This window comes from Leifsonia sp. Soil_N53 (assembly GCF_057655165.1).
Genome location: NZ_JBDGMM010000064.1, coordinates 227,244 through 283,081 on the forward strand (window position 1 = coordinate 227,244; position 55,838 = coordinate 283,081).

Genomic DNA, 55,838 nt, shown 5'->3' on the forward strand with positions numbered 1-55,838 from the left:
GGCCTCGGTGCAGTGCGACATCGTCCTCGACGGCGTGCGCGTGCCCGCCTCGGCCATGCTGCCCGGCGCGCGGGGGCTGTCCGGCCCGTTCTCGTGTCTCAACGAGGCGCGCTACGGGATCGTCTGGGGCGCGATGGGCGCCGCGCGGTCGTGCCTGGAGGTCTCGATCGAGCGCGCCACCTCGCGCGAGGTGTTCGGCCGGCCGATCGGCGCGACCCAGCTCATCCAGCAGAAGCTCGCCGACATGCTCGTCGAGTACGAGAAGGGGATGCTGCTCGCCCTGCACCTGGGCCGGCTGAAGGAGGCGGGGCGGCTCACGCCCACCCAGATCAGCGTCGGCAAGCTGAACAGCGTCCGGGAGGCGCTGGCCATCGCGCGCGAGGCGCGGACCATCCTCGGCGGCGACGGCATCACGAACGCGTTCCCGGTGATGCGGCACATGGCGAACCTGGAGTCGGTGCGCACCTACGAGGGCACGGACGAGATCCACACGCTGGTGCTGGGACGGGCGCTGACCGGACTGGCGGCGTTCTGATGGGCGACCTCACCGTGACGCTCCCGGTCGACGCGGCCGCCGGGGCCGCCGCCGCAGCCGCGGCCGTCCCCACCGCCCGCGAGGATCGTGCCGCCTGGCTGGACGCGCTGGCGTCCGCACTCGAAAGCGACCGCAGAGGACTGGTGGCGCTCGCCGCCGAGGAGACCCACCTGTCCGAGGCCCGCCTGGACGGCGAGGTCACCCGCACCGCCGCCCAGCTCCGCTTCTTCGCGGGGGTGGCGCGCGAGGGCGGCTACCTGGAGGCGGCCCTCGACTCCCCCGACGCGTCGCTCGTCCCGCCCCGACCCGACCTGCGCCGGATGCTGCGGCCGCTCGGGCCGGTGGCGGTCTACTCGTCGTCCAACTTCCCGTTCGCGTTCTCGGTGCTCGGCAACGACACGGCGTCGGCGCTCGCCGCGGGCTGCCCGGTGATCGTGAAGGCGCATCCCGGTCATCCGCTGCTGTCGCAGCGCACCGCGCGGATCGCACTCGACGTGCTGCCCGCCGGCTGGTTCGCGCTCGTGGAGGGCATCGCGGCCGGGGCCGACCTCGTCCGGCATCCCGCCGTGCGCGCCGCCGGCTTCACCGGCTCGGAACGCGGCGGCCGGGCGCTGTTCGACCTCGCGGCGGCCCGGTCGGACCCGATCCCCTTCTACGGCGAACTGGGCAGCGTCAACCCCGTGGTGGTCACCCACGCGGCTGCCCGCGAGCGCGCCGCCGAGATCGGCGCCGGGCTGGTGGCGTCGTTCACCCGCGACGCCGGCCAGTACTGCACCAAGCCGGGCCTCGTGTTCATCCCGTCCGGCGCAGGCGTGGACGACGCGGTGAGCGCCGCGCTCGGCTCAGCCCCGGCCTCCCGCCAGCTCACCGAGGGGATGAGTGCCGCCTACGCGTCGTCCGTCGAGGCGTTCGGGACCGACGAGGCCGTGACGGTGCTGCTCGGCCGCGACGAGCCGGGGACGTCCGTGCCCGCGATCGCGCTGACCGACGCGGCGGCGTTCCTCGCCGAGCCGGCAGTGTTCCTGGAGGAGCACTTCGGGCCGTCGACGGTTCTGGTCTCCTACCGCGACGATGAGTTGCCTGCTCTGGTCGCAGCGTTGCGACCGTCGCTGACGGCCACCATCCACCGCGGGGCCGGCGAAGACGTCACTGCGCTCGCGAGCCTGCTCGCGCCCGTCGCGGGTCGCCTCCTGTTCGACGGCTGGCCCACCGGCGTCGCGATCGGCTGGGCGCAGCACCACGGCGGCTCCTGGCCGGCGACCACCGCGAGCGTCCACACCTCGGTCGGCGCCACCGCGATCCGCCGCTGGCTGACGCCGATCGCCTACCAGGACGCCCCGCAGGATGTCCTCCCGCCCGAACTCCGCGACGGCAACCCTTCGGGCATCCCCCGCCGCGAGTCCTGATACGGACATCGCGCCCGCCGTCGGCGCACAGTTCCGACGGCGGGCGCGAGCGTGTGCGCGGTCAGTCGGCCGGGGCCGGCTCCGCCGAAGCGGTGGGCACCGCGCGGCGCGCCCGCAGCAGTTCCGCCACGTGGATGGCGTCGCCCGCCGGCGCATCCGACGCGCGGTCGGGCCGTGCCAGGAACAGGTACAGCAGGCCGGCGCCCGCGACGATCCCGAACCCGATGAGCACGATCCAGTCGTTGAACCAGTTGCCCGTGCTCGTCGGCCAGGCCAGCAGCACCATCGCGAAGATCCCGTAGGCGAGCGCCAGGACGTTGACGAGCATCCCGCCGCGGCCCAGCGAGAACGGCCCGGCTGGGCGCCAGCCCTTCACCCGCTGCCGCAGCGACGCCAGCACCACCGACTGGAACGCGACGTAGATGCCGAGCACCGCGAACGCCGTCACCTGCGTGATCAGGCCGTCCGGCCCGAGGTAGACGATCAGGCTGATCAGCACGGGGATGCTGCACGCCACGATCAGGGCGTTCACCGGCACCTTGGTGCGCGGCGACACCTTCGCCAGCCAGCGGTGCGCCGGGATCATCCCGTCGCGCGCGAACGAGAACAGCAGCCGGCTCGCGGCCGCCTGCAGGCTGAGCACGCAGGACAGGAACGCGGTCACCGCGACGACGAGGAAGATCTTCGCCCCGACATCGCCGAGCGCCGACTGCAGGATCTCCGGGATCGGGTCGACATCCTTGCCCGCGACGATCTTCGCCAGGTCGGGAGCCGCCAGCACGTAGCCGCCGAACGCGAACAGCGCGGACACGCCGCCGACCAGGATCGTCATCATCATGGCGAGCGGGATGCGCCTGGCCGGATTCGCGACCTCCTCGGCGACGTCGCCGCACGCCTCGAACCCGTAGAACAGGAACAGCCCGGCCAGCGCCGCGCCGAGGAAGGCCACCAGGTACGAGCCGTGGCCCTCGACGCCCATCGTGTCGAAGAACACCGAGAACGGCTGCTTGCGCTGGAAGATCAGCAGGTAGAGGCCCACGGCGATGACGCCGATGAGCTCCGCCGACAGCCCGATGCGGGCGACCGTGGCGAGCGTCTTCGTGCCCGTGAAGTTGAGGCCGAGCGCGACCACGAGCAGCAGCACGGTCAGCCCGAAGGTGACCTCCTTGGTGCCAGGCAGGCCGAACAGGCTGGCGAGGAAGCCGCTGCCGTACTCCGCCACCGCGGTGATCGTCACGATCATGGCCCAGATGTAGACCCAGGCCGCCATCCACGCGTAGCGCCGGCCCCACAGCCGCCGCGCCCACGGGTAGATGCCGCCGTGGATGGGGTACTGCGAGACCACCTCCCCGAAGACGAGCGACACCAGGAACTGTCCGGCGCCGACGATGACGATCCACCAGATGGAGGGCGGTCCTCCCGTGGCCAGGGCGACGGCGAACAACGAGTACACGCCGACGAGCGGCGAGAGGTACGTGAAGCCGAGAGCGAAGTTGGCCCACAGGGTCATGGACCGGTTGAAGGAGTCCTCGTAGCCGAGGACGGCGAGATGCTCGCCGTCCTCCAGATGGGCCGAGGACGAGGGTTCTGCAGACATCGAATGCCTTCCGGGTCAGCCGCACACGACGATGTGTGTTGAGGCAGCGTAACGGAGGCGCGACCCGAATACCTATAGGACAGGATGTTTTAACTCCGGCGGCGTGTCGCTCATCCGCTCGCGCTCACTCGCCGATGTACGACATGACGTGCTTGATGCGCGTGTAGTCCTCGAACCCGTACATCGACAGGTCCTTGCCGTACCCCGAGTGCTTGAACCCGCCGTGCGGCATCTCGGCCACGATCGGGATGTGCGTGTTGATCCACACGCAGCCGAAGTCGAGGCCCTTCGCGAACCGCATCGCCCGTCCGTGGTCCTTCGTCCACACCGACGAGGCCAAGCCGTACCGCACGCCGTTCGCCCAGCGCAGCGCCTCCGCCTCGTCGGTGAACCGCTGCACGGTCTGCACCGGGCCGAAGATCTCGTTCTGCACCGCGTCATCGTCCTGCCGCAGGCCGGAGACGATCGTGGCCTCCCAGAAGTAGCCGCGGTCGCCCTGGCGGCGGCCGCCGAGCTCGACGTTCGCGTGGTCGGGCAGCCGATCGACGAAGCCGCTGACCTGTGCGAGCTGGTTCGCGTTGTTGAGCGGACCGTAGAGGATGCCGTCCTCGCGCGGCGCCCCGGTGCGCGCGTTGCTGCGCGCGTACTGGGCGAGAGCGGCCACGAACTCGTCGTGCACGCCCTCCTGCACCAGGAGGCGGGTGGCGGCGGTGCAGTCCTGGCCGGCGTTGAAGTAGCCGGCCGCGACGATGCCCTCGACCGCCCGTTCGATGTCGGCGTCGTCGAACACGATCACGGGAGCCTTGCCGCCGAGCTCGAGGTGCACGCGCTTGAGGTCGGAGGAGGCTGCGCGGGCGACCTCCATGCCCGCGCGCACCGACCCCGTGATCGACACGAGCTGCGGGATGGGGTGGTCGATCATGGCGGCGCCGGTGCTGCGGTCGCCGAGCACGACGTTGAGGACGCCGGCCGGGAGGAACTCGCTCGCGACCTCCGCCAGCAGCAGCGTCGACAGCGGCGTGGTGTCCGAGGGCTTCAGCACGGTCGTGTTGCCCGCGGCGAGCGCCGGCGCGAACTTCCACACGGCCATGTTGAGGGGATAGTTCCACGGCGTCACCTGGCCGACCACGCCGATCGGCTCGCGGCGGATCATCGAGGTGTGGTCCTTCAGGTACTCGCCGGCCGAGCGGCCCTCCAGGTTGCGGGCGGCGCCGGCGAAGAAGCGGATCTGGTCCACTGACAGCAGGATCTCGTCCTCGACGAGGGTCGCGCGGGGCTTGCCGGTGTCCTGCGACTCGGCGTCGGCGAACTCCTCTGCGCGCTCCTCCATCGCGTCGGCGATCCGGAACAGCGCGAGCTGGCGCTCGCCGGGGGTGCTGCTCCCCCACTCCTCGAACGCCGCCTGGGCCGCGCGGTAGGCGTCGGCGACGTCCTCGGCCGTCGACACGGGTGCGGTGGCGTACACGTCTTCGGTCGCCGGATCGATCAGCGGGATGCTCGCGCTGCCGCGTGCGTCGGCGGGCGCACCGTTGACGAAGTTCTTCAGTTCGGGTGCGATTGTCGTGCTCATCGGTGAACTCATGCCGGGGAGTCTACTGATTTCGTCGGTCAATCGGGCAGGAATGTGCGGATTCGCTTGCTAGACCGCCCCGCCACTGACAGAATCGCTCCATGAGTACCCCTCGGGCAACGAATGGCACGAAGGCCCCGGTCATCGACGACGTCTCCAAGGCGATCATCGAGCAGTTGCAGGTGGACGGCCGCAAGTCCTACGCGGAGATCGGCAAGGCCGTCGGTCTCAGCGAGGCGGCGGTCCGGCAGCGCGTGCAGAAGCTGACCGAGTCGGGGGTGATGCAGATCGTGGCGGTGACCGATCCGATGCAGCTCGGCTTCTACCGCCAGGCGATGATCGGCGTGCGCGTCACCGGCGACACTCTCGTGATCGCCGACCAGCTCGCGGCGATGCCGGCTGTGGACTACGTGGTCCTCACGGCCGGCACGTACGACATCCTCGCGGAGGTCGTGTGCGAGAACGACCTCGACCTCATCACCATGCTCAACTCCGAGATCCGGACGCTCGAGGGAGTGCTCTCCACCGAGACGTTCGTGTATCTCAAACTCCACAAACAGTTCTACAACTGGGGAACGCGATAACCATGACGACAACCGTTGAAACGTTCGGCGAGCCCATCACACCCGATGAGGCAGACCTGCAGGCGAAGGCACGCGACCACCTCTGGATGCACTTCGCACGCCAGTCGGTGATGGAGGAGGGCCACGGCGTCCCGATCATCACGCGCGGCCAGGGCCACCACATCTGGGACGACCACGGAAAGCGCTACATCGACGGCCTCTCCGGCCTGTTCGTCGTGAACGCGGGCCACGGCCGCAAGCGCCTGGCCGAGGTCGCGGCCAAGCAGGCCGAGCAGCTCGCCTTCTTCCCGATCTGGTCCTACGCCCACCCCAACGCGATCGAGCTCGCCGACCGCCTCGCGCACTACGCGCCCGGCGACCTCAACCGGGTGTTCTTCTCCACCGGAGGCGGCGAGGCCGTCGAGACCGCGTTCAAGCTGGCCAAGTACTACTGGAAGCTGCAGGGCCGCCCGACCAAGCACAAGGTCCTCTCCCGCGCCGTCGCGTACCACGGCACCCCGCAGGGCGCGCTGGCGATCACCGGCATCCCGGCCATGAAGGAGATGTTTGAGCCGCTGACCCCCGGCGGGTTCCGCGTCCCGAACACCAACTTCTACCGCGCAGGCGAGATGGGCGCCCCGACCGACGATGTCGAGGCCTTCGGCGTCTGGGCCGCGAACCGCATCGAGGAGATGATCCAGTTCGAGGGTCCCGAGACCGTCGCGGCGATCTTCCTGGAGCCGGTGCAGAACTCCGGCGGCTGCTTCCCGCCGCCTCCCGGCTACTTCCAGCGGGTGCGCGAGATCTGCGACAAGTACGACGTGCTGATGGTCAGCGACGAGGTCATCTGCGCGTTCGGCCGCATCGGCCACATGTTCGCCTGCGACCAGTACGGCTACGTGCCGGACATGATCACCTGCGCGAAGGGCATGACCTCCGGGTACTCCCCCATCGGCGCGACGATCATCAGCGACCGGATCTACGAGCCCTTCAAGCACGGTAACACGTCGTTCTACCACGGCTACACATTCGGCGGTCACCCGGTGTCCGCCGCTGTGGCGCTGGCGAACCTCGACATCTTCGAGGAGGAGCGCCTCAACGAGCGGGTCCGTGAGAACTCGCCGCTGTTCCGCGCCGAGCTGGAGAAGCTGCTCGACCTCCCGATCGTCGGCGACGTCCGCGGCGACGGCTACTTCTTCGGCATCGAGCTGGTGAAGGACAAGGCGACCAAGGAGACGTTCAACGACGACGAGTCCGAGCGGCTGCTGCGTGGCTTCCTCTCCAAGGCGCTGTACGACGCCGGCCTGTACTGCCGCGCCGACGACCGTGGCGACCCCGTCGTCCAGCTCGCCCCGCCGCTGACCATCGGCCCGGACGAATTCGTCGAGATCCGGCAGATCCTGGAGTCGGTGCTCTCCGAGGCGAGCAACCACCTGTAAGCGAAGCACCAGCGAACGAGTCCGCGCACCGCACCAGTACTGCGGGCGCGGACTCGTTCTCTTTTTCCGTGACGTGTTGAGGAGTGACGTGGACTACCGCAGTGTCGGCTTCTGGTTCGACTCGATCGCCGAGGCCGAGGACGGCTTCCGACCCCGCCCCGCGCTGGCCGACGACACCACGGTGGACGTGGCGATCGTCGGCGCCGGCCTCACCGGGCTCTGGACCGCCTACTACCTGCTGGAGCTCGACCCCGGCCTGAGGATCCTGCTGCTGGAGCGCGAGATCGCCGGCTTCGGGGCGTCGGGCCGCAACGGCGGCTGGTGCTCCGCGCTGTTCCCGTGGTCGGCGTCCGCCCTCGCCTCGCGCTACGGCCGGGAGGCCGCGGTCGCGCAGCGGCAGGCGATGGTCGACACCGTGGACGAGGTGGGCCGGGTCGCCGCCGCGGAGGACATCGACTGCGACTTCGCCCGCGGCGGCACGGTCACGTTCGCCCGGGACCGCGTGCAGCTCGCGGCCGCGCAGGCCGAGTTCGCCGAGTCGGAGGAGTTCGGCGTCGACCGGGTCGCCCTGGCCGGCACCGAGACCGTCCAGGCCCGCTACGGGGTGCCGGATGCCGTGGCCGCCACGATCACGCCCGCGTGCGCGCGCGTCCACCCCGCCAAGCTCGTGCGCGGGCTCGCCCGGGCGGTCGAGCGCCGCGGGGCGACCATCGCCGAGGGCACGGAAGTCGTCGGCTGGCGGGACGGCGTCGTCCGGGTGCGGGTCGGCGACGCCGAGCGCACGGTGACGGCCGGCACGGTCGTGAACGCCACCGAGGGCTACGGCTCGCAGCTCCCCCAGGTCGGGCGGAGCATCCTCCCGCTGTACTCCCTGATGATCGCGACGGAGCCGCTGTCCGACGCGGTCTGGGACCGCATCGGCATCGAGCACGGCCAGACCTTCGCCGACTTCCGCCACCTGATCGTCTACGGCCAGCGCACGGCGGACAACCGGATCGCGTTCGGTGGCCGCGGCGCCCGCTACCACCTGGGCAGCGCGATCCACACCTCCTACGACCGCTCGCCCCGGGTCCGCAGCCACCTCGTCCGGACGCTCGGCGAGCTGTTCCCCGCGGTCGCCGGCGTGCGCATCACCCACCACTGGGGCGGCCCGCTGGGCGTCCCGCGCGACTGGCACGCCGCCGTCGGGCTCGACCGCGACCACCGGGAAGCGTGGGCCGGCGGGTACGTCGGCGACGGCCTGAGCACCACGAACCTCGCCGGCCGCACCCTCGCCGACCTGATCGCGGATCGGCGCACCGCGCTCACGGAGCTCCCCTGGGTCGGCCACCGCTCACCACGCTGGGAGCCGGAGCCGCTGCGCTTCCTCGGCGCCAACGCGGGCCTCGTCGCGATGGAGGGCGCCGACCTGGAAGAGCGCGCGACCGGACGCGGGTCGCTCATCGCGCGCGCGATGGCGCCACTCACCGGCCACTGACCGCACTCACACCCTCACCCATCCCCGAGGGGCAGAAGGGGGTGGCGTTACGCGTCCTCGAACCGCAGGTGCCTGACGCTGCGGCCGTTGCGGCGGACGAGGCGCAGAGCCTCCACGCCGATCCGGATGTGCCGTTCGACGAACTGGGCCGTGACGCTGCGGTCGCTCTCGGCCGTCTTGACGCCCTCCGGGACCATCGGCTGATCGGAGACCAGCAGCAGCGCGCCGCTCGGGATGTGGTTGGCGAAGCCCGCCGCGAAGATGGTCGCGGTCTCCATGTCGACCGCCATGCACCGGGTCTGCCGCAGGTAGGTCTTGAACGTGTCGTCGTGCTCCCAGACCCGCCGGTTCGTCGTGTAGACCGTGCCCGTCCAGTAGTCGTAGCCCGCGTCGCGGATGCTGGTGGAGACACCGCGCTGGAGCTGGAACGCCGGCAGCGCGGGGACCTCGGGCGGCAGGTAGTCGTTGGAGGTGCCCTCGCCGCGGATGGCCGCGATCGGGAGCACCAGGTCGCCGAGCCGGTTCTTCTTCTTGACCCCGCCGCACTTGCCCAGGAAGAGCGCCGCCTTCGGGCTCACCGCGCTCAGCAGGTCCATGATCGTCGCCGCGTTCGGGCTGCCCATGCCGAAGTTGATCATGGTGATGCCGTCGGCCGTCGCGTTCGGCATCGAACGGTCGGTGCCGCGCACCTCTGCTCCGTACCATTCCGCGAACCGGTAGACGTAGTCGCCGAAGTTGGTGAGCAGGATGTGCTCGCCGAACTCCTCCAACGGCGTCCCCGTGTAGCGCGGGAGCCAGTCCCGGACGATCTCCCGCTTCTCCTTCATCCCACCACGATCCGGCATCCCGCCCCGCTCCGGCATCGCACTCATGTCCGGAATCGCGCCCATCTCACCCTCCACGGCTAGACGACCGTCGTCCCGAGCAGCGCGCCGATCGCGAACGTCGCCGCCAGCGCCAGAGCGCCGCCGATGACGACCCGCAGCATCGCCCGGCCGCGCGAGGCGCCGCCGATCCACGCCGCGACGTACCCGGTCGCAGCCAGCGCGATCAGCACGACCACGAAGGTCAGCGGGATGCGGATGTCCGCCGGCGTCAGGATCGTCAGCAGCGGGAGGATGCCGCCGATCGTGAACGCGATCGCGGACGCGATGGCCGCGTGCCAGGGGCTCACGACGTCATCCTGGTCGATGCCGAGCTCGGCGGAGAGGTGGGCTGCCAGCGCGTCGTGCTCGGTGAGCTCGATCGCGACCTGGCGCGCGGTCTCCGGCTTCAGTCCCTTCGCCTGGTACAGGCCGGTGAGCTCCGCGAGCTCCTGCTCGGGCATCTCGGCCAGCTCGCGGCGCTCCTTCGCGATGAGCGCGTGCTCGCTGTCGCGCTGGCTGCTCACCGACACGTACTCGCCGAGCGCCATGGAGATCGCACCGCCTACGAGCGCGGCGAGTCCCGCGGTCAGGATCGCCGCGATGGAGGACGTGGCGCTCGCGACGCCGACCACCACGGCGGCGACGGACACGATGCCGTCGTTGGCGCCGAGCACTCCGGCTCTCAGCCAGTTGAGCCGTTGCGCGAGCCCCTCGCGGTGCGGTTCGTCGGGATGTCGTCCGTTCACGGTCTCCGCGGTCATAGCGTCAGCCTAGGAAGGCGGCGGCCGTCCCGCCAGCAAGCAGAGCCGAACCTAACCCGCGTCCGGCACCGCGGGATCGCCCGCGTCCGCGCGCTTGGCCTCCCGCAGCCGCCGCTGCACGCGGTACTCGTGCACGGTCAGTGCCACGATCAACACGTCGAACGCGGTCAGGGCGACCATCCCCCAGCTGAAGTGCCGTGCCAGCTCCCAGGTCTGCCAGCCGATGAAGACGGCGAGGAAGCCGATCATCCACGGGTAGGCCCAGAGCTGCTCCCTCAGCACCGCCCAGACCAGCACGACCTTCACGATGCCGTGCAGCAGCAGGTAGACCGCGCCGAACAGGGTCGCGGAGCCGGTGAGGGTGTGGCCGAAGTGGACGATCCAATTGGAGACCGGGTCGTTCGGGTCCTCACCGAGCTCGTGCTGGGTGAGGAAGACGACGACCGCGTTCATCCGCTGCGGCGTCAGGAACAGCAGCAGGACGCCCCCGATCAGTTCGAGCACGCCGTCCACGCCCTTCAGCACCAGGGTGACGCGGAAGAGGATCTCCAGGGCCCGCTCCCGGCGGTCGACGGTGCCGTGCTCGGCGTCGCGCTCGGTGCTCATCCCCCCATCGAACCACCGGACGAGGTCGCCCCCATGGCGAAGCCGGTCGGTTCCATGAGAGTAGACTCAGAAATCTTACGTAACAGAAAGGCCTGCGTGTGACTCCCCTGCTCTCCTCCCTTCTGGACGACGTCCTCCGCCGCAACGCCGGCGAGCCGGAATTCCATCAGGCCGCGCGAGAGGTGCTCGGCTCGTTGGACCCGGTCATCCAGGCGAACCCGCGTTACGCCGAGGCGGCCGTGCTGGAGCGCATCACCGAGCCCGAGCGGCAGCTGATCTTCCGGGTGCCGTGGACCGACGACGAGGGGAACATCCTGGTCAACCGGGGCTTCCGGGTGGAGTTCAACTCGGCGCTCGGCCCGTACAAGGGCGGGCTGCGCTTCCACCCGAGCGTCACGCTCGGCACAGTGAAGTTCCTCGGCTTCGAGCAGATCTTCAAGAACGCACTCACCGGCCTCCCGATCGGCGGCGGCAAGGGCGGCAGCGACTTCGACCCGAAGGGCCGCTCCGACGCCGAGGTGATGCGGTTCTGCCAGTCGTTCATGACCGAGCTGTACCGGCACCTCGGCGAATACACCGACGTGCCGGCGGGCGACATCGGCGTCGGCGGCCGCGAGATCGGCTACCTGTTCGGCCAGTACAAGCGCATCACCAACCGCTACGAGTCCGGCGTGCTCACCGGCAAGGGCGTCGGCTGGGGCGGCTCGCTGGTCCGCACGGAGGCGACCGGTTTCGGCGCCGTCGTGTTCGCCCAGCGGATGCTGGCCACGCGCGGGCGCTCGTTCGAGGGCGCGCGCGTCCTCGTCTCCGGTTCCGGCAACGTCGCCCTGTACGCGATCCAGAAGGTGCACCGGCTCGGCGGCACGGTCGTGGCCTGCTCGGACTCCTCCGGCGTCGTCTACGACCGCGACGGGATCGACTTCGAGCTGCTCCGTCAGCTCAAGGAGGTTGAGCGCGGCCGACTGTCGGAGTACGCCTCCCGCCGCGGCCCGTCGGCGGAGTACCGCGCGAACGGCGACATCTGGGCGATCGCCGCGCAGACCCCGATCGACGTCGCCATCCCCTGCGCCACGCAGAACGAGTTGGACGCCACCGCCGCGGCGACGCTCGCGGGCAACGGCGTCGCCGCCGTGGTCGAGGGCGCCAACATGCCGTGCACGCCGGAGGCGGTGCACGTGCTGCGCGCGGCCGGTGTGCTGTTCGCCCCGGGCAAGGCCGCGAACGCGGGCGGTGTGGCGACCTCCGCCCTGGAGATGCAGCAGAACGCGTCGCGGGATGCCTGGACGTTCGACTACGCGGAGCGGCGCCTGGACGAGATCATGACCTCGATCCACGACAGCTGCGCCGAGACCGCGGAGCAGTACGACGCCCCGGGCGACTATGTGCTCGGCGCGAACGTCGCGGGCTTCGTCCGGGTCGCCGACGCCATGCTCGCGCTCGGGGTCATCTAGCGCCTCGGCCGGATCGGGCGCCCGCGTTCAGCGGGCGCTAGTGGCGCCCGATCCGCTTGCGCAGCCATTCGATCCGCGCTTGCAGTTGCGAGACGCTCGCCTGCGCCACCGCCGGGCCGCCGCACACGCGGCGCAGTTCCGCGTGGATGAGCCCGTGCGGCTCCCCCGAGTTCTTCGAGTACAGCCCGACCAGGCTGTTGAGCAGCTGGCGCTGCTCCTTGAGCGTGCGATGCAGCGTCGCAGGCGGGTGCCCGTCGGCCGTGGCCGGCCGCGACGCGTGCCGGCGCGCCTGCCGCTGCTGGCGCTGCAGCAGGAGATCGTGCACCTGGTCGGGCTCCAGGATTCCGGGGAGCCCGATGAAGTCGAGCTCCTCGTCGGTGCCCGGCACGGCGAAGCCGCCGAACTCGCGCCCGTCGTAGACGACGCGGTCGAAGTTCGCCTCCGACGCGAGCGCCTCGAACGTGAACAGCTCGGTCAGCGCCTCCGACGCTTTGCCCTCCCTGTTGGCCTCGGCGACCAGGGCGTCCTCCGGGTTCCAGAGGTCGCCCTCGCCGCCCTCCGCCGACGGCCGGTCCAGTGCGTGGTCGCGCTCCAGCTCCAGCGCGTTGGCGAGCGCCATCAGGGTGGGGACGTTCGGGAGGAACACCGACGCCGTCTCGCCGCGGCGCCGCGCACGCACGAAACGGCCGATCGCCTGGGCGAAGAACAGCGGCGTGGAGGCGCTGGTCGCGTACACGCCGACCGCCAGCCGCGGCACGTCGACCCCCTCCGACACCATCCGCACGGCGACCATCCACCGCGACTCGCCCGCCGAGAACTCGGCGATCCGGTCGCTGGCCTCCTTCTCGTCGGAGAGCACCACGGTGACCGGCTCGCCGGTGAGCTGCTGCAGGAGGTCGGCATACGCGCGCGCCGTGTAGTGGTCGGTGGCGATCACCAGGCCGCCGGCGTCCGGGATGGAGTTGCGCACCTCCGTGAGCCGGCGGTCGGCTGCGCTCAGCACGGCGGGGATCCACTCGCCGCGCGGGTCGAGCGCCGTGCGCCACGCCTGCGAGGTGATGTCCTTGGTGTTGCCCTCGCCGAGCCGCGCCTCCATCTCGTCGCCGGTCTTCGTGCGCCAGCGCATGTGCCCGGCGTAGACCATGAAGATCACCGGGCGCACGACACCGTCGCTGAGTGCGCGGCCGTAGCCGTAGTTGTAGTCGGTGACCGAGGTGCGGATGCCCTGCCGGTCGGGCAGGTAGGAGACGAACGGGATCGGCGCGGTGTCGGACCGGAACGGCGTCCCGGTCAGCGACAGCCGCCGTGTGGCCCGCTCGAACGCGTCCCGGATCCCGTCGCCCCAGCTCAGTGCGTCGCCGCCGTGGTGCACCTCGTCGAGGATGACCAGGGTGCGGTACGCCTCGGTGATGTCCTTGTGCAGGCTCGGCCGCATGGCGACCTGGGCGTAGGTGACCGCCGCGCCCTTGTAGTGCCGGGCATAGCGGCCGTCGGCGTTGCGGAAGTCGGGGTCGAGGTGGAGGCCGACGCGGGCCGCGGCCTCCGCCCACTGCCGTTTCAGGTGCTCGGTCGGCGCGACGACGGTGACCCGCTCGATCACGCGGCGGGACAGCAGCTCCGTCGCCAGCCGCAGCGCGAACGTGGTCTTGCCTGCGCCAGGCGTCGCCGCCGCGAGGAAGTCGCGCGGCTCGTTCACGAAGTAGGCGTCGAGGGCCTCCGCCTGCCAGGCGCGGAGCTTGCCCGCGGTGCCCCAGGCGGCGCGCTCGGGGAACGACGGGGAGAGGTGCTCGGCGGCGAAACTGCCGGCGCGCGCGCCGGTCGAGAACTCGGTCGCGGTCTCGGCTGTGGTGTCGCCTTCGGCGGCCTCCGCGGGTACGCCAGCGCTCACCCCGGGCTCATCGGGCAAGGCTGCTGCGTTCGTCTCCACTTGGATCGAATCTACCGGAGCCGCCTGACAATCGCCGTCCAGCCGCTCGCCGGATGCAGAATGGAGGGATGGTCCAAGTTCAGCATCCGTGGTCCCGCTACGTCGCGATCGGCGACTCGTTCACCGAGGGCATCGGGGATCCGGAACCGCTGAGTCCCGGTGGCCACCGCGGCTGGGCCGACCGAGTGGCCGAGGTGCTGAGCAGCAAGACCGACGACTTCGCCTACGCGAACCTGGCGGTGCGCGGCAAGCTGATCAAGCAGATCCTGGACGAGCAGGTCGACGCGGCGGTCGCCCTCCGCCCCGACCTCATCACCATCTCGGCGGGCGGCAACGACGTGATCCGCCCCGGCACCGACCCGGACGCGATCGCCTCGCTGTTCGACGAGGCGGTGCGCCGCCTGAGCGCGGAAGGTGCAACGGTTGTGGTCTTCACAGGAGCGGATGTCGGATTCTCCCCCGTGTTCCGCGGCATCCGCGGCAAGGTCGCGATCTACAACGAGAACATCCGCGCGGTCGCCGCGAAGTACGACGCGATCGTGGCCGATCTGTGGTCGCTCACCGAGATCCAGGACGTCCGGATGTGGGCCCCCGACCGCCTCCACCTCGCCCCGCTCGGCCACCACACGGTCGCCCGGATGGTGCTCGCGGCCCTCAACGTGCAGAACGACCTCCAGCCGCTGGAACCGGAGCCGCTGCCGGCCCGCACCTGGCGCCAGGCCCGTGCGGAGGACCTGTCGTGGGCGAGAGAGTACCTGGTGCCGTGGGTGCTCAGGCGCATCCGGCACCAGTCGTCGGGCGACCATGTGCTGCCGAAGCGGCCGCAGGCGGGGCCGTTCGTGATCGAGGTGGTGGAGGAGGAGTAGGGGCGAGCGTCCTAGGAGTCGTCCGATCCATAGAGGTCGATGCCATCCCGGGACAGGAGCGCCCGCGCAGCCGGTGCGACGTGCCGCGAATACTCGTCGGTGAGGTGGACCAGGTCGAACTTGGTCGGCAGTCCGCTGGCGAACGCCGGGCAGCTCGCTTCGACGCAGACGAGTGGTCGAGGGTCGAACCAGACCCCACCCGCCTCGGCCGCGAGCCTCTTTTCAAGCTTTCCTCGTTCAAGCCAATATGTTTGCACCTTCGTGACGCAATCGCTCGGTGCGCCCCGTGGCGAATAGCACTCGCGCACATCTTTGTCCGACGGTGGGGGTGCGAACATCACGACCTTGCCGACGTTCGGTGCCACCTTGTTCAGGTATGACCGCATGCCGGCCTGGTACGCGTCCTCCGTCACACGGTCACCATCGACAGTGTTGTACGGGGTATAGGTGTTGGTGATCAGGAGCACGTCCGGTTTGAGCGTGGCGATGTTCTCGATCGATCGGACCTTGTGCTCGGGGCACGCCTTCTTGACCTCGGCGACGCTGTTCGAAGTCTGGATGTCGACGAACGGGCTCCCGAACATGCCGAGAGATGTCGCCTTCATCCGTCCGTTCGACGAGTCTGCCAGCGCCCTCAGCATCGCGACGTATGCCATCGACGTGGAGTCGCCGACGATCGCGACTGACGTCGCCGCGTCGGGCGCTCCCCAGGTGCAGTCGTCCATCCCCGGATGTGTGGTCACGCCGCACGCGGTCACGGCGGGGTCGTGCTTATAGCCGCTGAGCACGCTGTCCATCGACGGGGCGAGTTCCGGCCAGGTTTTCGCAGCCAACGCTTCCGTCAGCGCGGTCTGGATGGATTGGATCGCCGTTTCTCCGCTCGGCGCTGGTGTGCTCCCGTCCGCCACCGTGGGCACCGATTCAGCCGGGGTGTTCTGCGCGCCTCGGTCTGCAATGAGACTTGCTGCGATCGCGGCGACCGCCATTGCGCCGGCGACGGACAACGCTACGAGCCGCATCCGCCTGGTCTTGCTCGCCGCGCGCCGCCGCTTCTTCTTCTTCTTCTTCTGGGGCTCCAACCACGACGAACGACGAACTGGCTCCTCGATGAAACCGTACGACAGGGCGGCGAGCAGGACCGAAAGAGCGATCGATTCGAGCGCGGGTATCGGGGTGCCGTAACTCGGCGTTCCACGAGCGAGCTCGGCGACGAAGATGAGCGCCGGAAAGTGCCACAAGTAGAGCGAATACGAGATGTCGCCGATGTAACCCAGGAACGGGTTGGCGAGGGGATTGAGCCAGGCGCGCTTCGGCTGCCACGGAAAGGCGATGAACGCGGCGGTGCTGAGCACTGCCAGCGCAGCCCAGGGAGCCGGGAAACCGTGGTCGGAGGGCGTGACGACGGCCGCCGCGATCATGCCGACGAACGCCATCAACGAGATGAACGGCCGGACGACCGAAGGCAGCCGGGAGAACCAGGGCATGCACAACGCGACGGTCGCTCCGACCGAGAGCTCCCAGAGCCGGGCCGGCGTGATGAAGTACGCGGTGCCGATGTCCGTTTGCGTGAGCTGGAGAGACAGGACGAAAAGCCCGATCGTGATCGCAAGCGTCGTGAGAGCCGCGAAGACGCGAGGGCGACCGGTACGACCGGTGAGCAGGGCGATGAGCAGGATCGCCGCCGGCCAGACCACGTAATACTGCTCTTCGAGACTGAGTGACCAGTAATGCTGGAGCGGCGATGTCTGGGCCCCCTGCGCGAAGTAGTCGGTCGACGCCGCCGCAAAGCGCCAGTTCGACACGAAGAATAACGATGCGACCGCATCCGAGACCGTGGTGATAAACCGGCCGGAACTGAACAGCGCCCAGGCCCCGACGACCGTGACCGCGAGGACGGCGACCGACGCGGGGATCAGCCGCCGGATTCGGCGCCGGTAGAACGCGAGGAATCGGATTCGACCATGGCGTTCGTACTCGCGGTGCAGCACTGAGGTCATCAGGAACCCAGAGATGACGAAGAAGATGTCGACGCCGACGAATCCCCCGGCCGGCCACTCGAAAGCGTGATTCAGCACCACGAGCCCGACCGCCAATGCCCGAAGTCCCTGGAGATCGAGGCGGATCGTGTTCTGCTGGGCGGGCGCCGGCCCCGAGCGTGAGCGCGAAGGACGGGTTCGCCGGCGCTCCTCCGCTCGCAACGGTGCTGGAGATGTCGCAGTCATGTCCCTCAGCTTCGCTTCTGGTGCGCCGAGGCGGTTTCGGAGGGCAGGGCCGCCGGTGCCTGGGGTTCTTCCGGGGTGACGGGATCGGTGGGATCGCCGGTGCCGGCAACGCCCACGAGACGGACTCCCTCAGCGGCCAAGAGCTCGGTCATTCCTCCGGCGACATGCCGCGAGTATTCCTCGGTGAGGTGCACTCGATCGAACTTGACCGGGATGCCCGCGGAGAACGCAGGGCACGATCCGCGCACGCAGAAGAGCTCTCGTGTATCGATCCAGACGGCGTTCGGCACCGCCTTCGCCCATTTGGCCTCGGCCGCTGCGCGGGCCTTCCAGGTCTTATCCACCTTCGAAACACACTCCTTGGGACTGGTGCGAGGTGAGTAGCACTCCCGGATGTCCTTGTCGCCGATGGGAGGCGCGACGAGAGCGATCGTGCCGACGCTCGGGGAGACCTTCTGGAGGTAGGTGTCCAAGCCCTTTCCGAATTCGGCGAGCGTCACTGCACCGCCGTCGGGGTAGTGCTTCTCGGTGAGGTACGAGTTGGTGATGATCAGGACATCCGGCTTCAGCGCGATGATGTTGTCGACTGCCTGCGCCTTTCGCACGGGGCAAGCCTCTTGAAACGACGGGATCGCCATCGCCGTCGACACATCGACGAACGGGCAGCTGTACATGCCCAGCGTCGTGACCTTCAACTGGCCGTTCGACGTGTCCGCCAGCGCGCGGAGGAGCGGTACGTACGCCACAGACGTCGAGTCGCCGACGATTGCGGCCGAGTATGGGGCCATAGGATCTCCCCACGTGCACTGCTCCACGCCCGGGTAGACCTGGTTGGAGCAGGCGTTGGTGGCTTCATCCCGCGTGTATTTCGCGATGATGCTGTCGAACGAGGGGTCGGTCTCCGGCCACGACGTCTCCGCGAGCGCAGCCTTCAGCTCCGCTTGGATCGTCTTGAGGGCGTCCCCGCTCCCAGGATCCGCCGTCGGGCCTGGAGGTTGCGACGCCTTCGAGGCATCGCCCGCATTGCCGCCACCACGTGACTGGCTGTCCACGACGAAGGCCAGGCCGACGGCAGCGACCGTCATAGCAGCCACCGAAGCGATCGCAGCCGCTCTCACGGGCGACGTCCGGTTGCGGCGCTTCCTCGTCGGTTCGAGCCAGCGCGACCGGCGCACGCCCTCCTCGACGAACCGGAACGAGAGCTCCGCCACGACCAACGTCACCACGATCGACACCACCGCTGGGACGGCCGTCTTATCGCCCGGAAGACCCCGGAACGCCTCAGTGATCAGGATGAGCGCTGGGAAATGCCACAAGTACAGAGAGTAGGAGATGTCGCCGAGGTGCGAGAGGACGCGGTTGTCCAGCGGATTGATCCACGAAGTCCGCGGCCGCCACGGGAACGCGATGAAAGTCGCTGTACTGAGGACGGCCACCAGCGCCCACGGAGCAGGGAAACCTTCGCTCGAAGGGGTGATCGCAGCTGCCGCGAGCATACCGGCGAGCGACAGCAACATGACTGCTGGCCGCAGGACCCCCGGCAGTCGGTCGAAAAAGGGCATGCAGAACGCGACGGTGGCGCCGACCGAGAGTTCCCACAGCCTGGCCGGGGTGATGAAGTAGGCGGTGGCGATATCCGCTTGCGTGAGTTGCACGGAGACGAGGAAGAGACCCGCGGTGATCAGGAGGCACAGGAGTCCTGCAGTGACACGCGGTCGGCTGTTCTGCGCGACCAGCAGTGCCAGGACGAGGACACCGAGCGGCCAGACCAGGTAATACTGCTCCTCGAGGCTCAGCGACCAATAGTGCTGCAAGGGCGAGGTCTGCGCGCCCTGTGCGAAGTAGTCCGTCTGTCCCGCAGCGAACCGCCAGTTCGACACGAAGAACAGCGAGGCGACGCCGTCCCACACTGTGGTCATGAACCGGCCGGAGCTGAACAGGAAGAACGCGCCGACAAGAGTGGCCGCGATGGCGGCGGCGGACGCCGGGATCAGGCGACGGATCCGACGCCGGTAGAAAGCGAGGAACTTGATGGTTCCCGTGCGCTCGTACTCGCGATACAGCAGTGACGTCATCAAGAAACCCGAGATGACGAAGAAGATGTCGACCCCGATGAACCCACCGGCCGGCCACTCGAACGCGTGGTTCAGGATCACCAGGCCGACCGCGAGGGCGCGCAGCCCCTGCACGTCCATGCGCTTCTTCGTCGGCGCGACCTGCAGTCGTTCACCTGCTTTGCTGCCGGAGCGGCGGCGAACTCCGGAGTCGGAACGGCTGCGGGGTCGGGTATCTGACGTCATGAAGGGGCCTCAGCGGGAAGTGGGTGAACTTCAACACGCTAAATTCCGGAGCGATGCCGACTCGCCGCGATCGGGTGACTCCCGCACGGGCACCGCGATCCCGCGAAATCAGGTCACCCCGACGCTCACCCGCGCTCCGCCCGGCGCGCGGAGGACATCACACGACGCCTAGAGCCCCAGTCCCCCCGGGTGCGCCAACCGCCACCCGAACCCCGGGTCCGGCACGTCCTTCGCCAGCGCCAGGTCCACCGTCTTCGCCGCCCCGTTCACCGTGAAGGTGACCCGCCCGACGACGTCGCCCTTGAACCCCGACTGGATCGGCCGCGTGGTCAGGTCCACCGCCACCGGCGTGTCCGACCAGACGATGAAGCTCTGGCCGGCCGTCGCGACGAGGTTGGAGGCCGCGCCCCACGGCGTCGTGTACGACCCGAAGACCTGGCCCGTCGTCGCCGCTGAGACCTCGTGGAAGCCGGATTGCATGCTGGTGAGCAGGCCCGTCACGCCCGCCCACAGCGTGTCGTGGTCGGCGGCGCCCAGCACCACGCCGAGCACACGGACCTTCTCTTTGCCGACCGGCACCTCCGCCGAGAACAGCAGGCAGAATCCCGCCTGGTCGGTGTTGCCGGTCTTGATGCCGTCCACCCCGTCCACGCCGAGCAGCGCGTTGGTGTTGTCCTGCGCGCCCGCACCCGGCAGCGTCGCCGACTTCTGCGAGACGATCGCGGAGAGCACGGGCGAGGCGAGCACGAGCTTGCCGATGCCGATCAGGTCTTTGGTGCTGCTCACGTTGCCGGGGTCGAGGCCGTCCGGGGTCACGATCTTCGTGCCGGTGAAGCCCTTGTCCTTCAGCCAGCCGTTCGCCGCCTTGACGTACGCGGAGGTCGAGCCGTACGCCCAGTTCGCGAGCGAGATGGCGTAGTTGTTCGCGGATGGGAGCAGCATCGCCGTCAGCGCCTGCTTCTCGGTCATCGACGTGCCGGCCTGCACCGGTGCCCACGAGCCGCCGTCAGCGACCACCTCGTGCCAGATGTCGACGTCCTTCTGCGTGAACGAGATGTTCGGCCCGTCGGCGTTGCCGTCCAGCGGCTTGGCCTGGAGGACGACCAGGGCGGTGATGGTCTTGGTCATGCTGGCGATCGGCATGCTGGCGTCGCTGCCGTGGGACTCGGTCGCGCCGGGATAGTCCGGCGCGGTGATCGCCGCCGCCCCGTAGCCCGGCCAGTTCAGCTGGGCCGCGGCCTGCGTGAGAGACTTCTCGTGCTGAGTGACGGCTGCGGTGGCGGGCACCGGCGTGATGATCGAGCCCACCAGGTAGAGCAGCGCGATCAACAGCACTCCCCCGACTCCGAAGACGACGATCCTGCGGCGGCGGTAGACCTGTCTGCGGTTCACACGGCGCGGCGGATCGGCGAGGACTTGCTGGGGCACCCTCGGATTCTATGGGGGCGCACCGAGGCATCCGCTGAGAACGCGCCTGCGGCCCTCAACGGCGGACACCGCGCTTGGAGGCTGTGGGGACCCTGCGCGACCGCCGGGTCCCCTGCCTCGTTTCTGATCTCTATTCCTGCAGCTCTTGCACCGTGTAGTGGAAGGCGTACGTTCTGCCGGGGTCCGGCGCAGTCGCGAATGCGACCTGGAAGGACGTTGGCGATACATTCTTGAGCATCGGGTCGACGGAAGGGTAAAGGACTCCGACGTTCTCCGGCGTCAGCGAAACGATCGGGCGCTGCCTGAACGTACGATTGAAGTAGAACGTGAACTGCGTTCCCGTCTTCACGCCTGTTCCGGGGACGAACTCGATCCGCCCCCGTCGATCGGTGCCCTGCACGCTGGCCTTGGCACCATCACCAGCAGGGCTCTCGACCCTCGGGACGGGCGAGATGCCGGTGCGTGCGTCGCTTGCGAGCACGAGACGGCCGGCAGACCCATCCTTCGGATACGCACCCCATTGGCGGAAGAGCGGCTGAAGCTGGACATCCGGGCCGTAGTTCTCGCCGATCCGCACCGCCACTCCGTCGTTGTTGTACCCGGTGACGCGGGTGCCGTACATCGCGAACCCGTTGCCCGACTTCAAGTCGATCATGAAGGGATTCGTGGTCTTGATCAGCTCGCGTGTGTTGAAGTCCCTGGCTGGCGCGCGATACCTTCCGAGCAGAGTCCCGCCGACAATCGCGATTCCACCGGGATCGATTCGCGTCGCCCCGGGGTGCCCGGACTCGAGATGGGCGATGGCGCCGCTGGGGCCGGCAGTGAGCGTTGGGGCGACCAAATCGAAGTTTTCGACATTCCCGATCTGGAGTAGAGCATCCTTGGCATCCGTTCGGGCGTCGGTCTCGAAATGGGGATAACTCAGTCGCGTGAACTCCGCCGGTCCTTTGTCCCACGACGAAGCGATACCGACAGACATCGCCACATTGCCGGAGCGTTCGATCCGGAGCCGATCGAAGTCGTTGGTGTTGCTTCTCGTGTCGCTCGTGACGCGCCAGGGATGGTCTCCGTGGTTCATCATGACGGCTGGCCAGAGCCCAGTGCCACACTCCTGAACCTGCAAATCGACATAGCGGCAGTTGGACGCGGCGTCGATGATGAACGCAGGTCCCTTCCAGTTGGAGAGCAATTGGACGTTGTCCAGCTGGACCTCGAACCCGGATCGCTGATGCAGCAGCGGTCCTGTGACATTATTCATTCCTCCCCAGAAGGTCAAACCTTCGATTCGTATCCCCACGCCATCCCACCAGAAGATCGGCGCGTCCGTTTCGTCCTTATTGATGATTCGGACTGGGGGTGTTCCGGAGTATGAGTGCGGAGTCGCGACGCTCCCGATCCAGCTATTGCTCGGGATCTGAATGTTGTTGCACTTGTAGACCCCCTTCTGAAACACAAGCCGCGCACCAGCACCGGCTGCCTCGTTGACCGCGGCCTGGATTCTCTCGGAGTGGTCCGTATCCCACGTTGGCCCGATCGAACGATCACGCGCTCGAATGACCAGCGACTCCACCGACGCCGGCGCCCTCCCGTCTTCGGTGGGAATGTGCTCGATCGGCACCTTCTTCTTTGCGTCCAGCGGCGCGACTCCGTTGGCTGCGCCCTTCGCGTTCGCGGGGATGGTCTCTTCGACAGCGGCGGCGGGCGCAGCAGTCGCGAGAGAGCCCGCTACACCGGCGGCAGCCGCGCCAAGGAATGCTCGCCTGCGTGTGTTTGTTTCCATATGCAGAATGTTATCCGCAATCATCTGCGGGACAACGCCAACCTCCGCCGCGGCGCGGCCCTCACCCCACCCGCATCGCCCACAGCGCCACCGCGCTCGCGGAGGCCACGTTCAGCGAGTCCACCCCGTGCAGCATCGGGATGGTGACCACCGTGTCGGCGGACGCGAGCGCTCGTCGACTCAACCCGTCGCCCTCCGAGCCGAACACGAGCGCCGCGCGCTCCGGTGCGCGGGCGGCGTACTCGTCCAGCCCGACCGCGTCGTCCGCGAGGGCCAGCGCCGCGATCTCGAACCCCGCCTCGTGCAGCAGCGGCGCCGCCTCGTCCCATTCCGGGATGCGCGTCCACGGCACCTGGAGGACGGTGCCCATGCTCACGCGCACGCTGCGCCGGTAGAGCGGGTCCGCGCAGCGCGGGCTCACCAGTACCGCGTCGGCGCCGAGGCCTGCGACGCTGCGGAAAATCGCCCCGACGTTCGTGTGATCCACGATGTCCTCCAACACCACGACCCGCCGTGCCCCCTCCAGCAGCGTGCGCGGGTCGGGCAGCTCCGGACGGTGCATCGCCGCCAGCGCCCCGCGGTGCAGGTGGTAGCCGGTGAGCTGCTCCAGCACCGCGGACTCCCCCACGAACACCGGCACCTCGGGATATCCGGCCAGCAGCGGCGCGACGTCGTCCAGCCACTGCTCCTGCAGCAGCACCGAGCGCGGGCGGTGGCCGGCGGCGAGCGCGCGCGTGATGACTTTGGTCGACTCCGCGATGTAGAGGCCGCCCTCCGGCTCGGTCACGCGCCGCAGCGCGACGTCGGTGAGGCGGGAGTAGTCGGCGAGGCCGTCGGCGGTCAGGTCGGTCACGCGATGGATCTGCACAGGTCCAGATTGCCAGTAGCCGGAAACAAACTCGAAAAGCGGCCGGTTTAGACTTCGGGGAGGAACGACCGGGAGGTGCCTGTGACCACGCTGACGACCGAGCTCTCGCCCGAGCTCTCGCGCGGCATCGATGAGGTCGAGGGCCTGCTCGCCGGACGCACGTTCGCGGTGCTGACCGGAGCCGGCGTATCGACCGACTCGGGCATCCCCGACTACCGCGGCGAGGGCGCGCCCAAGCGCTCGCCGATGACCTTCCAGCAGTTCCTGGCCGACGACCGATACCGCAAGCGCTACTGGGCCGGCAGCCACCTCGGCTACCGACGGTTCGCCGCCGCCCACCCCAACGACGGCCACCGCGCGCTCGCGGACCTGGAGAAGACGGGCGCAGCCAACGGCGTCATCACGCAGAACGTGGACGGCCTCCACAAGCAGGCGGGCAGCGGCCGCGTCGTGGACCTGCACGGCTCGATGGACCGCGTCGTCTGCCTGGTCTGCGGTCAGATCTTCGCGCGCGAGGCGATCACGGCGCGCATCGACGAGGCCAACCCGTGGCTGGAGACCGAGGGCGCCGTCGAGATCGCTCCGGACGGCGACGCGATCGTGACCGACGTCGACTCCTTCGTCGTGCCCGACTGCACGGTGTGCGGCGGCAGGCTGAAGCCCGACGTGGTGTTCTTCGGGGAGTTCATCCCCGCCGAGAAGTACCGGGAGGCCAGCGCCCTCGTGCGCGCGGCCGACGCGCTGGTCATCGCGGGCTCCTCGCTCGTGGTCAACTCGGGCATCCGGCTCCTGGAGGAGGCGCGCCGCAAGCGCCTCCCGATCGTCATCGTCAACCGCGGCGAGACCAAGGGCGACGCCCGGGCCACCGTTAAGCTGGACGGCGGGACCACGGAGACGCTGGTCGAGCTGGCGCGCCGGCTCGCCTAGCCCGACGCGCGTCCTTCGACGAAAGGACGTGCGTGACCTTCATCTCCCTCGTTCGGCACGGTCAGACCGACTGGAACCTGGCCAAGCGCATCCAGGGTTCCAGCGACATCCCGCTCAACGGGACGGGTCGCGCACAGGCCGACGCGACGGGCCGAGCGCTGGCGGGAGGCCGGTTCGACGCCGTCTTCGCCAGCCCGCTCAGCCGCGCGCTCGACACGGCGCGGATCATCGCAGAGCATCTGGGCCTCGGCGAGCCGGGCACCCTCCCGGCCGTGGCCGAGCGGCAGTACGGCGAGGCGGAGGGCCTGACCGGCGCCGAGATCCTCGAGCGCTGGCCGGAGGGCACGCCCGTGCCGGGACGCGAGACCCGTGAGGAGGTCGTCAAGCGCGCACTTCCCGCGCTGGTCGAGCTCGGCGGCGCCCACCCCGGCCAGAACCTGATCGTGGTCAGCCACGGCGGCGTCATCAGCTCGCTGGTCCGGCACGTGACGGATCACGCCCTGCCCGGGCCGGGCGAGGTCATCCCGAACGGCTCGGTGCACCGGTTCCGCTACGACGACGGCAGGCTGACGCTCGACCGGTTCAACTTGGGACCCGAGGACCGCGACCTGTTCACGGCGTCGGTGCTCTGAGCCTCGGTGCTCTGAGCGGCAGCGCGCGCGGCCCTGCTCAGCGCCTGCGCCGCGCCGCCCGGCTCGCCGTCGCCGTGATCACCGTGAGCAGGTGCTCCGCCGACGCCGTCCAGGTGAACCGCTCGGCCTCCCGCCGCGACGCCGCCGACCGCTGCGCCCATACGCCGGGCTCCTCGAGGTGCCGCACCCTGGCCGCGAGCGCGTCGGCGTCGTCGGCCGGGAAGTACAGCGCGGCCTCGCCCCCGATCTCGCGGAAGATCGGGATGTCGCTGACCGCCACCGGGGTGCCGAGCGTCATCGACTCCACCAGCGGGATGCCGAAGCCCTCGTCCCGCGACGCGGTCACCAGGGCCGTGGCACGCGCGAGCGTCTCCGCGTAGTCCTCGTCGGTCGCGCCGTCGTGGAACACCAGCCGCGCACCCGGCGCCAGGGCGGCGAGCCGTTCGCGCTCGGCCGGGCTCACGCGGCTCATCAGGTGGAGCTGGTAGTCGGGCAGCTGCGCCGCCGCGCGCACCAGGGTGTCCACGTTCTTGTACGGCATGAACGAGCCCATGTACACCAGGACCTTGGCCTCCGGGGCGGTGCGTGTCAGCCGCTCCGGCGGCAGCGCCGGCATGTCGGCCGCGTTCGGGACGACGTAGACGGGGCGCCGGGTCAGCCGGTGCTCCTCGATGAGGTCCTTGGTGGTCTCGGAGACGGTCACGACCGCATCCGACCGGTTCAGCAGCATCCGCTGCGGCCACCAGGCGAGGTGGTAGAGCCGCCACAGCCCGCGCACGAACGCCGGGAGGTCGCGCGGCGGCGTCCGGTGCCGGTAGTAGATCAGGTCGTGCACGGTGAGGATCAGCCGGTAGCGCCGCCCGAAGCTCCCCATCGTCTGCATCGGCGTGAACACGACGTCGGGCTTCAGCTTGTTGACCTGCCGGGCGACCAGCGGCTCCGTCGCGGCGGTCGGCGACGGGGCGAGCTCCCACGGGAGGTCCGGCAGCAGCTCGAGCTGGCGGTGGTCGCTGATCAGCATGGTGACGGCGTGCCGCTGGGCCAGCGCCCCAACGAGTCCAGCGGTGAACCGGCTGATGCCGTCGTGCCGCCCGATCCGGGTGTAGCGGCAGTCGAAGACGATCCTCACTCGTGCTCTCCCCCGGTGCTGCGGTCCCCGGCGAGGAAGTCCTCGATCGCCCGCGCGGCCTCCACCGGCTTCTCGTAGTGGATGAGGTGCCCGACACCGTCGATCTCCACCAGCCGCGCTTCGGGGAACAGCCCGCGCAGGCGGCGCTCCGCGGCGATCGGCGTGATGTCGTCGTCGACCGCGGCGACCAGCAGGGTCGGCTCGGGGATGCGTGCGGCGTACTCGCTGACGTCGTGCGAGACCGACGCCCGGAACGCCTGCAGCACGACGCGCCGGTCGCTGAACGCCGAGAAGTAGCTGTCGTGCTGACCGTGGATCCAGGCACGCAGCGACCGGTCGCGGGTCTTCGCCATCGCCTCGCTCATCACGCGCACGATGTGCCGGTTGCGCAGCAGCGCGAAGCCCAGGCGCTCCGGGAGGGCGGCCGCCATCCAGTAGTAGAAGATCGCCAGCCGGGTGAGCACGCCACGGGGACCCGCGAGCGCGGGCTGGCCGATCGGGTTGACGAGGACGACCGCATCGGGCCGGTCACCGGTCTCCTCCGCGAGGGTTGCGTCCTCCGCGAGCGTCGCCGCGACGACGATCGAACCGAACGAGTGCCCGAGCAGCACGACCTTCCCGCGGAGGCCGAGGGCCGCCACGAACGCGTGCAGCCAGGCCGAGTAGCCGTCGATGTCGTGGTCGTGCTCCGTCAGGGGCGTGGACTCGCCGAAGCCAGGGAGGTCGGGCGAGATCAGCCGCAGGCCCGCGCCGAACTGCGCGACCACCGGCTCCAGGCCGTGGTGGTCGCCGCGGAAGCCGTGCACGAGCACGAGCGTTGTGGCGGCGGCGGGGTCGCCGTACTCCCAGTAGCGGGTCATCCCGCCCAGCAGCGGGAGTTCGGCGCGGCGGACCGGGACGCGGCCCAGGGCCTCCGCGTACGGAGAGGCGGCTTCCCGGTACGGGGAGGCGGCGTACCGTGTCGAGGAGCTCATCGTCGTCCAGTCTAGGCCGGGTCACCGCGGGAACCCGGTGAATGCGGTCTCAGGACTGGACAGCGCACCGCCCGCAGGTCCTAGACTTCTCTGGATGTAATCGCTTGCATGACACCACCGTGCACGACCCCCGAGCCCGCTGCCCCGCAGGTGTGGCCGCTCGAGAAGGAGAACCGTGAGTTTCACCGCGCCCATCACGCTCCCCGGGCTCACCCTCGATCCGCAGTGGTACCGCCGAGCCGTGTTCTACGAGGTGATGGTGCGCTCGTTCGTGGACAGCAACGGCGACGGCTCGGGCGACATCGCGGGTCTGACCTCCAAGCTCGACTACCTGCAGTGGCTGGGGATCGACGCGCTCTGGCTGCCGCCGTTCTTCCAGTCGCCGCTGCGCGACGGCGGCTACGACGTGTCCGACTTCAAGGCGATCCTGCCGGAGTTCGGCACGATCGACGAGTTCCGCGACCTGGTCACCAAAGCGCACGAGCGCAACATGCGCATCATCATCGACCTGCCGATGAACCACACCTCCGACCAGCACGAGTGGTTCCAGCAGTCCCGCAGCGACCCGGAGGGGCCGTTCGGCGACTTCTACGTGTGGAACGACACCGACGACAAGTGGCCGGACATCCGCATCATCTTCGTCGACACCGAGGACTCCAACTGGGCGTTCGACGAGGCGCGCCGGCAGTTCTACTTCCACCGGTTCTTCTCCCACCAGCCCGACCTCAACTTCGAGAACCCGGCCGTGCACGACGCGATGTTCGACGTCGTCCGGTTCTGGCTCGACCTCGGCGTGGACGGCTTCCGCCTCGACGCCATCCCGTACCTCTACGAGTCGGACGAGGGCAACGGCGAGGGCGAGCCGCCCACCCACGAGTTCATCAAGCGGCTGCGGGTGATGGTCGATCGCGAGTACCCCGGCCGGATGATGATCGCGGAGGCGAACCAGTGGCCCCGCGAGGTCGCGGCGTTCTTCGGCTCGGAGGACGAGCCCGAGTGCCACATGGCGTTCGACTTCCCGGTCATGCCGCGCATCTTCTACGCGCTGCGCAGCCAGCAGGCGTCCGAGCTGATCCGGGTGCTGTCCGAGACCACCGACGTCCCCGAGGGGTCGGCCTGGGGCGTGTTCCTGCGCAACCACGACGAGCTCACCCTCGAGATGGTCAGCGAGGAGTACCGGCAGGCGATGTACGGCTGGTACGCCTACGACCCGCGGATGCGCGCCAACATCGGCATCCGCCGCCGCCTGGCGCCCCTGCTCGACAACTCGCGTGCCGAGCTGGAACTGGCGCACGCACTGCTGTTCTCGCTGGAGGGCAGCCCGTTCCTCTACTACGGCGACGAGATCGGCATGGGCGACAACATCTGGCTGCCGGACCGCGACAGCTCCCGCACCCCGATGCAGTGGACGCCCGACCGCAACGCCGGCTTCTCGAGCGCCGATCCCGGCAAGCTCTTCCTGCCGATCGTCCAGTCGCTCGTCTACCACTACAACCAGGTGAACGTGGAGGCGCAGCTCGCGCAGTCGCGGTCGCTGCTGCACTGGATCCGCAACGTCATCCACGTGCGCAAGGCGCACCCGGTGTTCGGCCTCGGCGACATGCGCGTGCTGCCCACCGACCACGAGTCCGTGCTCGCGTTCGTGCGCAGCTACACAGGCAGCGGGACGCACTTCGGCGATCAGTCGGAGGACGTCCTCTGCGTGTTCTCGTTCGCGCACAACCCGGTCTCGGTGACGCTGGAGGCGCCCGAGTTCGCCGGCAGCGCGCTGTTCGACCTGTTCGGCGGTGCGGAGTTCCCGACCGTGGCGGAGGACGGCCGGTTCACGCTGACGCTCGGCACCCAGAACTTCTACTGGCTGCACATCGAGCCGCCCAGGGCCTAGCCGTTTCCGCGGCACGCCAGCGCCATTCCCGGCGGCTGACGGAGGTCGTTCCTACGCTGGCTGCATGAGCGACTGGCATCACGAACTCGGCGTCTTCGATCTGGAGACCACCGGCGTGGACGTCGAGTCGGCGCGGATCGTCAGCGCCCATGTCGGGCTGCTGGGCGAGAACGGCGAGGTGAAGCACGGCCGGTACTGGCTGCTGGACCCCGAGGTCGAGATCCCGGCCGAGGCCACGGCGGTGCACGGCATCACGACCGAGCTGGCCAGGGAGAAGGGGATGGATGCCGGCGCGGGCGTCGAGGCGATCGTCGACCAGCTCCGCCGCCTGTTCGACCGCGGCATCCCGGTGGTCGCCTACAACGCGCCGTACGACTTCACACTGCTCGACCGGGAGGCCCGCCGGCACGGCATCGAGCCGCTGCACTCCCCCGGCCCGGTCATCGACCCGCTGGTGATCGACCGCGCGGTGGACCGCTACCGCCCGGGCAAGCGCACCCTGACGGTCACCGCGACGCACTACGGCGTCGAGCTGATCGCGGCGCACGACGCCGGCGCCGACGCGATCGCCGCCGGCCGGCTCGCCCAGGCGCTGGCCCACCGGCACGGCGAGGAGCTCGCCGTCGGCGCCCTGGAGCTGCACAGCAAGCAGGTGGACTGGTGCCGCGAGCAGGCCGCGGACTTCCAGGAGTACATGCGGCGCGTCCGCGACCCCGAGTTCACCGCCTCGGGCGCGTGGCCGGTGCACGCCTGGGAGGCCTGAGCGGTCCGCCGGCTCCCGCATCTTGGGGACTGCTGTACGTCTGGCCAGGCCGCTAGTGTTCGAGCATGAGTGACTCCGACCTGAACCCGCAGCCCCTCCCGCCCCAGCAGCCGCAGCAGCCGCAGTACGGCGCCTACCAGCAGCCCCAGCCGGCGGGATACAACACGATGTCGATCGTGGCGTTCATCCTCGCGTTCTTCGTGAGCATCGTGGGCATCATCCTGGGCTTCATCGCCCTCTCCCAGATCAAGCGCACCGGCGAGCAGGGCCACGGCCTCGCGCTCGCCGCCGTCATCATCGGCTTCGTCGAGGTGGCGATCGGCATCCTGGTCTTCATCCTGGTCCTCGTCGGCCTCGGCATCGCGGCCTCCCAGGGCTACAAGACGTACTGACCGATCGAGCGCACGCAGAAGGCCCCCGTCGTCGACGGGGGCCTTCTGTCCTGCGGCTTACTTGCCGAAGTTCTTGTAGCGCGTGTTGAACTTCTCGACACGGCCGGCCGAGTCGAGGATGCGCTGCTTGCCCGTGTAGAACGGGTGCGACTCGGAGGAGATCTCGACGTCGATGACCGGGTAGGTGTTGCCGTCCTCCCACTCGATGGTCTTCTCGCTGCTCACGGTGGAGCGGGTCAGGAAGGTCGCGCCCGAGGCCAGGTCGCGGAAAACCACGGGGGCGTAGTCGGGGTGGATGCCAGTCTTCATGAGGACTTCCTTGTTGCGTAGTGTTGGTCGGTCGTGTCCGCGCGCGTCAGCGCGATGACGGGAAGCTTTTCGGTCCGCACCTGCACGATCGACGGATCGCGCGGGGAACCAGCTATCGAGTTTAGCAGATGCGTCAGGCGCTCGCGGCCTGACGCGCCCGGGCGGTGAAGCGGCCCTCGGTCTCGGTGAGCTCCACGTCGACGCCGAACGTCTCGCTCAGCGACTCGCTGGTCAGCACCTCGCCGATCGGTCCGGACGCGGTGACGCGGCCGTCCTTGAGCAGGAGCGCGCGGTTGAAGCCGAGCGGGATCTCCTCGACGTGGTGGGTGACCATGACGATCGCCGGGGACTTCGGGTCGCTCGCGTACCCGCCGAGCAGCTGCACGAGCTCCTCGCGGCCGCCGAGGTCGAGGCTCGCGGCGGGCTCGTCGAGCAGCAGGATCTCCGGGTCGGTCATGACCGAGCGCGCGATCTGCACGCGCTTCTGCTCGCCGTCGCTCAGGCTGCCGAAGGTGCGCTCGGCGAGGTGGTCGAGGTGCCACTCGGAGAGCACGCGCCGCGCGCGGCGCTCGTCGATGTCCTCGTACAGCTCGTTCCAGCGGCCGGTCACCGCGTAGGCCGCGGTCATGACAACGTCGAGCACGCGCTCGGTGCGCGGGATGCGCCGGGCCAGCGCCGTCGACGCGAAGCCGATCAGCGGGCGCAGCTCGGACAGGTCGCTGTGGCCGACGGTCTCGCCGAGCACCACGGCCTCCCCCGACGACGGGTGGATGGCCGCGGCGGCGATCTGCAGCATCGTGGTCTTGCCCGCGCCGTTCGGGCCCAGGATGACCCAGCGCTCGTCCGGCTCCACCGTCCACTCGACGCCTTGGAGGACGGGGTTGCCGTCCCGGACTACGGACACGTCGTGAAGTCGGAGAACACTGCCTGCCATGCGGTCTAGCCTACCGGCGTCAGGCGGAGGTCAACGACCGGTAGACTGCCCGGGTCTGCTCGGCGATCGCCGTCCAGCTGAACTCGGTCTCGGCGCGCACGCGGCCCGCTGCGCCCATCCGCGCCGCGCGTTCGGGGTCGCCGACGACCTCGGTCAGCGCCGCAGCCAGATCGCGGACGAACGCCTCCGGGTCGGTGGGCGTCCCCGTGCCGTCGTGGAGCTGGTCGATGGGCACCAGGCGCCCGGTCACGCCGTCGACGATCACCTCGGGGATGCCGCCGGTCGCGGTGCCGACCACGGGGAGGCCGCACGCCATCGCCTCCAGGTTCACGATCCCGAGCGGCTCGTAGATCGACGGGCAGACGAAGACCGTGGAGACCGTGAGCGCCGCGCGCAGCTCGTCGTTCGGGAGCAGCCGGTCGATCCAGACGACGCCGTCGCGCTCGGCCTGCAGCCCCTCGACCAGCCCGGTCACCTCGGCGAGGATCTCCGGGGTGTCGGGAGCGCCGGCGCACAGGATGACCTGCACCTCCGGCGGCAGCAGGCGCGCGGCGCGCAGCAGGTACGGGAGGCCCTTCTGCCGGGTGATCCTCCCGACGAAGATCACGGCGGGCCGGTCGGGGTCGATGCCGAGCGCGCGCGCCTTGTCGCCGTCGTGCAGCGGGGTCCAGCGCTCCAGGTCGATGCCGTTGTAGACGACGGTGACCTTCTGCGGGTCCAGCGAGGGGTACGACGCCAGGATGTCGCGGCGCATGCCGTCGCTCACCGCGATGACGGTGTCCGCCGCCTCGAACGCGGTCTTCTCGATCCAGCTCGAGACGCGGTAGCCGCCGCCGAGCTGCTCCGCCTTCCACGGCCGCAGCGGCTCCAGGCTGTGCGCGGTGACGACGTGCGGGACGCCGTGCAGGAGCTTGGCCAGGTGGCCGCCGGCGTTGGCGTACCAGGTGTGCGAATGGACCACATCCGCTCCCCCGCAGTCCTGCGCCATCTGGAGGTCGACCCCGAGCGTCGTGATCGACCCGTTGGCCGCGGCGAGCTCGGCGGGGACCCGGTACGCGAAGGTGTCGGCCTCGTCGCGCGGCTCGCCGAAGCAGCGCACGCGGACCTCCGTGTCGGTCCGCAGCGCGCGGACCAGCTCGGTCACGTGCACCCCGGCGCCGCCGTAGATGTCCGGCGGGTACTCCTTGGTCAGAAGATCAACGCGCATGTCGAGAACGCTAGTACAGCCCTCCTGTTGCCTCTACTGTGGTGCCTATGGCAGCAGGCAAGAAGATCTTCGGCATCGTGCTCGCGGGCGGGGAGGGGAAGCGGTTGATGCCGTTGACCGCCGACCGCGCGAAGCCCGCTGTGCCGTTCGGCGGACAGTACCGGCTCATCGACTTCGCGCTGTCCAACCTGATCAACTCGCAGCTCCGCCAGATCGTCGTGCTCACGCAGTACAAGTCGCACAGTCTCGACCGGCACGTGTCGCAGACCTGGCGGCTCGACGGGATGCTGAACTCCTACATCGCCTCGGTGCCGGCCCAGCAGCGGCTCGGCAAGCGCTGGTTCAGCGGCTCGGCCGACGCCATCCTGCAGAGCCTCAACCTGCTGCGCGACGAGCGGCCCGACATCGTCGTGGTGGTCGGCGCCGACCACGTCTACCGCATGGACTTCGCGCAGATGCTGCAGGCCCACGTGGACTCGGGTGCGCCCGCGACGGTCGCCGCGATCCGCCAGCCGATCTCGCTCGCCGACCAGTTCGGCGTGATCGAGGTGGACGCGGCCAAGCCGGACCGCATCGCCGCGTTCCGCGAGAAGCCGACCGACCCGGTGGGCCTGCCCGGCTCCCCGGACGAGGTGCTCGCCTCGATGGGCAACTACGTGTTCGACGCTGACGCGCTCATCGACGCGGTCGTCCGCGACGGCGACCGCCCCGACTCGAACCACGACATGGGCGGCGACATCATCCCCGACTTCGTGGCGCGCGGCGAGGCCGCGGTCTACGACTTCAACAACAACGACGTGCCGGGCTCGACGGATCGCGACCGCTACTACTGGCGCGACGTGGGAACGATCGACTCGTTCTTCGAGGCGCACCAGGACCTCATCTCGGCGCTGCCGGTGTTCAACCTGTACAACCGGGAGTGGCCGATCTTCAGCCAGGTGCTCAACTCGCCTCCGGCCAAGATCGTCCGCGACGGCCGCGGGGCGCTGGGCACCACGATCGACTCGATCGTCTCGCTCGGCTCGGTGATCTCCGGCTCCCACCTGGAGCGCAGCGTCCTCGGCCCGTGGGCCACGGTCGCCTCCGGCGCCAAGGTGGTGGACTCCGTCGTGTTCGAGCGCGCCGTGATCGAGCCGAACGCGTTCGTCGGCCGCGCGATCCTCGACAAGGACGTCGTCGTGGCCGAGGGCGCCAGGATCGGCGTCGACCCCGAGCGCGACCGCGCCCGCGGCTTCACGGTCACCGAGTCCGGGATCACCGTCGTCGGCAAAGGGGTGCACGTCGTCCCATGACGTCAGGACATCCACACGACGGCATCCGTCCCTCCGAGCGGGCCGCGCGCTTCCTCGTCGTCCTCGACGCCGACTCCACCCTGATCCACGATGAGGTGATCGAGCTGCTGGCCGAGGAGGCCGGCTCGCGCACCGAGGTCGCCGACATCACCGAGCGGGCCATGCGCGGCGAGCTCGACTTCGAGGAGAGCCTGCGCGAGCGGGTCCGCACACTGGCGGGCCTCCCGGTCTCGGTCTTCGAGCGCGTCGGGGAGCGCATCCGCGTCACCGACGGCGTGCCGGAGCTCATCGCCGGCGTGCAGGCCGCGGGCGGCGAGGTGGGCGTGGTCTCCGGCGGCTTCCACGAGCTGCTGGACCCGCTCGGCGAGCGGCTGGGCCTCGACCACTGGCGGGCGAACCGCCTCGCTGTCGCGGACGGCGTGCTGACCGGGGAGGTCGACGGCCCGGTGGTCGACGCCGCCGCCAAGGCGCAGGCCCTGCTGTTCTGGGCCGCCGAGGCCGGCGTGCACCTGCGGCAGACCGTCGCGATCGGCGACGGCGCCAACGACCTGCGGATGATGGCGGAGGCCGGGCTGGCCGTGGCCTTCAACGCCAAGCCGCGCGTGCGCGAGGAGGCCGACCTGGTCATCGACCGCCAGGACCTGGCCCAGGTGCTCCCCCTCCTGGGCCTCCGCGGCTGACGAAGCACGAAGGGCACGTCGTTGTCACTTTCGGCGCCCGGAAGTGACAACGACGTGCCCCTCGACGGATGCTAGTGGCCCATGCCGAGGCCGCCGTCGACGGGGATGACGGCGCCGGACACGTAGCCCGCGTCGTCGCCGGCGATCCAGGTGACCACACGGGCGACCTCGTTCGCGGACGCGAAGCGGCCGGCCGGGATGTTCCTCTTGTACTCGGCCTGCTGGGCTTCCGGGAGCGCGGCGGTCATGTCGGTCTCGATGAAGCCGGGCGCCACCACGTTCGCAGTGATCCCGCGGCCGCCGAGCTCGCGCGTGATGGAGCGGGCCATGCCGACCAGTCCTGCCTTGCTGGCTGCGTAGTTCACCTGGCCTGCGGAACCGTACAGGCCCACGACGCTCGAGATCAGCACGATGCGGCCCCAGCGCGCCTTGAGCATCCCCTTGGAGGCGCGCTTGACGACGCGGAACGCCCCGCCGAGGTTGGTCTCCACGACGCTGTCGAACTCCTCGTCGCTCATGCGCATGAGCAGGGTGTCCTTGGTGATGCCCGCGTTCGCGACGACGACCTCGACCGGGCCGAGCTCGGCCTCCACCTGGGTGAACGCGGCGTCGACGGAGGCGGCGTCGGTGACGTCCGCGCGCACCGTGAGCGCGCCGGCCGGGCCCTCGCCCGAGCGCGCCGTCACCGCGACGCGGTGGCCCTGAGCGAGGAACTCCTCGGCGATCGCGTAACCGATCCCCCGGTTCCCTCCGGTGACGAGCACAGTGCGCGGCGTGGTCATGCAGACGATCCTTTCGACGATTCGGCCCGGAGCGGGCCTGTACCAGTTTATGGACGTACTCTGGAGTCAACGCACATGAAGCAATCACGCCCGTCCATCACGAATCTCCCGCTCTCCCCGGACGAGGAGCGCAAGCGCCGGATGATCAAGTACTCCGTCGCCATGGGGGTCCGTATCGTCTGCCTCATCGTCGCGCTCATCGTCGGCTGGCCGTGGGGCGCGATCCCGCTGATCGGGGCGGTCTTCCTGCCGTACTTCGCCGTCGTGATCGCGAACGTCGGCGCAGAGCCGCATGAAGCGGAAGCACAGCGTCCAGGCAATATCCTTCCGATGGCGCCTCCACCCGGGGGCCGCGCCGAAGACACCGGCGACAAGCCCGCGGATGCGGGCCGGCAGGAGGAGGACACGTGATCGGACTGGGCGAACCAGAGCCGCTCACCTGCTCGCGCGCCGGCTGCCGCGAGACGGCGTCCTGGCGGGTCGAATGGCGCAACCCGCGCATCCACACCGCCGACCGGGTGAAGGTGTGGCTGGCCTGCGGCGAGCACGTGGACTACCTGCGCGAGTTCCTCGCGGCGCGGGAGTTCCCGGTGACGGTCGTCCCCGTCGACTCCGAGCGGACGAGCGCGTGACCGGCCAGGAGCGGACGTCCGTCGGCTGGAGTTTCGCGTTCTCCCGCCGCTGGTTCGGCTACCTCGCGTTCGCCATCGTGTTCGCCATCGCGTGCGGCTTCCTCTCGAACTGGCAGCTCGCCCGCAGCAAGGAGGCCGCGGCCGCGAACGCGCTGATCGCGGCGAACTTCTACTCGCACCCGGTGCCGCTCGACCAGGAGCTCCCGTCGCTCGGCGCGTACTCGCCCGCCCAGGAGTGGACGCGCGTGACCGTGACCGGCACCTACGAAAAGGACAAGGAGATCCTGGCCCGCAACCGCCCGTTCAACGGCAGCCCGGGCTTCGAGGTGCTCACTCCACTGCGCACGGCCGACGGCTCGCTGTTCATCGTCGACCGCGGCTGGGTCCCGACCGGCAACAACACCGACTCCCCCGACCACGTGCCGGCCGCGCCGTCCGGCACCGTGACCGTCGTCGCCCGGCTCAAGGCGAGCGAGCCGGCCATTCAGGGCCGCACCGGGGTCGGGATGCAGGTCGGGACCATCCAGCTCTCGGTCGTCAAGCAGAAGCTCGGCGGCGCCGACGTCTACACCGGCGCGTACGGCCTGCTGGCGTCGCAGAAGCCCAGCCCGGCGAGCGCGCCGGCCCCGACCGTCACGGACCCGCCGACGCAGGACGAGGGCCTGCACTGGTCATACATGATCCAGTGGATCATCTTCGCTCTGATCGGCTTCTTCGGGCTCGGCTACGCACTGCGCACCGAGTACCGCAAGCGCAACGAGCACGACCCCGCCGAGCAGGCCCGCGCCGCCGAGCGCGCCCGCCGCCGGGCGCTCAAGCGCACCGACTCCGACGTGGAGGACGAACTGCTCGACGCGCGCTGATCGCGCCTCAGCGCAGGTTACGCGAGCGAGATCAGGTCGAGGTAGTCGCGGTTCCAGTGGTCCTCGACGCCGTCGGGGAGGATGAGGACGCGCTCGGGGTTCAGGGCCTCCACGGCGCCCTCGTCGTGGCTGACCAGCACGACAGCGCCCTCGTAGTGCGCGAGCGCGTCGAGGATCTCCTCACGGCTCGCCGGGTCCAGGTTGTTCGTCGGCTCGTCGAGCAGCAGCACGTTCGCGCCGGACACCACGATCATCGCCAGCGCGAGCCGGGTCTTCTCCCCGCCCGAGAGCACGCCGGCCGGCTTGTGCGCGTCGTCGCCGGTGAACAGGAACGAGCCCAGCACCTTGCGCGCCTCCGTCTCGGTGAGCGAGGGCGACGAGGAGACCATGTTCTGCAGCACGGAGCGGTCGACGTCGATCGTCTCGTGCTCCTGCGCGTAGTAGCCGATGCGGAGGCCGTGCCCCGGCTCCACCTGTCCGGTGTCCGGCTTGTCGACGCCCGCGAGCATCCGCAGCAGCGTGGTCTTGCCCGCGCCGTTCAGGCCGAGCACCACCACCTTCGAGCCGCGGTCGATCGCGAGGTCCACGGCCGTGAAGATCTCCAGCGAGCCATAGCTCTTCGAAAGGTCGGAGGCCTGCAGCGGGGTGCGGCCGCACGCGGCAGGGGTCGGGAAGCGCAGCTTGGCGACCCGGTCGACCTGGCGCACCTCCTCCAGGCCGGAGAGGAGTTTCTCGGCGCGCGCGACCATCTGGTGCGCCGCGGCGGCCTTGGTCGCCTTGGCGCCGAACTTGGCCGCCTGGAGCTGCAGGGCGGACGCCTTCTTCTCGGCGTTGACGCGCTCCTTCTTGCGGCGCTCCTCGTCGGCCGCGCGCTGGCGCTGGTAGTTCTTCCAGCCCATGTTGTAGATGTCGATCACCTGGCGGTTGGCGTCCAGGTAGAAGACACGGTTGACCGTCTCGCCGACCAGCTCCACGTCGTGGGAGATGACGATGAAGCCGCCGGAGTAGTTCTTGAGGAAGTCCCGCAGCCAGACGACGGAGTCGGCGTCGAGGTGGTTGGTCGGCTCGTCCAGGATCATCGTGCGCGCGTCGGAGAACAGGATGCGGGCGAGCTCGATGCGGCGGCGCTGACCTCCCGAGAGGGTCTTCAGCGGCTGGTCCAGGATGCGGTCGGGCAGGTTCAGGTTGGAGGCGATGGAGGCCGCCTCGGCCTCGGCGGCGTACCCGCCGTGCATGTGGAACTGCTCCTCCAGCCGGCCGTACTTCTTCATGGCCGCCTCCGACACCGACGGGTCGTCGCTGGCCATGTCGTGCGTGGCCTGGTGCATCCCGAGGACGATCGAGCCGAGGCCGCGGGCGTCGAGGATGCGCGTACGCGCGAGGTCGTCGAGGTTGCCCGATCGCGGGTCCTGCGGGAGGTAGCCGAGCTCGCCCGACCGGTCGACCTTGCCGGCCGTGGGCAGCAGGTCGCCCGCGAGCACCTTGGTCAGCGTGGTCTTGCCGGCGCCGTTGCGGCCGACGAGCCCGATCTTGTCGCCGTCCGCCACGCGGAAGCCGACGTTCTCCATCAGCAGGCGGGCGCCGACGCGCAGTTCGAGGTCGTGCACGGCGAGCACAGTGGTGGTCCTTACGTTGTTCGGTGGTCAGACGGAAGTCCCGGCACTCTCGTGCCGGGACCTCATCGTCGGAAATCAGATAGCGAAGCCGAGGGCGCGCATCATGTCGCGGCCGTCGTCGGTGATCCGCTCGGGACCCCACGGCGGCATCCACACCCAGTTGATGCGGAAGGCCTCGACGATGCCGTCGAGGGACTCTGCGGTCTGCTCCTCGAGCACGTCGGTGAGCGGGCAGCCGGCGCTCGTGAGCGTCATCGAGATGATGAGGGCGTTGTTCTCCTCATCCCAGGCCAGGTCGTAGATGAGGCCCAGGTCGACGACATTGATCCCGAGCTCCGGGTCCATGACGTTCTTCAGCGCCTCTTCGACTTCGTCGAAGAGCGCGGGGCTCAGCGTGGCGGGCATATCGGGATTCTACGCTTCGGCCAGGTCGACCGCGTCGGCCTTGGCGGGCTCGGGGGCGTCGACGAAGCGGTCGTAGCCTTCCTCCTCCAGGCGCTCGGCGAGCTCGGGGCCGCCCTCCTCGGCCACCCGGCCGGCGACGAAGACGTGCACGAAGTCCGGCTTGATGTAGCGGAGGATGCGCGTGTAGTGCGTGATCAGCATGATGCCGAGCCCGGTGTTGGCCTTGGCACGGTTGACGCCCTCCGACACGACCTTGAGCGCGTCGACGTCGAGGCCCGAGTCGGTCTCGTCCAGGACGGCGAACTTCGGCTTGAGGAGTTCGAGCTGCAGGATCTCGTTGCGCTTCTTCTCGCCGCCCGAGAAGCCCTCGTTGACGTTGCGCTCGGCGAACGAGGAGTCCATGCGGAGCTGGCCCATCGTCTCGCGGACGTCCTTGACCCAGGTGCGGATGGCGGGCGCCTGGCCGTCGATCGCGGTCTTGGCGGTGCGGAGGAAGTTGGTGTTGGTCACACCGGGGATCTCGACCGGGTACTGCATGGCGAGGAACAGGCCGGCGCGGGCGCGGGCGTCGACGGTCATCGCGAGGACGTCCTCGCCGTCGAGCGTGATGGTGCCGCTGGTGACCGTGTACTTCGGGTGGCCGGCGATCGTGTAGGCCAGGGTGGACTTGCCCGAGCCGTTGGGGCCCATGATGGCGTGGATCTCACCCTCGCGGATGGTCAGGTCGACGCCGTTGAGGATGGGCTTGACACCCTGGTCCGTCTCGACGGTGACGTGCAGGTCGCGGATCTCGAGGACTGACATGTGCTTACTGAATCTCTTTCGTAACGGTCGGGTCGATGTAGACGTCTCCGTCGATGACCTCGACCTGGAAGACGGGGACCGGCTCGTAGGCCGGGAGGTTGAGCGGCTTGCCCGTGATGAGCGAGAACTGGGAGCCGTGCGCCCAGCACTCCAGCGTCTCGCCCTCGATGAAGCCCTCGGCGAGGGAGATCTCGCCGTGCGTGCAGGTGTCGCCGATGGCGTGGATGTCGCCGTTCGAGTCCTTGACGACCGCGATCGGGACGCCGTCGACCACCACGCGGGTGGCCTGGTTCTCGACCAGCTCGGCCGCCGAGGCGACCCGGGTGCCCGCCATCAGCTCGCCGCCGTGACGGAGACCGTCAGCTCGGCCTCGATGGCCGTCTGCAGGTGCTCCTGCAGCGCGGGCGAGCCGATCTGCTGGACGATCTCGAAGAGGAAGCCGCGCACGACCAGGCGTCGCGCCTCCTCCTCGGTGATGCCGCGCGACTGCAGGTAGAACAGCTGCTCGTCGTCGAAGCGTCCCGTGGCGCTGGCGTGGCCGGCTCCGACGATGTCGCCGGTCTCGATCTCGAGGTTGGGCACCGAGTCCGCGCGGGCGCCGTCGGTCAGGACGAGGTTGCGGTTCTGCTCGTAGGTGTCGGTGCCGACGGCCTTCGGGCCGATCAGCACGTCGCCGATCCACACCGTGCGCGCCCCCTCGCCCTGCAGCGCGCCCTTGTACGTCACGCGGCTGCGGGTCTCCGGGCCGTCGTGGTGCACGAACACCTGCTGCTCGAGGTGCTGGGAGGCGTCGGCGAAGTAGGCGCCGAGCAGGGTCGCGTCCGACCGCGCGCCGACGAGGTGCGCCGACGGGTTGAGCCGGACGACGCCGCCGCCGAGGGTGACGGCGACGTGCTTGAGGCGCGCGCCCTCGGCCAGCTCGGCGAAGTGCGCGGCGACGTGCAGCGCGTCGTCGTCCCACTCCTGCACCGAGACGACCGTGAGGTTCGCGTCGGGGCCGAGCAGGAACTCGACGTTCTCGGTCAGGTGCGCTGCGCCGCTGTTCTGCAGGATGAGCGTGGCGTGGGCGCCGGGGGCGACCTCCACCACGGTGTGCGCGGCGCGGGCGGCCCCGCCGAGGGCGGCGCGGGTGAGCGTCGCCTCCTCGACCTCGTCGCCCGAGATCGACACGAGCAGCGCCTGCTCGAAGTTCGTCCAGGCGTTCGCCGAGGCGCGGTCCTCCGGGATGCCGGCGGCGCCGACACGGGCGTCGTCGCGGGCGATCCACGCGGCCGTCACGCCGGGGGCCGGCGTGAGGTCGAAGACGTACGGCGACCCGTCCAGCTCACCGGAGATGAGCTCGGCGAGGCGGGCGACCGGGGTGTGCTTCCACATGACCTCGCGGCCGGTGACCTCCGGGAAGTCGGCGACCTGGGTGGAGGTGAACCGCTCGGAGCGGGTCTGGACCGGGACCGGGGCGCGCAGGTGCCGCGGCGCCGGCGCTGGGGTGTCCTGGGTCTGCGTCGGGGTACTGGGGGTCGTCATATCAGCCGACAGAGCCTTCCATGCCCATCTCGATGAGCTTGTTGAGTTCGAGTGCGTATTCCATCGGGAGCTCGCGAGCGATCGGCTCGATGAAGCCGCGGACGATCATCGCCATGGCCTCGTCCTCCGGGAGCCCCCGGGACATCAGGTAGAACAGCTGCTCCTCGCTCACGCGGGAGACGGTGGCCTCGTGGCCGAGCTGCACGTCGTCGACGCGGATGTCGATCGCCGGGTAGGTGTCGGACCGGGAGATCGTGTCGACCAGCAGGGCGTCGCAGCGCACGGTGTTCGCGGCGTGGTGCGCGTTCGCGTCCACCCGGACCTCGCCGCGGTAGCCGGCGCGGCCGCCGCCGCGGGCGATCGACTTCGAGACGATCGACGACTGCGTGTACGGCGCCATGTGAATCATCTTCGCGCCGGCGTCCTGGTGCTGGCCCGGGCCCGCGAAGGCGACAGACAGGGTCTCGCCCTTGGCGTGCTCGCCCATCAGGTAGATCGACGGGTACTTCATCGTCACCTTGGAGCCGATGTTGCCGTCGATCCACTCCATGGTCGCGCCCTCGGCGGCCGTGGCGCGCTTCGTGACCAGGTTGTAGACGTTGTTCGACCAGTTCTGGATGGTCGTGTAGCGAACGCGGGCGTTCTTCTTGACGATGATCTCGACGACCGCGGAGTGCAGCGAGTCGGACTTGTAGATCGGCGCCGTGCAGCCCTCGATGTAGTGCACGTAGCTGCCCTCGTCGGCGATGATCAGCGTGCGCTCGAACTGGCCCATGTTCTCGGTGTTGATCCGGAAGTAGGCCTGCAGCGGGATCTCGACCCGGACGCCCTTCGGGACGTACACGAACGACCCGCCCGACCAGACGGCCGTGTTGAGCGCCGCGAACTTGTTGTCGCCGGCCGGGATGACGGTGCCGAAGTACTCCTCGAAGATCTCGGGGTGCTCGCGCAGCGCTGTGTCGGTGTCGAGGAAGATGACGCCCTGCTCCTCCAGGTCCTCGCGGATCTGGTGGTAGACGACCTCGGACTCGTACTGCGCGGCGACGCCGGCGACGAGGCGCTGGCGCTCGGCCTCCGGGATGCCGAGCTTCTCGTAGGTGTTGCGGATGTCCTCCGGCAGGTCCTCCCAGCTCTGGGCCTGCTTCTCGGTGGAACGGACGAAGTACTTGATGTTGTCGAAGTCGATCTCGGAGAGATCGGCGCCCCAGGTGGGCATCGGCTTGCGCTCGAAGAGCTGGAGGGCCTTGAGGCGGCGCTGCAGCATCCACTCCGGCTCGTTCTTCAGAGCGGAGATGTCCTTGACCACCTCCGGTCCGAGCCCGCGACGTGCGGATGCGCCCGCCGCGTCGGAGTCCGCCCAGCCGAACTCGTACTGCCCGAGGCTCGCGAGTTCCGGCCGGTCGATCAGGATGTCTGACATATCTACCTCGTTTCCTACCACTCTCAACCGAATATGATTCCGGCTCATTCCACTCCCGGCGTGCGTCTGCCCGGCGCCGGATGCGTCTTGATTGTGCGGGTGGCTTTGCTGCGTACTGACACAGTGCGTACCTAGACTGATCGAGGACACGGGCGACAGTGCCCCGGCCGCAGGCGAGGAAACGCCTGCGAGCACGCGCAGGGTAGCGCGTTTCTCGAACCCACCAATTCTACAGGTGCGAAGCGGTAATAGTAGAGGCGCGCCTGCACGTTGGCCGAGTATCGATCAGATCTGAGGAACCCAGGAACATATGAAGCGCATCATCGCGTGGCTGCCCGACCGTGTCGACCGGCGCACCAGGGTCGTCGCCTGGATCTACCTCGCGGCTCAGATCCTGCTCGTGACGACCGGTGGCGCCGTGCGCCTCACCTCCAGCGGCCTCGGCTGCCCGACCTGGCCGAAGTGCACGGCGGACTCCCTCGTGAACACGCCGGAGATGGGCATCCACGGCGTGATCGAGTTCGGCAACCGGATGCTCGGCGGCGTCCTCGCCGTCCTGGCGATCCTGGCCTTCCTGTCGGTCGTCCGACTCCTGCGGAGCCGCGCCGATCTGTTCTGGCTGTCGTTCGCCGCCGGTCTCGGCGTGCCCTTCCAGGCCGTCCTCGGCGGCATCACCGTCCTCACCGGCCTGAGCTGGTGGGTGGTCGGGATGCACTTCATCGCCTCGATGATCCTGGTCGTGCTCACCACGGTCTTCCTGGTCCGCGTCTACGCGGTCCCCGGTCCCCGCGTGCGCGCGGTGCCGGGCTGGTACGCGGCGACCGCGTACGCGACGAGCGTCGTCGTCGCCGTGACGATCGTGTTCGGCATCGTCACGACGGGTTCCGGTCCGCACGCCGGCGACGCGAAGACCCCGCGCAACGGCCTGAACCCCGAGATCATCGAGCACGTGCACGCCATCCCGGCGTACCTGACCTTCGCGCTGACACTCGTGCTCGTCGTGGGCGCCTGGCGCATCCGCAGCACGCCGGTGCACCGCTTCACGCTGCTGCTGCTCGCGGTCGAGCTCGTCCAGATCGCCGTGGGGCTGATCCAGTCGAACACCGGGCTCCCCGGCGTCCTGGTCGGCCTCCACATGACGCTCGCGGCCACACTCGCGGCGGTGATGACCGCGGTCGTCCTGTCCCTGAAGGCCAGCGCTCCGCGCGCCGCGGTCCCGGCCGGCTCAGCCGCGGACGTCGTCGCGGCGTAGCACCCCGGTCAGCGCCTCGCGCTGCTCGCCGCGGAACTCCACCGGGTGCGGCTGCGCGCCGGCGAAGTCGAAACCGACCCGTCCGGCCAGGCGGCGGCTCGCCTCGTTGCCCGGCAGGTACTCCCAGTGCAGCCGGTCGAAGCCGAGGCCGGCGGGCGACAGCGCGTGCGCGCAGATCGCCGTGAGCGCCTCAGTCATCACTCCCCGGCCGCGCGCCGACGGCGCGAGCCAGCAGCCGAGCGAGGCCGCGCCGTCCGCCTCGTCGCGCCGCACCTCGACCGCCCCGACCAGGGGCGCCGTGGTGCTCTCGCGGACCGCCCACACCGTGAACCGACCGCTGGCCAGCCCGTGCGGCGCATAGTCGCGCACGAAGAACTCGGCGCTCTCGCGCGTATACGGCTCCGGCAGCGGGATCCAGCGCAGGACCTCGGGGTCCTGGCACGCCTCCAGGACGGCGGCGATGTCGCTCTCCCGCGGCGCGTCGAGAACGAGCCGGGCCGTCCTCAGCGCCTGCACGCTCAGAACGGTAGCAGCGGATCTATCGCCACGGCGAGGAAGATGAGCGTCAGGTAGGCGATGGAGCCGTGGAACACGCGCATCGGCGACACGTGCTCGTGGCGGATCGCCAGGTTGTAGAGGCGGTGCGACTCGTACAGGAACCAGCCGCCTGCGCCCAGCGAGACCACCGTGTACAGCAGCCCCATGTGCGCCACCGGGATGAGCAGCAGCGAGCACGCGACCATCGCCCACGCGTACAGGATGACCTGCAGGCCGACGACGGTGCGGCCGCGGACGACGGCGAGCATGGGCACGCCGGCCTCCTTGTAGTCCTCGCGGTACTTCATCGACAGCGGCCAATAGTGCGGCGGCGTCCAGAGGAAGATGATGCCGAACAGGATGACCGGCGGCCAGGCGAGCGAGCCGGTGACGGCCGCCCAGCCGATCAGCACGGGCATGCAGCCGGCGACGCCTCCCCAGACGATGTTCTGGGCGGTGCGGCGCTTGAGGATGAGCGTGTAGAAGACGACGTACAGCAGGATGGCGCCCACCGAGAGCGCCGCCGCCAGCCAGTTCGTGAAGAAGCCGAGCACCAGCACGGAGGCGATGCCGAGCGCCCACGCGAACACGAGCGCCTCGCGGTCGCTCAGCTCGCCGGTGACCAGCGGCCGGTTCTTGGTGCGGCGCATCACGCGGTCGATGTCGCGGTCGATGTAGCAGTTGAACGCGCCGGCCGAGCCTGCGGACATGTAGCCGCCGACCACGGTGGCCAGCACCAGCCAGAGGTTCGGGATGCCGTGCGCGGCCAGGATCATCGTCGGAACGGTCGTGACGAGCAGCAGCTCCACCACGCGCGGCTTGGTGAGGGCGAGGTACGCCTTCGCCTTGCGCGCGACGCCGATGCGGCCCGCCGGTTCGACACGGCTCTCTACGACGACGTCCATTGCTCCTCGGTTTACAGGAATCGTGCGGTCCCGGGACGCCGGTCTCACGGAGTGCCCCGGCGACTGTGCGGATTGTTACAGACCGCGACCAGTCTACGACACGGGCGCAGTTCCGCAGTGTTCCGCGGCCGTGCACTCACCGTTAGCGCATGCACCTGCTGGAACACCCCAGGTTTCGTGCGCGTTACCTATACTTGGAGGTGCTCGCCAGCCGGACCCCCTTTTCCTCGACCTCGATTTGTAGGACTGTGACGGAGAAGCGGACCGGCGCCGATGACGTCCACGGCGCGCACTACCTCAACCGGTGCGGGTTACACGACGACCCTCACCACTTTCGACGAAGGGTCAGTTTTCACGTGGCAGCTCTGCAGTGGGATCCCATTGACAACAAGGCAGTAGACACGGTCCGCGTCCTCGCGGCCGACGCGGTGGAGAAGGTGGGGAACGGTCATCCCGGCACCGCGATGAGCCTGGCCCCCGCCGCGTACCTGCTCTTCCAGAAGGTGATGCGCCGCGACCCGCACGACCAGCACTGGCTCGGCCGCGACCGCTTCATCCTGTCCGCAGGCCACAGCTCGCTGACGCAGTACATCCAGCTGTACCTGGGCGGCTACGGCCTCGAGCTCGACGACCTCAAGGCGCTCCGCACCTGGGGCTCGCTCACCCCGGGCCACCCCGAGTACCGCCACACCGACGGCGTCGAGATCACCACCGGCCCGCTCGGCCAGGGCATCTCCTCCTCGGTCGGCTTCGCCTACGCGCAGCGCTTCGAGCGCGGCCTCTTCGACCCGGACGCCGCCGCGGGCACCAGCCCGTTCGACCACTTCGTCTACGTGATCGCCAGCGACGGCGACCTCGAGGAGGGCATCAGCTCCGAGGCGTCGAGCCTCGCCGGCCACCAGCAGCTCGGCAACCTGATCGCCATCTACGACGCCAACCAGATCTCGATCGAGGACGACACGAACATCGCGTTCACCGAGGACGTCAAGGCGCGCTATGAGGCCTACCACTGGCACGTCCAGGTCGTGGACTGGAAGAAGACCGGCGTCTACGAGGAGGACGTGCAGGAGCTGCACCAGGCCATCGTCAACGCCCAGGAGGTCACCGACAAGCCGTCGCTGATCGTCCTGAAGACGATCATCGGCTGGCCGGCCCCCAAGAAGCAGAACACGGGCAAGATCCACGGCTCGGCGCTCGGCGCCGACGAGCTGCGCGCCGTCAAGGAGGTGCTCGGCTTCGACCCCGACCAGACCTTCGAGGTCGCCGAGGACGTCATCGACCACACCCGCAAGGCCGTCGAGCGCGGCGCGCAGGAGCACGCCGAATGGCAGAAGGGCTTCGACGCCTGGGCCGCGGCCAACCCGGAGCGCAAGGAGCTCCTCGACCGCCTGCTCTCCGGCGACGTGCCCGCGGGCTTCGAGGAGGCCCTCCCGGTCTTCGAGGCGGGCAAGGACGTCTCGACCCGCGCCGCCAGCGGCAAGGTCATCAACGCGATCGCCGGCGTCATGCCCGAGCTGTGGGGCGGCTCGGCCGACCTCGCCGAGTCGAACAACACCACGATCGAGGGCGCCGCGTCGTTCGTGCCCACCGAGCACTCGACCCACGAGTGGACCGGCAACCCGTACGGCCGCGTGCTGCACTTCGGCATCCGCGAGCACGCGATGGCCGCGATCCTCAACGGCATCGTGCTGCACGGCCCGACCCGCCCGTTCGGCGGCACGTTCCTGATCTTCAGCGACTACCAGCGCCCGGCCATCCGCCTGGCCGCCCTGATGCAGGTGCCGTCGATCTTCGTCTGGACGCACGACTCCGTCGCCCTCGGTGAGGACGGCCCGACGCACCAGCCGATCGAGCAGCTCTCGACGCTCCGCGCCATCCCGCACCTGGACGTCGTCCGCCCGGGCGACGCCAACGAGGTCGCCTACGCCTGGAAGACCATCCTGGAGCGCCGCGGCGGCCCCGCCGGCATCGCGCTCACCCGCCAGAACATACCGGTGTTCGAGCGCGGCGAAGGCGAGGCCACCGGCGACACGCTCGCTTCGGCGGCCAACGTCGCCAAGGGCGCGTACATCCTGGCCGAGGCGCCGGGCGGCACCCCTGACGTGCTGTTCATCGCCACCGGATCCGAGGTCCAGATCGCGCTCGAGGCCCGCGAGGTGCTGCGCGGCGAGGGCATCAACGCCCGCGTCGTCTCCGCGCCGTGCCTCGAGTGGTTCCACGAGCAGGACGCCGCCTACCAGGAGAAGGTCCTCCCCGCCGGCCTCAAGGCCCGCGTCTCGATCGAGGCCGGCCTGGCGCTCGCCTGGGACAAGATCGTCGGCGACCACGGCCGCAGCGTCTCCATCGAGCACTTCGGCGCCTCGGCGGACTACAAGACGCTGTTCCGCGAGTTCGGCATGACCACCGAGCACGCCGTCGCCGCAGCCAAGGAATCGCTCGCGTCGCTCTGAGCGCGGGCACGGAAGAAGAGAAGAAGAAACCACGATGACCGACACCACTTCCACCACCGCCTCCCCCACGGCCGCGCTGTCCGCCGCCGGAGTCAGCATCTGGCTGGACGACCTGTCCCGTGAGCGGATCGCCACGGGCGGCCTCCAGAAGCTGATCGCCGAGCGCAACGTCGTCGGCGTGACCACCAACCCGACGATCTTCGCCACCGCCCTCTCCAAGGGCGAGGCCTACGACGCCCAGGTGAAGGAGCTCGCCGCCGCGGGCGCGAGCGTCGAGGACGCGATCTTCGAGATCACGACCGACGACGTCGCCGACGCCAGCGACATCTTCCATGCGGTCTACGAGGCCTCCGACGGCGTCGACGGCCGCGTCTCCATCGAGGTGGAGCCGGGCCTCGCGCATGACGCGCACGCCACCGTCGAGCAGGCCAAGAAGCTCGCCGCCAAGGTGAACAAGCCCAACGTGCTGATCAAGATCCCCGCGACGGTCGAGGGCTTGGAGGCCATCACCGAGACCATCGCGGCCGGCATCAGCGTCAACGTCACGCTGATCTTCAGCCTCGAGCGCTACCGCCAGGTCATCGACGCGTACCTGACCGGGCTCGAGAAGGCGAAGGCCGCCGGCATCGACCTCTCCGGCATCCAGTCGGTCGCGTCGTTCTTCGTGTCCCGCGTGGACACCGAGGTCGACAAGCGCCTGACCGCGATCGGCACCGACGAGGCCCACGCGCTCAAGAGCAAGGCCGGCATCGCGAACGCCCGCCTCGCCTACGAGCTCTACGAGCAGGAGTTCGCCACCGACCGCGCCAAGGCCCTGGTCGCGGCCGGCGCGAACGAGCAGCGCCCGCTCTGGGCCTCCACCGGCGTGAAGGACCCGAGCCTGCCCGACACCCTCTACGTCACCGAGCTGGTCGCGCCGAACACGGTCAACACCATGCCGGAGAAGACCCTGGAGGCCACCTTCGACCACGGCGAGATCGCCGGCGACACCGTCACCGGCAACTACGCCGACGCGAAGGGCGTCCTTGACGCACTCGCCGGCCTCGGCGTCGACTACGACGACGTGACCGCCACCCTCGAGCGCGAGGGCGTCGACAAGTTCAACGTGTCGTGGGGCGAGCTCGTGGAGACCGTCAGCAACGCGCTGGAGGCCGCCAAGTGACCTTCCGCATCCATGTCACCGGCGCGGCGGCCCAGGCCGTCGCGTCGGTGGTGCCGCAGCTCGTCGCCGACCGCGTCGGCTCCGGCATCACCGCGCAGGACCCGGCTCTCTGGGGCCCGGCCGCCGAGCCGGAGGCCGCCAAGCGACTCGGCTGGACCGAGGCCGTCGCGATCTCCCGCCCGCTGGTCGCCGAGATCGTCGCACTGCGCGAGCAGCTGCACGCCAAGGGCGTCAACCACATCGTCCTCGGCGGCATGGGCGGCTCCTCGCTCGCTCCCGAGGTCATCACGCGCACCGCGGAGGCCGAGCTCACGGTCCTCGACTCGACCGACCCCGGCCAGGTGCTCTCGGCGCTGCACGACCGCCTGCAGGCGACCGCCGTCGTCATCTCCTCCAAGTCGGGCTCGACCCTGGAGACCGACAGCCAGAAGCGCATCTACGAGAAGTGGTTCCGCGACGCCGGCATCGACCCGGTCGAGCGCATCGTCATCGTCACCGACCCTGGCTCGCCGCTCGACCAGTCGGCGCGCGAGGCGGGCTACCGCGTCTTCAACGCCGACCCCAACGTGGGAGGACGCTACTCCGCGCTCACCGCGTTCGGGCTGGTCCCGTCCGGCCTCGCCGGCGTGGACATCTCGGAGCTCCTCGACGAGGCGGAGGCGACGCTCATCGAGCTCGCCGTCGACAACGACGCGAACCCCGGCCTCGTGCTGGGCGCCGCGATCGCCGGCACCAACCCGCTCAAGGACAAGCTGGGCATCGTCTCGGACGGCACCCACATCGTCGGGTTCGCCGACTGGGCCGAGCAGCTGATCGCGGAGTCCACCGGCAAGGAGGGCACCGGCCTTCTCCCCGTCGTGCTCGACACGCTCTCCCCCGAGCTGTCGTCGAAGCCCGCCGACCTCCAGGTCGTCCGGCTCGTCGCCAACGCGGAGGCCCACCACCTGTTCCCGGCCGACCGCCACGAGGGCGAGATCCTCGTCTCCGGCAGCCTGGGCGCGCAGCTCATCGTCTGGGAGTACGCCACCGCGGTCGCCGGCCGCCTGCTCGGCATCAACCCGTTCGACCAGCCCGACGTGGAGGCCGCCAAGGTCGCCGCCCGCGCCCTGCTCGAGAACCGTCCGGAGCCTGTCGCGCCCGCGTTCACCGCTGGCGGCGTCGAGGTGCGCACCACCGGGTCGTTCCTCGGCGACGCGTCGACGCTCGATGGCGCAGTCGACGCCCTGCTGGCGCAGCTCGGACCGGACGGCTACGTCTCCGTGCAGGCCTACGTCGACCGGCTCGCGCTGCCGCAGCTCGCGGGCATCCGCGACCTGCTCGCCGCCAAGGCCGGGCGCCCCGTCACCTTCGGCTGGGGCCCGCGCTTCCTGCATTCGACCGGCCAGTTCCACAAGGGCGGCCCCGCCGTCGGCGTGTTCCTGCAGATCACCGCGGCGGCTCCGGAGGACCTCGAGATCCCGGACCGTCCGTTCACCTTCGGCCAGCTCATCCAGGCTCAGGCCGCCGGCGACGCCAGCGTGCTCGGCGAGCACGGCCGTCCCGTGCTGACCCTGACCCTCACGAACCCCGAGGCCGACGTCGTCTCGCTGTTCGAGGCCGTCAACTAGAGGAGCCAGATGTCACCGGTGGAAGTCACCCCGGAGTTCAATCCCCTGCGGTTGCCCTCCGACCGTCGTCTCAACCGCATCGCCGGCCCGAGCAGCCTCATCATCTTCGGAGTGACGGGAGACCTCTCCCGCAAGAAGCTGATGCCGGCCGTCTACGACCTGGCGAACCGCGGCCTGCTGCCGCCCGGATTCTCGCTCGTCGGGTTCGCCCGGCGCGACTGGGAGGACCAGGACTTCGAGAAGGTCGTCTACGACGCGGTCAAGCAGTACGCGCGCACCCCGTTCGAGGACGACGTCTGGAAGCAGCTCGCCCAGGGCATCCGCTTCGTCTCCGGCGAGTTCGACGACGAGGCGGCGTTCCTGCGCCTCAAGGACACCGTCCAGAAGCTGGACGTCGAGCGCGGCACGATGGGGAACCACGCGTTCTACCTGTCGATCCCGCCGAAGGCGTTCCCGCTGGTCACGGAGCAGCTCAAGAAGTCCGGGCTGGCCGACCAGTCCGGGACCGGCTGGCGTCGCGTGGTCATCGAGAAGCCGTTCGGCAGCGACCTGAAGACCGCGCGCGAGCTCAACCAGGTCGTCGAGTCGGTCTTCCCGCCCGACTCGGTGTTCCGCATCGACCACTACCTCGGCAAGGAGACGGTCCAGAACATCCTGGCGCTGCGCTTCGCCAACGAGCTGTACGAGCCGATCTGGAACGCCAACTACGTCGACCACGTGCAGATCACGATGGCCGAGGACATCGGCGTGGGCGGCCGGGCCGGCTACTACGACGGCATCGGCGCGGCCCGCGACGTCATCCAGAACCACCTCCTGCAGCTCCTCGCCCTCACGGCGATGGAGGAGCCGATCTCGTTCGACGCCGCCGACCTGCGCGCCGAGAAGGAGAAGGTGCTCGCGGCCGTCCGGCTGCCGAAGGACCTGGCCAAGTCGACCGCGCGCGGACAGTACTCGAGCGGCTGGCAGGGCGGCGAGAAGGTCGTCGGCTTCCTGGAGGAGGACGGGATGAACCCCGAGTCCACCACGGAGACCTACGCCGCGATCAAGCTGGAGATCGGCACCCGGCGCTGGGCCGGCGTCCCGTTCTACCTGCGCGCGGGCAAGCGCCTGGGCCGCAGGGTCACGGAGATCGCGGTCGTGTTCAAGCGCGCGCCGCAGCAGCTCTTCGCGGAGTCGCAGACCAGCGCGCTCGGTCAGAACGCGCTCGTGATCCGGGTCCAGCCCGACGAGGGCGTGACGATCCGTTTCGGCTCCAAGGTGCCGGGCGCCGGCATGCAGGTGCGCGACGTCAGCATGGACTTCGGCTACGGCCACGCCTTCACCGAGGCAAGCCCGGAGGCCTACGAGCGACTCATCCTCGACGTCCTGCTGGGCGACCCGCCGCTGTTCCCGCGGCACGAGGAGGTCGAGCTGTCCTGGAAGATCCTCGACCCGATCGAGGAGTTCTGGACCACGCAGGGCCAGCCCGAGCAGTACCGCCCCGGAACCTGGGGCCCCACTTCCGCCGACGAGCTCCTCGCCCGCGACGGCCGCGTCTGGAGGCGTCCATGATCGTCGATCTGCCCGACACCACGACGAGCAACATCTCGAAAGCGCTCGTCAAGATCCGCGAGGAGGGCGGCGCCGTCGCCCTCGGCCGCGTGCTCACCCTGGTGATCGCGACCCACCTCGGCCAGGAGGAGGAGGCCATCGAGGCCGCGAACGACGCCTCCCGCGAGCACCCGATGCGCGTCATCGTGGTCTCCACCGAGGAGGAGCGCAGCCACACGGACTCGGGGCGCCTCGACGCCCAGATCCGCGTCGGCGGCGACGCGGGCGCGAGCGAGGTCATCGTCCTCCGCGCCTACGGCGAGACCGCGAGCGATGAGGAGGGGCTGGTCACCGGCCTCCTGCTGCCGGACGCGCCCGTCGTGGTCTGGTGGCCCGGCATCGCTCCGGCGAAGGCCTCCACCTCCCCGCTCGGCCGCATCGCCACGATCCGCATCACCGACGCGTCGGCCCAGCCGAACCCGCAGGAGGCGCTCTTCCACCTGGCCGAGACGTATGCCCCCGGCGACACCGACTTCGCCTGGACGCGACTGACCCTGTGGCGCGCGCAGCTCGCCGCCGTGCTCGACCAGCCGCCGTACGAGCCGATCACCTCGGTGGAGGTCGCCGGCGCCGCCAACTCGCCCTCCACCCTGCTGCTCGCCGCCTGGCTGCGCCTGCAGCTCCAGGTTCCGGTGCAGTACGACCTCGCGTCGCGCGCGATCGGCTCGGGCGGCATCCACGGCGTCTCGATGGAGCGGGCGTCCGGCACGATCGAGCTCGAGCGCGAGATCCCGAACGTCGCGCGGCTGTCCCAGCCGGGACAGCCGACGCACGATCTGTCGCTGCCGCGCCGCAGCCTCCGCGACTGCCTCGCCGAAGAACTGCGTAGGCTGGACCCGGACGACCTGTACGGCGAGGTCATCACGAAGGGTCTCGGGCTGCTCGAGGCCTCCGATCAAGGAGTGGGCGCGACAGCATGACGAACGAACGGCGGGTGCTTGTCCACCCCGACAAGGAAGCACTCGCCGCGTCGGTGGCCGCGCGCTTCCTCACCAAGACGATCGACATCCTCGACGACCTGGGCGCGGCCAACATCGCGCTGACGGGCGGCACGATGGGCAACGCCGTGCTGGAGGCCGTCAACTCCTCCCCCGCGCGCGACACCATCGACTGGTCGAAGGTGCACTTCTGGTGGGGTGACGAGCGGTTCGTGGAGAAGTCGAGCGAGGATCGCAACGAGCGCCAGGCGCGCGAGGCGCTCCTCGACCACCTCCCGGTCCCGCCGGAGAACGTCCACCCGTTCCCGGCATCCGACGAGATCGCCGACATCGACGAGGCGGCGCGCCTCTACGCCGCGGAGCTCGAGGCGTTCGCCCCGGAGGGCCAGAGCTTCCCGAAGTTCGACATCACCTTCCTCGGCGTCGGCCCCGACGGGCACATCGCGTCGCTGTTCCCCGATCGCGCCGGCATCCGGGAGACGGAGGCCACCGTGATCGCCGAGCGCGAGTCGCCCAAGCCGCCGCCGCAGCGCCTCAGCCTCACCCGCCCGGTGCTCAACGCGTCCGACCGGATCTGGCTGGTGCTCTCCGGCACCGACAAGGCGAGCGCCCTGGGCCTCGCGCTGGCCGGTGCGAGCTATACAGAGGTCCCGGTCGCCGGCGCCAAGGGCCGCAAGCGCACCGTGTTCTTCGTGGACAAGGACGCGGCAGTCGACGTTCCGGAGAACCTCATTGCACCCAGCTACTGAGCGCAAACCCACGCAACGAAGAAGCCCCGCCGGTCATCGACCGGCGGGGCTTCTTCGTACGCTCTAGTTGCTCGTGGGCTTGCCGCGGCGGGCGCGGAGCTGGTTGAGGGCGTCTTCGAGCAGCTGCTCCGCCTCCTCCTCCGAGCGGCGCTCCTTCACGTAGGCCAGGTGCGTCTTGTAGGGCTCGGCCTTCGCGACCGACGGCGGGTTCTCCTTGTCGCGCCCGGCCGGGAGGCCGGTGGACGGCGAGTCGATCACATCGGGGATCTCCTCGTCGGGGAGGTTCGCCGCGAAATAGCGGACCGTCTCATTGCCGACGGCGTCCCAGTACGAGACCGCCACGCGCTCGGCGTGGAAACCCCGGTCCTGCTCCCCCATCGGGCCGGCGCCGACGCGCGAGCCGCGGATTGCGCTTCCTCCGGATGCCATGATTCTCCTCTGGTGAAGGGGCGCCGGTCAGGCGCTGAACTTGGTGATGAGCCCGAGGACGACGATGCAGGTGATCCAGATGAGCCCGAGAATGACGGTGATCCTGTTGAGGTTGCGCTCCGCGACGCCGGACGCACCCAGGTTGGAGGTGACGCCGCCGCCGAACATGTCGGAGAGGCCGCCGCCCCGACCCTTGTGCAACAGGATGAGGAGGGTCAGCAGGAGGCTGGTGATCCCCAGCAGGACCTGGAGGATGACCGTGAGAATCTGCACGCTTGACCTTTCGATGCGACCGGGCCTGCGCCCGACAAAACCAACAGCCAGTATAACCGCCGGAAGGCGCGGCAGCTCACCCGACGTGCGGGGAGCCGCCGCGCGCTCTCAGAGTCCGACGTGCTTCTGGTAGCGGATGATGGCCGAGAACTCCGCCACGTCGAGGCTCGCGCCGCCGACGAGCGCGCCGTCGACGTTCGGCTCGCGCATGAAACCGGCGATGTTGCCCGACTTGACCGAGCCGCCGTAGAGGATGCGGGTCTTCGCCGCGACGTCCTCGCCGAGAAGCTCCACGATGACCGCGCGCAGTGCCGCTGCGACCTGCTCGGCCTGCTCCGGCGTCGCCGCCTGCCCGGACCCGATGGCCCAGACCGGCTCGTACGCCACGACGAAGTCGGCGGCCGAGTCGACGGACGCCAGGGCGGCGCGCAGCTGCGCGACCGGGACGGCGCTCGCACCGTGCTCCTCCAGGTCCTCCGCCGTCTCGCCGACGCAGATGATCGGTGCGATGTTGTTCTTGACCGCCTGCGCGACCTTGGCCGCGACCTGCTCGTCGGTCTCATTGTGCAGCGTCCGCCGCTCCGAGTGACCGATGATCACGTAGCGCGACTCGAGCGCCGCGAGGAACGACGCGGCGATCTCGCCGGTGTATGCGCCGGAGTCGTGCTCGGACACGTCCTGGCCGCCGAAGGCGATCGGGAGCTTGTCGGCCGAGATGAGCGTCTGCACGCTGCGCAGGTCGGTGAAGGGCGGGAAGACGGCGACCTCTACGGCCGAGTAGTCGTGCCCGGCGTCCTTCAGCGTCCACGCCAGCTTCTGGACGACCGCGATCGCCTGCAGGTGGTCGAGGTTCATCTTCCAGTTGCCCGCGATCAGCGGGACGCGCCGCACGGAACCGTTCACTGCTGCCATCCCAGGACCTCCAGACCCGGCAGGTGCTTGCCCTCGAGGAACTCGAGGCTCGCGCCGCCACCGGTAGAAATGTGACCGAACTGATCGTCGGCGAAGCCGAGCGCGCGCACCGCGGCCGCGGAGTCGCCGCCGCCTACCACGGCGAGGCCGTCGACCTCGGTCAGCGCCTGCGCGATCGCCTTCGTCCCCGCCGCGAACGGCG

General features: G+C 69.6%; 53 protein-coding genes (2 of these 53 cut by a window edge). 24 read left to right on the plus strand and 29 right to left on the minus strand.

Annotated elements, in window-relative coordinates; genetic code table 11:
* Positions 1 to 535: the 3' portion of an acyl-CoA dehydrogenase family protein gene (locus AC3A3H_RS14605; RefSeq protein WP_487615269.1), read on the plus strand. Its footprint begins 659 nt before the window's first position; only the last 535 of its 1,194 coding nucleotides appear in the window; its start codon lies beyond the left edge, outside the window; its stop codon occupies positions 533 to 535.
* On the plus strand, positions 535 to 1,941 hold the full coding sequence (locus tag AC3A3H_RS14610; RefSeq protein ID WP_487615270.1) for an aldehyde dehydrogenase family protein: 1,407 nt from the start codon (positions 535 to 537) through the stop codon (positions 1,939 to 1,941). The genes AC3A3H_RS14605 and AC3A3H_RS14610 overlap by 1 nt, the downstream gene beginning before the upstream one ends.
* Positions 1,942 to 2,002: 61 nt before the next feature.
* On the opposite strand, the gene AC3A3H_RS14615 is transcribed toward AC3A3H_RS14610, so the two are convergent.
* Entirely contained in the window at positions 2,003 to 3,538 is a 1,536-nt protein-coding gene (locus tag AC3A3H_RS14615; protein WP_487615271.1) for an APC family permease, read from the minus strand.
* Between the two features lie 124 nt (positions 3,539 to 3,662).
* Entirely contained in the window at positions 3,663 to 5,120 is a 1,458-nt protein-coding gene (locus AC3A3H_RS14620; RefSeq protein WP_487615272.1) for a gamma-aminobutyraldehyde dehydrogenase, read from the minus strand.
* Between the two features lie 89 nt (positions 5,121 to 5,209).
* Between AC3A3H_RS14620 and AC3A3H_RS14625 the strand changes: the two genes are divergently transcribed.
* The 3 genes from AC3A3H_RS14625 (at position 5,210) to AC3A3H_RS14635 (ending at position 8,587) form a co-directional block, all read left to right on the plus strand.
* Positions 5,210 to 5,692, plus strand: a complete 483-nt coding sequence (locus AC3A3H_RS14625) for an Lrp/AsnC family transcriptional regulator (RefSeq protein ID WP_487615273.1) — start codon at positions 5,210 to 5,212, stop codon at positions 5,690 to 5,692.
* A gap of 2 nt (positions 5,693 to 5,694) precedes the next feature.
* The gene (locus tag AC3A3H_RS14630) at positions 5,695 to 7,110 is read left to right on the plus strand and encodes an aspartate aminotransferase family protein (RefSeq protein ID WP_487615274.1); all 1,416 of its coding nucleotides are present in this window, start codon (positions 5,695 to 5,697) and stop codon (positions 7,108 to 7,110) included.
* A gap of 88 nt (positions 7,111 to 7,198) precedes the next feature.
* Positions 7,199 to 8,587, plus strand: a complete 1,389-nt coding sequence (locus AC3A3H_RS14635; RefSeq protein ID WP_487615275.1) for an NAD(P)/FAD-dependent oxidoreductase — start codon at positions 7,199 to 7,201, stop codon at positions 8,585 to 8,587.
* A gap of 47 nt (positions 8,588 to 8,634) precedes the next feature.
* Here the strand turns inward: AC3A3H_RS14635 and AC3A3H_RS14640 are convergent, their stop codons facing one another.
* The 3 genes from AC3A3H_RS14640 to AC3A3H_RS14650 all read right to left on the minus strand — a co-directional run bounded on the left by AC3A3H_RS14640 (position 8,635) and on the right by AC3A3H_RS14650 (position 10,820).
* Positions 8,635 to 9,414, minus strand: coding sequence for an AMP nucleosidase (locus tag AC3A3H_RS14640; protein ID WP_487615276.1), 780 nt, complete (start codon positions 9,412 to 9,414; stop codon positions 8,635 to 8,637).
* A 77-nt stretch (positions 9,415 to 9,491) separates the two neighbouring features.
* The gene (locus AC3A3H_RS14645) at positions 9,492 to 10,214 is read right to left on the minus strand and encodes a VIT1/CCC1 transporter family protein (RefSeq protein WP_487615277.1); all 723 of its coding nucleotides are present in this window, start codon (positions 10,212 to 10,214) and stop codon (positions 9,492 to 9,494) included.
* Between the two features lie 51 nt (positions 10,215 to 10,265).
* Positions 10,266 to 10,820 carry a DUF2127 domain-containing protein gene (locus AC3A3H_RS14650; RefSeq protein ID WP_487615278.1) on the minus strand — a complete coding sequence of 185 codons (555 nt, stop codon included), beginning with the start codon at positions 10,818 to 10,820 and terminating at the stop codon, positions 10,266 to 10,268.
* A gap of 98 nt (positions 10,821 to 10,918) precedes the next feature.
* Here AC3A3H_RS14650 and gdhA point away from each other — a divergent pair, with 98 nt between their 5' ends.
* Complete coding sequence (gdhA, locus tag AC3A3H_RS14655; protein WP_487615279.1) at positions 10,919 to 12,271, plus strand: NADP-specific glutamate dehydrogenase; 1,353 nt, start codon at positions 10,919 to 10,921, stop codon at positions 12,269 to 12,271.
* A gap of 37 nt (positions 12,272 to 12,308) precedes the next feature.
* Here the strand turns inward: gdhA and AC3A3H_RS14660 are convergent, their stop codons facing one another.
* Positions 12,309 to 14,159: a DEAD/DEAH box helicase gene (locus tag AC3A3H_RS14660; protein WP_487615280.1), complete on the minus strand. Its 1,851-nt coding sequence runs from the start codon at positions 14,157 to 14,159 to the stop codon at positions 12,309 to 12,311.
* 107 nt (positions 14,160 to 14,266) lie between these two features.
* Between AC3A3H_RS14660 and AC3A3H_RS14665 the strand changes: the two genes are divergently transcribed.
* Positions 14,267 to 15,064 carry an SGNH/GDSL hydrolase family protein gene (locus AC3A3H_RS14665; RefSeq protein WP_487615281.1) on the plus strand — a complete coding sequence of 266 codons (798 nt, stop codon included), beginning with the start codon at positions 14,267 to 14,269 and terminating at the stop codon, positions 15,062 to 15,064.
* An 11-nt stretch (positions 15,065 to 15,075) separates the two neighbouring features.
* Here AC3A3H_RS14665 and AC3A3H_RS14670 read toward each other — a convergent pair whose 3' ends face one another.
* From AC3A3H_RS14670 to AC3A3H_RS14690, 5 genes are all read right to left on the minus strand, one after another.
* Positions 15,076 to 17,286: an acyltransferase family protein gene (locus tag AC3A3H_RS14670; protein WP_487615282.1), complete on the minus strand. Its 2,211-nt coding sequence runs from the start codon at positions 17,284 to 17,286 to the stop codon at positions 15,076 to 15,078.
* A 5-nt stretch (positions 17,287 to 17,291) separates the two neighbouring features.
* Positions 17,292 to 19,481, minus strand: a complete 2,190-nt coding sequence (locus AC3A3H_RS14675) for an acyltransferase family protein (RefSeq protein WP_487615283.1) — start codon at positions 19,479 to 19,481, stop codon at positions 17,292 to 17,294.
* 273 nt (positions 19,482 to 19,754) lie between these two features.
* Positions 19,755 to 21,014 carry a D-alanyl-D-alanine carboxypeptidase family protein gene (locus AC3A3H_RS14680; protein WP_487615284.1) on the minus strand — a complete coding sequence of 420 codons (1,260 nt, stop codon included), beginning with the start codon at positions 21,012 to 21,014 and terminating at the stop codon, positions 19,755 to 19,757.
* Between the two features lie 130 nt (positions 21,015 to 21,144).
* Positions 21,145 to 22,794, minus strand: coding sequence for a hypothetical protein (locus tag AC3A3H_RS14685; RefSeq protein ID WP_487615285.1), 1,650 nt, complete (start codon positions 22,792 to 22,794; stop codon positions 21,145 to 21,147).
* Between the two features lie 61 nt (positions 22,795 to 22,855).
* Positions 22,856 to 23,662, minus strand: coding sequence for a TrmH family RNA methyltransferase (locus AC3A3H_RS14690; RefSeq protein WP_487615286.1), 807 nt, complete (start codon positions 23,660 to 23,662; stop codon positions 22,856 to 22,858).
* An 81-nt stretch (positions 23,663 to 23,743) separates the two neighbouring features.
* Here AC3A3H_RS14690 and AC3A3H_RS14695 point away from each other — a divergent pair, with 81 nt between their 5' ends.
* Positions 23,744 to 24,589 carry a Sir2 family NAD-dependent protein deacetylase gene (locus tag AC3A3H_RS14695; RefSeq protein WP_487615287.1) on the plus strand — a complete coding sequence of 282 codons (846 nt, stop codon included), beginning with the start codon at positions 23,744 to 23,746 and terminating at the stop codon, positions 24,587 to 24,589.
* Positions 24,590 to 24,621: 32 nt separating this feature from the next.
* Entirely contained in the window at positions 24,622 to 25,221 is a 600-nt protein-coding gene (locus AC3A3H_RS14700) for a histidine phosphatase family protein (protein WP_487615288.1), read from the plus strand.
* A 37-nt stretch (positions 25,222 to 25,258) separates the two neighbouring features.
* On the opposite strand, the gene AC3A3H_RS14705 is transcribed toward AC3A3H_RS14700, so the two are convergent.
* On the minus strand, positions 25,259 to 26,350 hold the full coding sequence (locus tag AC3A3H_RS14705; protein ID WP_487615289.1) for a glycosyltransferase family 4 protein: 1,092 nt from the start codon (positions 26,348 to 26,350) through the stop codon (positions 25,259 to 25,261).
* Positions 26,347 to 27,324, minus strand: coding sequence for an alpha/beta fold hydrolase (locus tag AC3A3H_RS14710; protein WP_487615290.1), 978 nt, complete (start codon positions 27,322 to 27,324; stop codon positions 26,347 to 26,349). Before AC3A3H_RS14710 ends, AC3A3H_RS14705 begins: the two co-directional genes overlap by 4 nt.
* A 175-nt stretch (positions 27,325 to 27,499) precedes the next feature.
* Between AC3A3H_RS14710 and treS the strand changes: the two genes are divergently transcribed.
* From treS to AC3A3H_RS14725, 3 genes are all read left to right on the plus strand, one after another.
* Positions 27,500 to 29,209 (plus strand): maltose alpha-D-glucosyltransferase, encoded by a 1,710-nt coding sequence (gene treS, locus AC3A3H_RS14715; protein WP_487615291.1) that lies wholly within the window; start codon positions 27,500 to 27,502, stop codon positions 29,207 to 29,209.
* Positions 29,210 to 29,273: 64 nt separating this feature from the next.
* Complete coding sequence (locus AC3A3H_RS14720; protein WP_487615292.1) at positions 29,274 to 29,972, plus strand: exonuclease domain-containing protein; 699 nt, start codon at positions 29,274 to 29,276, stop codon at positions 29,970 to 29,972.
* 65 nt (positions 29,973 to 30,037) lie between these two features.
* Entirely contained in the window at positions 30,038 to 30,364 is a 327-nt protein-coding gene (locus AC3A3H_RS14725; protein WP_487615293.1) for a DUF4190 domain-containing protein, read from the plus strand.
* A 57-nt stretch (positions 30,365 to 30,421) separates the two neighbouring features.
* Here the strand turns inward: AC3A3H_RS14725 and AC3A3H_RS14730 are convergent, their stop codons facing one another.
* From AC3A3H_RS14730 to glgA, 3 genes are all read right to left on the minus strand, one after another.
* Positions 30,422 to 30,673 (minus strand): type B 50S ribosomal protein L31, encoded by a 252-nt coding sequence (locus tag AC3A3H_RS14730; RefSeq protein ID WP_487615294.1) that lies wholly within the window; start codon positions 30,671 to 30,673, stop codon positions 30,422 to 30,424.
* A 133-nt stretch (positions 30,674 to 30,806) separates the two neighbouring features.
* Positions 30,807 to 31,607: an ABC transporter ATP-binding protein gene (locus AC3A3H_RS14735; protein ID WP_487615295.1), complete on the minus strand. Its 801-nt coding sequence runs from the start codon at positions 31,605 to 31,607 to the stop codon at positions 30,807 to 30,809.
* Positions 31,608 to 31,626: 19 nt separating this feature from the next.
* Positions 31,627 to 32,814 carry a glycogen synthase gene (glgA, locus tag AC3A3H_RS14740; protein ID WP_487615296.1) on the minus strand — a complete coding sequence of 396 codons (1,188 nt, stop codon included), beginning with the start codon at positions 32,812 to 32,814 and terminating at the stop codon, positions 31,627 to 31,629.
* A 47-nt stretch (positions 32,815 to 32,861) separates the two neighbouring features.
* Between glgA and AC3A3H_RS14745 the strand changes: the two genes are divergently transcribed.
* Both AC3A3H_RS14745 and serB read left to right on the plus strand, forming a co-directional pair.
* The gene (locus AC3A3H_RS14745; RefSeq protein ID WP_487615297.1) at positions 32,862 to 34,106 is read left to right on the plus strand and encodes a glucose-1-phosphate adenylyltransferase; all 1,245 of its coding nucleotides are present in this window, start codon (positions 32,862 to 32,864) and stop codon (positions 34,104 to 34,106) included.
* Positions 34,103 to 34,786 carry a phosphoserine phosphatase SerB gene (serB, locus tag AC3A3H_RS14750; protein WP_487615298.1) on the plus strand — a complete coding sequence of 228 codons (684 nt, stop codon included), beginning with the start codon at positions 34,103 to 34,105 and terminating at the stop codon, positions 34,784 to 34,786. The genes AC3A3H_RS14745 and serB overlap by 4 nt, the downstream gene beginning before the upstream one ends.
* Positions 34,787 to 34,857: 71 nt before the next feature.
* On the opposite strand, the gene fabG is transcribed toward serB, so the two are convergent.
* Positions 34,858 to 35,568: a 3-oxoacyl-ACP reductase FabG gene (gene fabG, locus AC3A3H_RS14755; RefSeq protein ID WP_487615299.1), complete on the minus strand. Its 711-nt coding sequence runs from the start codon at positions 35,566 to 35,568 to the stop codon at positions 34,858 to 34,860.
* A 75-nt stretch (positions 35,569 to 35,643) separates the two neighbouring features.
* Between fabG and AC3A3H_RS14760 the strand changes: the two genes are divergently transcribed.
* From AC3A3H_RS14760 to AC3A3H_RS14770, 3 genes are read left to right on the plus strand one after another with little or no spacing between them, the layout of a single operon-like run.
* Complete coding sequence (locus AC3A3H_RS14760; RefSeq protein ID WP_487615300.1) at positions 35,644 to 35,979, plus strand: DUF3099 domain-containing protein; 336 nt, start codon at positions 35,644 to 35,646, stop codon at positions 35,977 to 35,979.
* The gene (locus AC3A3H_RS14765) at positions 35,976 to 36,200 is read left to right on the plus strand and encodes a hypothetical protein (protein ID WP_487615301.1); all 225 of its coding nucleotides are present in this window, start codon (positions 35,976 to 35,978) and stop codon (positions 36,198 to 36,200) included. The genes AC3A3H_RS14760 and AC3A3H_RS14765 overlap by 4 nt, the downstream gene beginning before the upstream one ends.
* On the plus strand, positions 36,197 to 37,063 hold the full coding sequence (locus AC3A3H_RS14770) for an SURF1 family cytochrome oxidase biogenesis protein (protein WP_487615302.1): 867 nt from the start codon (positions 36,197 to 36,199) through the stop codon (positions 37,061 to 37,063). The genes AC3A3H_RS14765 and AC3A3H_RS14770 overlap by 4 nt, the downstream gene beginning before the upstream one ends.
* A gap of 17 nt (positions 37,064 to 37,080) precedes the next feature.
* Here the strand turns inward: AC3A3H_RS14770 and AC3A3H_RS14775 are convergent, their stop codons facing one another.
* The 6 genes from AC3A3H_RS14775 to sufB form a co-directional block, all read right to left on the minus strand.
* The gene (locus AC3A3H_RS14775; protein WP_487615303.1) at positions 37,081 to 38,679 is read right to left on the minus strand and encodes an ABC-F family ATP-binding cassette domain-containing protein; all 1,599 of its coding nucleotides are present in this window, start codon (positions 38,677 to 38,679) and stop codon (positions 37,081 to 37,083) included.
* A 75-nt stretch (positions 38,680 to 38,754) separates the two neighbouring features.
* Positions 38,755 to 39,084 carry a metal-sulfur cluster assembly factor gene (locus tag AC3A3H_RS14780; RefSeq protein ID WP_055916008.1) on the minus strand — a complete coding sequence of 110 codons (330 nt, stop codon included), beginning with the start codon at positions 39,082 to 39,084 and terminating at the stop codon, positions 38,755 to 38,757.
* Positions 39,085 to 39,093: 9 nt separating this feature from the next.
* Positions 39,094 to 39,888 carry a Fe-S cluster assembly ATPase SufC gene (gene sufC / locus AC3A3H_RS14785; protein WP_487615304.1) on the minus strand — a complete coding sequence of 265 codons (795 nt, stop codon included), beginning with the start codon at positions 39,886 to 39,888 and terminating at the stop codon, positions 39,094 to 39,096.
* Between the two features lie 4 nt (positions 39,889 to 39,892).
* Positions 39,893 to 40,222, minus strand: coding sequence for a non-heme iron oxygenase ferredoxin subunit (locus AC3A3H_RS14790; RefSeq protein ID WP_434317644.1), 330 nt, complete (start codon positions 40,220 to 40,222; stop codon positions 39,893 to 39,895).
* Positions 40,222 to 41,412: a Fe-S cluster assembly protein SufD gene (sufD, locus tag AC3A3H_RS14795; protein ID WP_487615305.1), complete on the minus strand. Its 1,191-nt coding sequence runs from the start codon at positions 41,410 to 41,412 to the stop codon at positions 40,222 to 40,224. The genes AC3A3H_RS14790 and sufD overlap by 1 nt, the downstream gene beginning before the upstream one ends.
* A 1-nt stretch (position 41,413) precedes the next feature.
* A complete protein-coding gene (gene sufB / locus AC3A3H_RS14800) occupies positions 41,414 to 42,832 on the minus strand; it encodes a Fe-S cluster assembly protein SufB (protein ID WP_487615306.1) in 1,419 nt (472 codons plus the stop codon).
* A 310-nt stretch (positions 42,833 to 43,142) separates the two neighbouring features.
* On the opposite strand from sufB, the gene AC3A3H_RS14805 reads away from it, so the two are divergent.
* Entirely contained in the window at positions 43,143 to 44,084 is a 942-nt protein-coding gene (locus AC3A3H_RS14805; protein ID WP_487615307.1) for a COX15/CtaA family protein, read from the plus strand.
* Here the strand turns inward: AC3A3H_RS14805 and AC3A3H_RS14810 are convergent.
* Positions 44,058 to 44,600, minus strand: a complete 543-nt coding sequence (locus AC3A3H_RS14810) for a GNAT family N-acetyltransferase (protein WP_487615308.1) — start codon at positions 44,598 to 44,600, stop codon at positions 44,058 to 44,060. The genes AC3A3H_RS14805 and AC3A3H_RS14810 overlap by 27 nt on opposite strands.
* Before the next feature lie 2 nt (positions 44,601 to 44,602).
* Positions 44,603 to 45,526 (minus strand): heme o synthase, encoded by a 924-nt coding sequence (locus tag AC3A3H_RS14815; protein ID WP_487615309.1) that lies wholly within the window; start codon positions 45,524 to 45,526, stop codon positions 44,603 to 44,605.
* Positions 45,527 to 45,882: 356 nt separating this feature from the next.
* On the opposite strand from AC3A3H_RS14815, the gene tkt reads away from it, so the two are divergent.
* The 6 genes from tkt to pgl are packed head-to-tail and all read left to right on the plus strand — an operon-like array spanning position 45,883 to position 54,022.
* Positions 45,883 to 47,976 carry a transketolase gene (gene tkt, locus AC3A3H_RS14820; protein ID WP_487615310.1) on the plus strand — a complete coding sequence of 698 codons (2,094 nt, stop codon included), beginning with the start codon at positions 45,883 to 45,885 and terminating at the stop codon, positions 47,974 to 47,976.
* 34 nt (positions 47,977 to 48,010) lie between these two features.
* Positions 48,011 to 49,138 (plus strand): transaldolase, encoded by a 1,128-nt coding sequence (tal, locus tag AC3A3H_RS14825; protein ID WP_487615311.1) that lies wholly within the window; start codon positions 48,011 to 48,013, stop codon positions 49,136 to 49,138.
* Entirely contained in the window at positions 49,135 to 50,745 is a 1,611-nt protein-coding gene (locus tag AC3A3H_RS14830) for a glucose-6-phosphate isomerase (RefSeq protein WP_487615312.1), read from the plus strand. Before tal ends, AC3A3H_RS14830 begins: the two co-directional genes overlap by 4 nt.
* Before the next feature lie 9 nt (positions 50,746 to 50,754).
* On the plus strand, positions 50,755 to 52,296 hold the full coding sequence (zwf, locus tag AC3A3H_RS14835) for a glucose-6-phosphate dehydrogenase (protein WP_487615313.1): 1,542 nt from the start codon (positions 50,755 to 50,757) through the stop codon (positions 52,294 to 52,296).
* Positions 52,293 to 53,255, plus strand: coding sequence for a glucose-6-phosphate dehydrogenase assembly protein OpcA (locus AC3A3H_RS14840; protein WP_487615314.1), 963 nt, complete (start codon positions 52,293 to 52,295; stop codon positions 53,253 to 53,255). The genes zwf and AC3A3H_RS14840 overlap by 4 nt, the downstream gene beginning before the upstream one ends.
* The gene (gene pgl / locus AC3A3H_RS14845) at positions 53,252 to 54,022 is read left to right on the plus strand and encodes a 6-phosphogluconolactonase (protein ID WP_487615315.1); all 771 of its coding nucleotides are present in this window, start codon (positions 53,252 to 53,254) and stop codon (positions 54,020 to 54,022) included. Before AC3A3H_RS14840 ends, pgl begins: the two co-directional genes overlap by 4 nt.
* A gap of 63 nt (positions 54,023 to 54,085) precedes the next feature.
* On the opposite strand, the gene AC3A3H_RS14850 is transcribed toward pgl, so the two are convergent.
* The 4 genes from AC3A3H_RS14850 to AC3A3H_RS14865 all read right to left on the minus strand — a co-directional run.
* Positions 54,086 to 54,451 carry an RNA polymerase-binding protein RbpA gene (locus AC3A3H_RS14850; protein WP_487615316.1) on the minus strand — a complete coding sequence of 122 codons (366 nt, stop codon included), beginning with the start codon at positions 54,449 to 54,451 and terminating at the stop codon, positions 54,086 to 54,088.
* A 27-nt stretch (positions 54,452 to 54,478) separates the two neighbouring features.
* Entirely contained in the window at positions 54,479 to 54,724 is a 246-nt protein-coding gene (secG, locus tag AC3A3H_RS14855) for a preprotein translocase subunit SecG (protein ID WP_179605831.1), read from the minus strand.
* 108 nt (positions 54,725 to 54,832) lie between these two features.
* Entirely contained in the window at positions 54,833 to 55,636 is an 804-nt protein-coding gene (gene tpiA / locus AC3A3H_RS14860; protein ID WP_487615317.1) for a triose-phosphate isomerase, read from the minus strand.
* A protein-coding gene (locus AC3A3H_RS14865) for a phosphoglycerate kinase (protein WP_487615318.1) crosses the window boundary here: on the minus strand, positions 55,624 to 55,838 show its 3' portion. Its footprint extends 1,003 nt past the window's final position; only the last 215 of its 1,218 coding nucleotides appear in the window; the start codon falls outside the window, past its right edge; it ends in the stop codon at positions 55,624 to 55,626. The genes tpiA and AC3A3H_RS14865 overlap by 13 nt, the downstream gene beginning before the upstream one ends.

What these genes read in the sequence shown, in the direction of transcription:
- AC3A3H_RS14645 (WP_487615277.1), bottom strand. Translation starts at nt 10,214, where the DNA reads ATGACCGCGGAGACCGTGAACGGACGACATCCCGACGAACCGCACCGC.
- sufD (WP_487615305.1), bottom strand. Translation starts at nt 41,412, where the DNA reads ATGACGACCCCCAGTACCCCGACGCAGACCCAGGACACCCCAGCGCCG.
- AC3A3H_RS14675 (WP_487615283.1), bottom strand. Translation starts at nt 19,481, where the DNA reads ATGGACGTGCAGGGGCTGCGCGCCCTCGCGGTCGGCCTGGTGATCCTG.
- AC3A3H_RS14745 (WP_487615297.1), top strand. Translation starts at nt 32,862, where the DNA reads ATGGCAGCAGGCAAGAAGATCTTCGGCATCGTGCTCGCGGGCGGGGAG.
- AC3A3H_RS14710 (WP_487615290.1), bottom strand. Translation starts at nt 27,324, where the DNA reads ATGAGCTCCTCGACACGGTACGCCGCCTCCCCGTACCGGGAAGCCGCC.
- AC3A3H_RS14620 (WP_487615272.1), bottom strand. Translation starts at nt 5,120, where the DNA reads ATGAGTTCACCGATGAGCACGACAATCGCACCCGAACTGAAGAACTTC.
- fabG (WP_487615299.1), bottom strand. Translation starts at nt 35,568, where the DNA reads ATGACCACGCCGCGCACTGTGCTCGTCACCGGAGGGAACCGGGGGATC.
- AC3A3H_RS14725 (WP_487615293.1), top strand. Translation starts at nt 30,038, where the DNA reads ATGAGTGACTCCGACCTGAACCCGCAGCCCCTCCCGCCCCAGCAGCCG.
- AC3A3H_RS14790 (WP_434317644.1), bottom strand. Translation starts at nt 40,222, where the DNA reads ATGGCGGGCACCCGGGTCGCCTCGGCGGCCGAGCTGGTCGAGAACCAG.
- AC3A3H_RS14815 (WP_487615309.1), bottom strand. Translation starts at nt 45,526, where the DNA reads ATGGACGTCGTCGTAGAGAGCCGTGTCGAACCGGCGGGCCGCATCGGC.
- AC3A3H_RS14780 (WP_055916008.1), bottom strand. Translation starts at nt 39,084, where the DNA reads ATGCCCGCCACGCTGAGCCCCGCGCTCTTCGACGAAGTCGAAGAGGCG.
- AC3A3H_RS14650 (WP_487615278.1), bottom strand. Translation starts at nt 10,820, where the DNA reads ATGAGCACCGAGCGCGACGCCGAGCACGGCACCGTCGACCGCCGGGAG.
- AC3A3H_RS14640 (WP_487615276.1), bottom strand. Translation starts at nt 9,414, where the DNA reads ATGAAGGAGAAGCGGGAGATCGTCCGGGACTGGCTCCCGCGCTACACG.
- tal (WP_487615311.1), top strand. Translation starts at nt 48,011, where the DNA reads ATGACCGACACCACTTCCACCACCGCCTCCCCCACGGCCGCGCTGTCC.
- AC3A3H_RS14615 (WP_487615271.1), bottom strand. Translation starts at nt 3,538, where the DNA reads ATGTCTGCAGAACCCTCGTCCTCGGCCCATCTGGAGGACGGCGAGCAT.
- serB (WP_487615298.1), top strand. Translation starts at nt 34,103, where the DNA reads ATGACGTCAGGACATCCACACGACGGCATCCGTCCCTCCGAGCGGGCC.
- AC3A3H_RS14735 (WP_487615295.1), bottom strand. Translation starts at nt 31,607, where the DNA reads ATGGCAGGCAGTGTTCTCCGACTTCACGACGTGTCCGTAGTCCGGGAC.
- AC3A3H_RS14850 (WP_487615316.1), bottom strand. Translation starts at nt 54,451, where the DNA reads ATGGCATCCGGAGGAAGCGCAATCCGCGGCTCGCGCGTCGGCGCCGGC.
- AC3A3H_RS14730 (WP_487615294.1), bottom strand. Translation starts at nt 30,673, where the DNA reads ATGAAGACTGGCATCCACCCCGACTACGCCCCCGTGGTTTTCCGCGAC.
- pgl (WP_487615315.1), top strand. Translation starts at nt 53,252, where the DNA reads ATGACGAACGAACGGCGGGTGCTTGTCCACCCCGACAAGGAAGCACTC.
- AC3A3H_RS14760 (WP_487615300.1), top strand. Translation starts at nt 35,644, where the DNA reads ATGAAGCAATCACGCCCGTCCATCACGAATCTCCCGCTCTCCCCGGAC.
- AC3A3H_RS14720 (WP_487615292.1), top strand. Translation starts at nt 29,274, where the DNA reads ATGAGCGACTGGCATCACGAACTCGGCGTCTTCGATCTGGAGACCACC.
- AC3A3H_RS14625 (WP_487615273.1), top strand. Translation starts at nt 5,210, where the DNA reads ATGAGTACCCCTCGGGCAACGAATGGCACGAAGGCCCCGGTCATCGAC.
- sufC (WP_487615304.1), bottom strand. Translation starts at nt 39,888, where the DNA reads ATGTCAGTCCTCGAGATCCGCGACCTGCACGTCACCGTCGAGACGGAC.
- AC3A3H_RS14840 (WP_487615314.1), top strand. Translation starts at nt 52,293, where the DNA reads ATGATCGTCGATCTGCCCGACACCACGACGAGCAACATCTCGAAAGCG.
- AC3A3H_RS14685 (WP_487615285.1), bottom strand. Translation starts at nt 22,794, where the DNA reads ATGGAAACAAACACACGCAGGCGAGCATTCCTTGGCGCGGCTGCCGCC.
- tpiA (WP_487615317.1), bottom strand. Translation starts at nt 55,636, where the DNA reads ATGGCAGCAGTGAACGGTTCCGTGCGGCGCGTCCCGCTGATCGCGGGC.
- AC3A3H_RS14665 (WP_487615281.1), top strand. Translation starts at nt 14,267, where the DNA reads ATGGTCCAAGTTCAGCATCCGTGGTCCCGCTACGTCGCGATCGGCGAC.
- glgA (WP_487615296.1), bottom strand. Translation starts at nt 32,814, where the DNA reads ATGCGCGTTGATCTTCTGACCAAGGAGTACCCGCCGGACATCTACGGC.
- AC3A3H_RS14610 (WP_487615270.1), top strand. Translation starts at nt 535, where the DNA reads ATGGGCGACCTCACCGTGACGCTCCCGGTCGACGCGGCCGCCGGGGCC.
- sufB (WP_487615306.1), bottom strand. Translation starts at nt 42,832, where the DNA reads ATGTCAGACATCCTGATCGACCGGCCGGAACTCGCGAGCCTCGGGCAG.
- AC3A3H_RS14630 (WP_487615274.1), top strand. Translation starts at nt 5,695, where the DNA reads ATGACGACAACCGTTGAAACGTTCGGCGAGCCCATCACACCCGATGAG.
- AC3A3H_RS14670 (WP_487615282.1), bottom strand. Translation starts at nt 17,286, where the DNA reads ATGACTGCGACATCTCCAGCACCGTTGCGAGCGGAGGAGCGCCGGCGA.
- AC3A3H_RS14805 (WP_487615307.1), top strand. Translation starts at nt 43,143, where the DNA reads ATGAAGCGCATCATCGCGTGGCTGCCCGACCGTGTCGACCGGCGCACC.
- zwf (WP_487615313.1), top strand. Translation starts at nt 50,755, where the DNA reads ATGTCACCGGTGGAAGTCACCCCGGAGTTCAATCCCCTGCGGTTGCCC.